This is a genomic window from Streptomyces sp. NPDC046716 (assembly GCF_040645755.1).
Taxonomy (GTDB): Bacteria; Actinomycetota; Actinomycetes; order Streptomycetales; family Streptomycetaceae; genus Streptomyces.
This window is the reverse complement of the sequence record NZ_JBEYYU010000008.1, coordinates 115,344-173,014: the sequence shown is the minus strand read 5'-3', so window position 1 is coordinate 173,014 and position 57,671 is coordinate 115,344. Positions and strand designations below refer to the sequence as shown.

Sequence of the window (57,671 nt, the reverse complement as noted above, 5' to 3'; positions counted from 1 at the left end):
ATCGACCGCGGTGCCGTGCCGCTGTACCGCGCCGCCCCCGACCCGGACCGTTTCCTGCCCGGCCAGGACACCAGCGCCTACGTCCACCCGGTGACGCTCCTCGCCCCGCCCCCGTCCTCACCGCTGCACCACGCGGAACCCTTCGGCCCGGTCGACTCCATCGTCCTGGTCGACACCGAGGCGGAGCTGCTCGCGGCGATGAACGCGTCGAACGGCGCTCTGGTCGCGACCCTCTCCACCGACGACGAGGAGACGTACGAGCGGCTCGCCCCGCAGATCCGCGCCTTCAAGGTCGGCCACGGCAAGCCGCGCTCGCGCGGTGACCGGGACGAGCTGTTCGGCGGGTTCGGCGCGTCCTGGCGCGGCGCCTTCGTCGGCGGCGAGCTGCTGGTGCGCGCCGTCACCCAGGGACCGGAGGGGGAGCGGCTGCCGGGGAACTTCCCCGACTACCACCTGATGCCGTGACCACCCGGACCGCCGCCTAGCGGCAGATCCGCCCACCGACGACGAAACCCGAGGTCGAAGCCCCTTTCCGTGTGCTGGCGCAACCATGCGGTCACACACGGTGAAGGGGCGCAGGGAAGGTCCCGGTGGGCGGATACGCAGGTGAAGGGCGCCCCGAAGTCTTGGTATTGTTGTCCATGTCGCCGCGGGCAGTGCCTCGCGAGCGCCGACACCTTGTCCGGGTGGCGGAATGGCAGACGCGCTAGCTTGAGGTGCTAGTGCCCTTTATCGGGCGTGGGGGTTCAAGTCCCCCCTCGGACACACAGAGTGACTGGAGTGCCGGTCGGGAGTGATCCCGGTCGGCACTTCGTCGTATCCGGTGCCTTGTCCGCCGCGCGGGTGTCCGCGGGGTGCGTTTATGCAGGTGAGAGGCGCCCTGAAGTCTTGGTATTGTTGTCCTTGTCGCCGCGGGCAGTGCCCCGTGAGCGCCGACACCTTGTCCGGGTGGCGGAATGGCAGACGCGCTAGCTTGAGGTGCTAGTGCCCTTTATCGGGCGTGGGGGTTCAAGTCCCCCCTCGGACACCAGCAGACCAGTAGATGTTTCTCGACAGGCCCCGGCCGGGAGTGATCCCGACCGGGGTTTCGTGCTGTTCGCGGTGGGGCGTTCGCCGTGTTCGGATGCGGATGAGTGTGGTCGTGTACGAGTGATCCGTAGAGACCCCGAACCCTCCCGTTGTGTCATGTGCCTGCCCCAGAGCCAGGACGAGGCAGAACGAGGGCAGAGGAGTCGATGCTGATGCGTACCCCGAAGAAGACGCGTGCACGGGTGAGGCCCAGATGGGCGGCGCTCGCCGCGGCCGCCGCCGTCACCCTGGGCGCCGGAATGATCTCCGCGCCGCCCTCCCGCGCCGCCGCCGACGACCCGGTCGACGTCGTGGTCAAGGGCGACGACATACGGGCCGACAACGTCAACGGCCTGACGTACAAGGGTCTCGGCGTTCTGAGCTGCAACAGTACGAGCAATTTGCTCATGGACTACAAGGCCGAGCAGCCCGAGCGGTACTGGCAGCTCATCCGGGTGCTGTTCGGTGGTGCGAACCCGCTCATCAATCACGTCAAGGTCGAGATGGGGTCGGACACCAACACCTCCACCGGCGCCGACCCGGCGACCATGCGGACGTCGGACGAGCTCGCGGACGCGTCCCGGTCGCCGGGGTTCCAGCTCGCCGCCGACGCCAAGACGGTCAATCCGAAGCTCAAGGTCTCCGTTCTCCGCTGGGAGATGCCGCAATGGGTCCAGACGGAATGGAACAAGGGGACCGGGACCGATGAGATGTACCGGTGGTACAAGGAGACCCTTCTCGACGTGTACCAGAAGTACGGGTACATGGTCGACTACGTGAATCCGGACAAGAACGAGACGCGGTCGCCGGACGTGTCCTTCGTCAAGTGGTACAAGAACGCGGTCGTGAGCGACACGGATTTCGCCGACGCGCGCTACGGGATTCCGAAGAAGGAGCGGGAAGCCGTCGCGCAGGCCTATCACCGCATCAAGATCGTGGCCTCCGACGAGAACAACACCCTGAACATGGGCCCTGCGATGCTCAGCGACGCCGATCTCTTCGGGATCGTCGACGCGACCGGCTACCACTACACGACGGAGGACCGTCGCGAGGGCGCCGTCGGCAGCGACACCTATCTGCCGTACACCCGGCTCGCGACCGGCGAGAACGCGTACGGGCAGGACAAAGAGGTCTGGTACAGCGAGGGAACCGGTTCGTTCGGGTACACCGACTACCGCGTGAACAACACCGAGGGGCCCGGTGGCGCCAGTACCGGAATCGGTGGTGTGCAGAGCGCCCTCGACATCGCCAACCGCGTCGTGAAGAGTTACGCGAACTCCAAGCGGACGCACTACATCTTCCAGCCGGCGATCGGCTCCTTCTACGAGGGCGCCCAGTACAGCCACAAGGAACTCGTGAGCGCCCGCGATCCGTGGTCGGGCTATCTCCACTACGACGCGGCGATCTATGTCATGCAGCACTTCACCCAGTTCGCCAAGACCGGCTGGGAGAACGACACCAATACCGAAGGTATTTGGCGGACGGTTCCCGAGGCCAGCTACAGCGGAGTGAGCGGCACCGAGAACCTCGACGGTTCCAACGGCGCGCCCAGCTACATGACGCTGGCCGACCCGAAGAAGCGGGACTTCTCGACGGTCGTCGTCAACGACAGCGATCGGCCGAAGACGTACCGCATCAAGGCCGAGGGGCTGCGGCTCGGCCGTGACACCACGATGGAGGCCTGGGAGACCCGGGCCGCCGGCGCCGGGCAGCGCTACGACGCCGACTTCAAGCACCTCGCCGCCGAGCTCCGGCCTGCCCGCTCGGGCGACGGCACGTACACCTACACGTACACGGCGAAGCCGCGCTCCGTCACGACGCTGACGACGCTCGACAGGAGCGGCGACCCGGCCACGAACCAGCGGCTGCCGAAGTCCGGCGACCGCGCCGTCCTCGACACCGACGCGCGCGGCAAGCGGGGCGACACCCAGGACACGTACCTCTACGCGGACGACTTCGGGTACGCGGAGGAGGGCAAGGTCCGGGTCGGCACCTCGCTCCGGCCCTACCTCGCCTCGCGCGGCAACCAGCCCCGCTACATGGTCGACCAGACCGGCGCCTGGGAGGTCGGCGACGGCGTGCTCCACCAGTACATGGACCAGTCGATGAAGGACACCGCCGCCTGGAACAAGAACACGCCCAACACCACCGTCGGGGACTTCCGCTGGGAGAACTACAAGGCGTCCGTCGACGTCTCGTTCCCGGACCCGGGCGGCGGGCTCGCCGCGCTCGGCGTGCGCCAGCAGAAGGGCATGGCGATCAGCGACGCCGCCTACAACCTGCGCATCGGTTCCGACGGCGGCTGGACGTTCTACGAGTACGGGACGGCTCTCGCGCACGGCACGGTCGCGGCGGCCGACGGGTACCGGCTGGCCGTCGAGGCGAAGGGGGCCACGGTCACCGCCTTCGTCGACGGTGAGAAGGTCGCGACGTACAAGGATCCGACGCCGGAGACCTCGGGGCGCGTCAAGCTGGGCAGCGACTTCCACAGGACCGGCTTCGACAACCTCAAGGTCGAGAAGGTCGCCGGGTACGCGCCCTACGCGGCAGCGCAGACGGACAACATGGACGGCTCGGTGACCTACAAGGGTGATTGGAGCAGGAAGGCGTCGGGCGGCGACGCCATGGACTGGTACCGGACGACGTCGACGAGCACGACGGCGGGGGCGTCCGTCACCGTCCCGTTCCGCGGTACGGGGGTCGACGTCATCGGCGGCAACGACGGCAGCGCCGTGCTCGATGTCCTCGTGGACGGTGAACTCGTCGCCGAGGGCGTGAAGACGGCCGCCACCGACAAGCGCCTGGCGACGTACTCGCTGCGCGGCCTGCCGGACGGCAGGCACGAGGCAACGTTCGTCCTGAAGTCCGGGAAGCTCGTGCTCGACGCCTTCGACATCGCAGCCGGAGGCCGCGTCTCCGGCGCGGTCGACACGCAGCCCGTCCGCGACGCCCTGGCCGAGGTCGCGGCGGTGCGGGAAGGCGGCTACACCGCCGGTTCCTGGGCGGTGTTCGCGCACGCGCGCGCCGCCGCGCGGGCCGCCGCACACGGGCAGAAGGGCCTCGACACCGTCGGCGTCGAGCAGCTCGCGGAAAGGCTGCGGGCCGCCCACGGCCGGCTGGTCGCGCGGTAGCCGGCCGTCACCGTACGAGGGGCGCTCCCGGCGGCAACGCTGCCGGGAGCGACGACGAGCGAATCATCAACTCGGGGAGGATCAGCGCCCGTTGGGCGGGGCGGCGGCTGCCTTCGAGGAGCCGCGCCACCATCATCTCGACGGCCGTGCGGCCCACCATGGCCTTGGGCGGGCGGACCGCCGTGATCGCCGGATCCGCGAGATGGGCGACCTCGTCGTCGTAACTGACGAGTGCCAGGTCGTCGGGGACCCTGATGCCCTGCTCGGTCAGGTACTGGACCACCGAGAGGGCGTCGGGGTCGCTGTGCACGATGAGCGCGGTGATGCGGGAGCGGCGGCAGCCTTCGAGGATGTCGCCGATGATCCGGCGGTGCCCGGGGACGTCGAGGGCCACGCTCTCGCGTATCAGGAAGTCGGCGGACAGGCCGAGTTCGGTGCAGGCGCGATGCCAGCCCACGGCGAGATGGGCCGAGGTGGGGCTGCCCTTGGACAGCACGAGTCCGATGTCGCGATGGCCGAGCGAGTGCAGATGCCGGACCGCCATCTCCAGGCCGGTCGCGTGGTCGCTGCGCACCCACTCCAGCTGGTGCGGCGTCGGTGTCCACTCCGGGGTCTTGCGCTCCACGAAGACGACGGGGACCGGCAGTTTGCCGATCCAGTCGATCATCTCGTGCATGCCGGGGCCCTCCAGGTTCGGGGCGAGCAGCAGCCCCTGCACCTGCCCCGATTCGGTCAGCCGGACGATCTGCCGGCGGTCCTCGGCCTGGTCGTAACTGGAGCCCCGCAACTGCACGTTGACCCCGTGCGCGGCGGCGGCGTTGCGCACGCCGCTGACGATCTGCGGCCAGTAGAAATCGAGTGACGGCACGACCATCCCGATCGTGAACGCGGGCGTCGCCATGCGCCGTCTGCGCACGGGCTCCTGCTCCAGTGCCGAGGGCAGCGTCGCGCCGCCGTGCACCCGGGTGAGCAGGCCACGATCGGCGAGGGCCGCGATGTCCCGGCGGATCGTCAGCTCGCTGACCGACAGGTCCCGCGCGAGATCGCGAACGCGAACGGCGCCGTGCAGCCGCAGCTGGTCCATCAGGCGCTCGCGGCGCTGCAGCGCGAACAGTTGGTCCCCGCCCGCCGCTCTCTCCTCCTGCCCGTGGCTCTCCGCTGTCATGGCGCGTCTCCTCCCGTCCGGCACCGATCCCGGCGCGATGTTCGAGTCTGTTCAGGTCGTTACGTATGTGGTCGAGCTCTGGTGGGTCTGTATGGGCGACCACTATCTCTGACTCAGCGTCTTCTGGCTGGAACTCGCCGGAAACACGGATGGCACCCGCTGTGTGAGCGGGCGCCCGGAGGCAGAGGAGCCCGCACCGCATGCAGACCAAGGCCCGCGCTCTGGTCGTGATGAGCAGGTCCAGCTTCGAGGCCCACTTCGACCGGGACCGGCTGCGCCGCCTCGCCGACCTGGTGACCCTCGACGAGCCCTGCTGGACCGACGACCTCGACAGCGCCCGGTCACGCGAACGCCTGGCCCGCGCCGAGGTGCTGCTCACGTCCTGGGGCGCCCCCGCCCTCACCCCGCAGCGGCTCGCGGCGGCACCCCGGCTGCGCGCCGTGCTGCACGGCGCCGGCAGTGTGCGCGACCTGGTCGGCCAGGAGGTGTGGCGGCGCGGGATCCGGGTGACCAGCGCCGCCGACGCCAACGCCGTCCCGGTGGCCGAATACACCCTGGCCGCGATCATCTTCGCCGGGAAGAAGGCACCGTTCCTCGCCGCCGACGAGCAGCGCGCGTACGGGGGCTGGGGCTCGGTCAGCGGCTACGGCGACCTGTCCAACTTCCGGCGGACCGTCGGCATCGTGGGCTTCTCCCGGATCGGCCGGCAGGTCGTCGAACTGCTCCAGGTGCTGCGCGGCACCACCTGTCTGGTCGCCGACCCGTACGCGGACCCGGACGAGGTGGCCAGGGCCGGTGCGACCCTCGTGCCGCTGGAGGAGATGCTGCCGCGCGTCCACGTCCTGTCCGTGCACGCTCCGGAGACGGCCGAGACGCATCACCTCATCGGCGCCGAACAGCTGCGCCTGCTCCCGGACTTCGCCACCGTCATCAACACCGCGCGCGGCTCGCTCGTCGACGCCGCGGCGCTGGCCGCGGAGTGCGCCGACCGCAGGCTCTTCGCGATCCTCGACGTCACCGATCCCGAACCGCTGCCCGCCGACTCACCGCTGCGCAGCCTCGCCCGCGTGATGATCACGCCGCACATCGCCGGATCCCTGGGCACCGAGATCGGCCGGCTGACCGATCACGTCCTCGACGAACTCGCCCGCTGGGTCGCCCGCAAGCCGCTGCGGGCCGAGATCACCGCCGAGAGCTGGGCCCTGGGCCTGAGCGCCTGAACCTGCCGCCCCCCGCACCTCCCGTCCTCAACCGCTCCATCCGTGAGCTCAAAGGAGAGCCGCCGTCATGAAGCCGAAGAAGAACCTTGCCCGCATCGCGCCGCTGGTCGTCGCCGCGGCCCTCACCGCGACCGCCTGCGACGCCAGCGGCCAGGAAAGCTCCACGTCGTCCGACGGCAAGACCGTCGTGAAGATCGCGCTGTGGAACTACAAGACCACGCCCGAGTTCAAGGCCCTGATCGACGGCTTCGAGGCGGAGAACCCGACCATCGACGTACAGCCGGTCGACATCCTCGCCGACAACTACCCGGACAAGATCACCACGATGCTGGCGGGCGGCGACACCACCGACATCCTGACGATGAAGAACGTCACCGACTACGCCCGCTACGCCACCCGCGGCCAGCTCCTGCCGCTGACCGACGAGGCGGCCAAGCTGGACAAGGCGTCGTACTCGGGTCTCGACGACTACGACCTCAAGGGCAAGTACTACGCGCTGCCCTACCGCTCCGACTTCTGGGTCCTCTTCTACAACAAGGCCATGGTCGGCGACACCGACATGTCCAAGCTGACCTGGGACGACTACGCGAAGCTGGCCAAGAGGTTCACCAAGGGATCCGGCTCCGACAAGGTCTACGGCACCTACCTGCACACCTGGCGCTCCGTCGTCCAGGCGATCTCCTCCGCGCAGACCGGCGGCGACCAGCTCGGCGGCGACTACGCGTTCTTCAAGGACCAGTACGACATGGCCCTCGACCTGCAGAAGTCGAAGGCGACGCTGCCCTTCGCCACCGCCTCCAGCAACCAGATCACCTACGACTCGCAGCTGACCACCGGCAAGGCCGCGATGGTCCCGATGGGTTCCTGGTGGGCGGCCGCGCTGCTCGCCGAGGCGCAGCAGGGCAAGAACGACATCAAGTGGGGCATGGCGCCGATGCCGCAGATCAAGAGCAGCGGCAAGACCGTCACCTTCGGATCGCCGACCGCGTTCGCCGTCAACAAGAAGGCCAAGAACGCGGACGCCGCCAAGAAGTTCGTCACCTGGGCGTCGGGTCCCGAGGGCGCCGCCGCCGTCGCGAAGATCGGCGTCACGCCCGCCTACACCAGCGACAAGGTCCTCGACACCTTCTTCTCCGTCGACGGCATGCCGGACGACGACCTGTCCCGCACGGCGATGAAGCCGACCACGGTGCAGCTGGAGATGCCGGTCAGCGACAAGTCCTCCGACGTCGACCAGATCCTCAAGGAGGAGCACGAGATGATCATGAGCGGCGAGAAGTCGGTCGACGCGGGCATCAAGGAGATGGACCAGCGTGTGAAGGACGAAGTCCAGTGAGTGCCCCCACCGTCGAGCACGCGTCCTCCGGCGCTTCCGCGGCCCACCGGGCCGCCGCGAAGCGCCGGCGGCGCCGCACCGCCCTCATCGGCTGGTCGTTCATCCTCCCCAACTTCCTGGGGTTCGCCGCCCTCACCCTCGTACCGGTGCTCGGCGCGCTCGCGATCTCCTTCACCGACTGGGACTCCTACGCCACCCCCGAGTGGGTGGGCCTGGGCAACTTCCAGCGGCTGTGGAACGACTCGAACTTCTGGACCGCGCTGCAGAACACCTTCTACTACGCGGCCGGTCACATCCCCCTCACCCTCGTGGTCTCGCTGGGCCTCGCCGTACTGCTCAACCAGAAGCTGCGCGGTGTGCGCGTCCTGCGGACCGCCTTCTTCTTCCCGTACATCACCTCGCTCGTCGCCGTCGCCGTGGTGTGGAACATGCTGCTGAGCCCCGAGGCGGGGCCGGTCAACCAGTTCCTGAACTTCCTGGGCATCGACGACCCGCCGGGCTGGACCAGCGACCCGGACTGGGCGATGCCCGCGCTGATCCTCGCCAGCGTCTGGCGGGACATGGGCTACTACATGGTGCTGTTCCTGGCCGGGCTGCAGACCGTCCCGGCCGAGCTGTACGAAGCGGCCCGGATGGACGGCGCGAACGCCTGGCAGCGGTTCTGGCACGTCACCCTGCCGGGGCTGCGGCCCACCACCTTCTTCGTCACCGTCATGATCACGGTCTCCAGCTTCAAGGTCTTCGACCTGGTGCAGGTCATGACCGAGGGCGGCCCGGGCCGGTCCACCCTCGTCCTGTCCCAGCTGATCTTCCGTGAGGGCATCACCCAGGGCCGGTTCGGCTACGCCTCGGCGGTCTCCCTGGCGCTGTTCCTGATCTGCCTGGTGATCACGGTGATCCAGTTCCAGCTGCAGCGAAGGAGCGAGCGTTGAACGCCACCGTGCTGGACAAGGACGTCGCCGCGCCCGCGGGACCGGCTCCCGTCCCCGCGCCGCGCCCGGACCGTCGTGGCGCGACCGCGATCGCCGCGCAGGTCGCGCTGTACGTGCTGCTCGCCGTGGTGGCGGTGGCCGTGCTGCTGCCGTTCATCTGGATGCTCGTCTCGTCGGTCAAGGACGACCGCGACGTGTTCACGGTGCCGATCCAGTGGATCCCCGACGAGTTCAAGTGGAGCAATTTCAGCAGCATTTGGACCCGGGTCCCGTTCGCCGCCTATCTCGGCAACTCGTTCTTCCTCAGCATCGTGATCACGTTCCTCCAGGTGCTCACCGGCAGCTTCGCCGCGTACGGCTTCGCCAAGATGCGCTTCCCCGGCCGGGATCTGCTCTTCACCGGCTACATCGCGACGATCGCGGTGCCGTGGCAGGCGTACATGGTGCCGCAGTACGTGATCATGCAGAAGCTGGGCCTGGTGAACTCGTACGCGTCGCTGATCCTGTTGCAGGCGTTCGGCGCGTTCGGCGTCTTCCTGATGCGGCAGTTCTATCTGACGATCCCGGACGAGATCAGCGAGGCGGCGCGGCTCGACGGCCTCACCGAGTACGGCATCTGGGCGCGGATCGTGCTGCCGCTGTCCAAGCCGGCCCTCGCCAGCCTCGCGCTGCTGACGTTCGTGAACACCTGGAACGACTACATGGGCCCGTTCATCTACCTCACGGACAACCGCCTGTGGACCGTGCAGTTGGGGCTGCGGGCCTTCATCGGGCAGTACGACGCCGAGTCGGCGATGATCATGACGGGTTCGGTGCTCTCCGTGATACCGGTCCTGGCGGTGTTCCTGCTCGGCCAGCGCTACTTCGTCCGGGGCATCGCGACCACGGGTGTGAAGGGCTGACGGCATGGCATCGACACAGCCGGGTGCGGCCCGCCGATCGCGTCTCAACGTGGCATACGGCTCATGGGAGTTGATCTGGTCGCACGTCCACCGCGTCCTGGTCGTCAATCTGGGCATGGCGGTGGCCAACCTGCCGCTGCTGGCAGCCCTCCAGCTGACCCACCAGCCCTGGCGCCATCCGCTCCTGTTCGGAGTGCTGCTGCTGGTGCTGCCGGGCCCGTCCGTCGCCGCCGCGTACGCGTATCTCGACGCGTCGTCGGCCGACGCGGACACCCAGGCGCCGGTCCGGCTGTTCGCACGGGCCTACCGACGGCTGTTCCGGCGGGCGGTGCTGGTCTCGGCGCCCTTCGTGCTCCTCCTGATCGCGGCCGTGACCGACGTCGTGACCCTGCGAACCTCCGTGCTGGGCGCGGCCGTCGTACCGACGGCCGTGGTGGTCGCGGTGGTGGCGGCCGTCGCCTGGCCGGTCGCGCTCGCGCGCGTGGCCGGGGGAGGGGCCGTGGAGCGGCGGCTCTTCCTGCTGGCGCCGTACGCCGCGCTCCGCTACCCGCTGCTCACCCTGCTGAACCTGGTCCTGGCGGCGGTGTCCCTGCTGCTCGTCAACCAGGCGCCGTTGATGGGCCTCGCGGTGCTGCCCGGTTGCACTCTGTTCGTCGTGTGGCGCAACTGCCGCGTCATGCTGTCCCTCGCGGACCGGGCACGGCCGGCCGGTCCCGCCGTACGAGAGAGGAGCCGGGATGCCTCCCACACCTTCGGACCCCTTGCCCGCCGCTCAACAGCCGCCTGACACGGCGTGGTTGAGGGAACTGCGGGCCCACATCCGTGCGGCGGCCGACGCCGCACGGAGTACGCCCCTGCCCGATCTGCCGTTCTCCGCGTACCGCCGTTTCGACGACGACGGCGACCGACTGGCGTACGAGGAACGGTACTTCGGGCGTCGCGCCCACGTGACCGCGCTGGCCGCCGAGGCGCTGATCGACGAGACGGCGCCGCTCGACGCCCTCGCCGACGCGTTGTGGTCCGTCTGCGACGAGTACACCTGGGCCCTGCCCGCCCACGAGATGCACGCGACACGTCTGGACCGGGGCATGGACCGGTGCCTCGACCTGTTCGCCGCGCTCACCGCGCATCTCCTCGCCGAGACCGTGCGGCTCTGCGGCGAGCGGCTCGATCCACGGGTCGCCGCCCGCGTCCGCGACCAGGTGGACCACCGGGTGCTCTCCCTCCTCGCCGACGACGACCGGCCGCTGGTGTGGGAGGACTGGGCGCACAACTGGGCCGCCGTGTGCGGCGGCGCCGCCGGGCTCGCGGCCCTGGCCCTGTGGTCGCCCGGACCGCGCCTGACCCGCGTCGTCGACCGCTGCCGCGCCGCCCAGCTCACCTATCTCAGCGGCTTCGGCGACGACGGCGGCTGCGCGGAGGGCGTGGACTACTGGGTCTTCGGCTTCGCGAACTTCGTCTATTTCGCGGAGGAGTTGAGGGCGGCGACCGGTGAGGATCTGCTGGCGCACCCCAAGGTGGCGGCCGTCGCCCGCTTCCCCTCGGCGGTGCACCTGGGCGGCGGGCTCTTCCCCGCCTTCTCGGACGCGGCCGAACGCCCCCGGGTGCCCGCCGGGCTCGCGGGCCTGCTGGCGCGCAGGCTCGGTGTGCGGGTCCCCGCCGAGGCCGTCGAGACCGGCGTCCTCGCGGCCCGGGACTGGGGCGACATCTCCCGCACCCTGCGCTGGGGCGCGCCGGAGCCCGACCCCGCCCCCGACCCCGCGCCCGCCACCACCCACCTCCCCGAGCTGGCCTGGACGATCGACCGGGGCGCCCACGTCGCGTTCGCTGCCAAGGGCGGTCACAACGGCGAGCCCCACAACCACAACGATCTCGGCCAGTTCGTCCTGGCCGCCCACGGCGAGGTCCTCCTCGCCGATCTGGGCGGCGGCGAGTACCGCAAGGGGTACTTCGACGACGCCACGCGCTACACCTACCTGCACACCTCCTCCCGCGGGCACTCCGTCCCGCGCGTCGACTCCCGCGAACAGTCCGCCGGTGGCGACCGCGCCGCGCGCCTGGTGCACCATCAACTCCACGACGACGGTGTCGACGTGACCCTCGACCTCACCCGGGCCTACGAGGTGCCCGGCCTGACAGCCCTGCGCCGCGGCTTCGCCTGGCGTCGCGAGAGCGGGGAACTGCTGCTCGTCGACGAGGTGGAGGCCGAGCGGCCGATGCCGGTGGAGGAGGTATTCGTCAGCAGGCTGCGCCCCGAGCCGCTCGCGGATCACGTCACCTGGCGGGGCGCCGCCGCGCAGGCCCGGCTGGTCCTGCCCGACGGCTGCACCGCACTCATCGAGGAGCTGGCCACCACCGACCACGAGGGCGCCCCCGACACGGTGTTCCTGCTCCGTCTCGGCTTCGGCCTGCCCGCGGGGCGGACCCGGCTGGCGTTCCGCTTCACGGTGGGCGGCCGATAAGTCGACCTTTGACATCCTCCAAGCCCTGCGTATACCGTCCACGCCCAGATGGGCTCGAACAGTGGACGCTCGGGTCATGGGCGATGGGTGGGCACGGTGAACTCCGAGGTCGGCGAACGGTTCAGCAGGCGTGGTGTGCTGCGGATGACAGGAGCGGGCGCGGGCGTGCTCGCCGCGTCCATGGTCATCTCCGCGTGCTCGCCGCAACGCAGGGACGGCGGCGCCGGCGGGACCGCCGCCCGGGGCACGGACACGCCGGTCGAGAAGCTCACCCTGGCGCTGCCCTCGTCGCTGTCCAGCCTCGACATCAGCCGTGAGGCCGGCATCCTCAACTACCTGGTGGCCGCGCTCGTCCAGGAGTCCCTGCTCTCGGTGAGCCCCACCGGTGAACTGGAACCGGCGCTCGCCGAGTCCTGGAAGCAGCCCGACGCCAAGACGTACGTGTACACGCTGCGGTCCGGCGCCACGTTCTCCGACGGCGCCGAGGTCACCGCCGACGACGTCATCGCCTCCATCGACGCCGCCCGCGCCGAGGGCAGCGCCCTCGCCTACGCCTGGGCGAACGTGGCCTCCGTGAAGGCCACCGGCGACCGCGAGATCACGATCGGGCTCAAGGCGGCGGACGCCGCGTTCGCCTGGACCCCGACGCCCGGCACCCTGCTCGTCAGCAGCAAGGCGTTCCTGGCGAAGAACAAGGGCAGGGTCGGCACCGCCAAGACCCTTCTCCTCGGCACCGGCGCCTACAAGGTGACGTCGTTCGTGCCCGACGACCACGTCCAGCTGGAGCGCAACGCCGCCTGGTGGGGCGACACCCCGTCGGTGCGGACACTGAAGCTGTCGTTCGTCCCCGACGCGGGCACCCGCCTCGTCGCCATGAAGTCCGGCTCCGTCGACGGCGCCCTGAACCTGCCCTCCGACGAGGCCCGCAGCTGGGAGTCCACGGCCGAGGTCACCTACACCGGCGACCGTTCCGTCGTCGCGCTGGCCTTCGACACGGCCACGGCGCCCTTCGACGACGTGCACGTGCGCCGCGCGTTCGCGTACGCCGCCGACCGGTCCGGCATGGTCCGCGGCATCCTGCACGGCAAGGCCGAGGTCGCCTCCACGCTCGTGTCCCCGCAGATGTGGGGTGACCTGCTCGACGAGGGCAAGGTCAAGCGCGGCTACGCGGCGCTGCCCGCCTTCGACCACAGCATCGAGGCCGCCAAGGCTGAGCTGGCCAAGTCGCGGCACAAGGACGGCTTCAGCCTCGACCTCTCGTACCCCAACAGCGGCCCGCAGCTCGGCAAGGCGGCCCTCGCCCTCGCCGACGCGCTCAAGGAACTGGGCATCACGCTCAAGGTCAAGGAGGTCACCCTGGAGCAGTGGATCGCCGACCTCGTGCCCGGCAAGAAGCCGCTCCAGTTCCTCTGGTACTTCCCGGTGACCGGTGATCCTGCCGAGCTGACGGACTCGTACCTCGCGAGCGCGGCCTCGGCCACGAACCTGCCGCACTACAAGAATCCCGACGTCGACGACGCGCTCGCCCGCGCCAAGGCCGAGACGGCCAAGGCCGAGCGCGGCCGCCTGCTCCTCGGCGCGCTCCAGGACGCGGCGGCCGACCTGCCCTATCTGCCGCTGTGGTGGGCGCAGACCGCCACGGCCCTCGCCAAGGACTACGTCCTGGAGGAGCCCGGGGCGTTCGCCCTCGTCGGCCCCTGGGCGGCCCGCGTCAAGAAGACCGCCTGACCGGACGGTCCCCACCGACCGCGTGTGCCGGGTGCACCCCTCACCCCCTCCCGCGCCCGGCACACGCACCCCTCCCGGCACCACGAACGGACCGAGCATGCCCCGCCCCGCCCCCTCTCCCGTCCGCGAACGGCCCGCGGCCGCCACGGCGCGGAGCGTCCTGGAAGCGGTCCTCGACCTCGACCATCCACTGGAGGCGCGGCCCAGCCCCGACGGACGGCTGGTCGCGGTGACCGTCGCCGGACCCGGGGGAACCCGCGTCCACCTCGTGGACCCGGACGGGCGCGCGACGGGCTGCACCCTCGCCGGACGACTACCGCGCTGGCTGCCCGGCTCCCGCACCCTGCTGCTCGTCACCGAGCCCGGGCCCGACACCACCGCGCTGCCCGCGCTGACCCTCTGGGACACCGCCGACGGCCGTACGACGACGCTCGCTCCGCTCCCCGGGGAGGCCGAGGACCTGCTCGTCGCCGACGGCGGCGGAGAGGTGCTGCTCCTGGTCGCCGACGACGGCGCCGAGCGCGACGGCATGCACCTCGGCCTCCCGGTCCGGCTGGGCCGGGAGCCCGCCCCCGAGTCCTTCCGGCCCGACGCCGGACGCCGCCGCCTGCTGCACGGCACGCTGCCCGAGCACCCGGAGACCGTCGTGCTGCGCGAGGCGGGCCCGCCCGGCCTCACCGTGTGGAACGTCGCCTGGCGCGGCGGCGCCCGCGCCGTCGCCACCGTCTCCGAGGAGAACCTGCCGAGCGGCTACTACCAGGGCCGACTCGTCCACATCGACCTCACCGACGGCGGCACCCGCACCCTCTACGCACCCCAGGGCCAGTTGGCCGCCCCCGCCCTGACCCCGGACGGCCGGCGCGCCGTCGTCGTCGAGGGCATCTCCATCGTCGCCGGCCGGCCCGTCCTCGTGGACCTCGCCGACGGCACCGTCACCCGCCCCACCGCCGCCGAGGACGCCACCTGGCTGCTGCCCGACCCGCACGACCCGGACCGGCTGCTGCTCGCGGGCTGGGCGGGCACCGGAAGCCGGATCGCACGCGTACGCCTCGATCCCGCCGCCGACGGCGGCGCCGAGGTCACGACCGTCTGGCGGGAACAGGCGGTGCTCGGCGGGCCGTCCTTCCAGCCCGCGCTCGCCCTCAGCGCCGACGGCTCCCTCGCCGCGACCGTCCTCGACGCCCCCGGCCGCCCGCCGCGGGCCGTCGTGGCGGCCACCACCGGTCCCGACGCCTGGTCCTGGCGCCCCGTCACCGCGCTCGACCCGGACGCGGCCCGCACCGCACTCGCCCCCGTCCGCACCCGCGAGACCTCCTGGACCGCGACCGACGGCCACCCCGTGCACGGCCTGCTGCTCGACGCGCCCGGCGCCCCGGCTCCGGGCGCCGAACGGCCGGGTCCCCGCCCCCTCGCCGTACTGGTGCACGGCGGCCCGTCCTGGCAGTGGTCCGCCGGATTCGCGCCCGGCGACGTCCTCGGACTCGCCCCCGCGCTCGCCGCCGCGGGCTGGCTGGTGCTGCTGCCCAACGTGCGCGGCAGCAGCGGCTACGGACTCGACCACGCCCGCCGCGTCGTCGGCGACTTCGGCCGCGGCGACCTCGACGACCTGCTCACCGGCGTCACCGCCGCCGTGGAGTCCGGCGAGGCCGCACCCGGCAGGGCCGCCGTGCTCGGCCACAGCTACGGCGGATACCTCGCCGCGGAGGCCGCCCGCAGCGGCGCCTTCCGCGCCGCCGTCGTGGTCTCCGCGCCGACCGACTGGCTCAGCTTCGCCCACACCTCGAACATCGGCGGCGGCTACGAGCACACCTACGGCATCGGCGACGCCCGCACCCCCGAGGGCCGCGCCGCGCTCGTCGACCGCTCACCCGTCTTCCGCCCGGCGCCCGGCACCCCCGTCCTGGTGCTGCACGGCGAACGCGACCGGGTGACCCCGGTCTCCCAGGCCCACGAGCTGTACCGGGCCTGGAGCCGGGGCGGCACGGCCCCGGTGGAACTGCACGTCTACCCCGGCGAGGGCCACGAGTTCACCGACCCCGCGCACCTCCTCGACGCAGCGGCCCGCGCCGAGGCCTGGCTCGCCCGCCGCGTCGTCGGCGAGGACGCCGCACACCCCGCGAAGGACCGGACCCCGTGACCGCAGAACTCCCCGCCACCGGCGCGCCGTTCGACGGCAGGCCCGTGCCCGCGCCCCGGCTGCGCGACCGGCTCGGCACGGCGCTGCCCTGGCGCTACGTCGCACGCCGGACCGCCGGGACCGCCGCGCTGCTCGCCGTGCTGTCCGTCGCCGTCTTCGCCCTGGTGCGGCTCGCGCCCGGCGACCCGGCCCGCACCCTGCTCGGCGCCCGCGGCGCCACCCCGGACGCGCTGGCCGCCGTACGCGCCCGGTACCGGCTCGACGAACCGCTGGCCGCGCAGTACGGACACTGGCTGCTCGACGCCGTCCGCGGCGACCTCGGGGTCTCCATCCGCACCGGCGCCGACGTCACCGCCGTGCTCGGCGACCGGCTCGCGCTCACCGTCCAACTCGTCCTGCTGGGCTTCGCCGTGGCGCTCCTCGTCGGACTTCCGCTCGGGGTCCTCGCCGGACTGCGCGCCCGCCGCACCAGCGACCGGGTGGCGCAGAGCCTGGGTGTCGTCGCCCTGTCCACCCCCGCGTTCGCCGGGGGCCTCGTCCTCATCTACGTGTTCTCCCTGCTGCTCGGCTGGTTCCCCGCCTACGGCACCGGCGACGGCGGCCCGGGCGACCGGCTGCTCCACCTCGTCCTGCCCGCCGTCACCCTGGGACTCGCCGTCACCGGCGTGCTCCTCAAACTGACCCGGGCCGCTGTGATCCGCGAACTCGACCGCGAGCACGTCACCTTCGCGCGCGCCCGCGGCGTCCCCACCCGCACCGTGCTCACCCGCTACGTCCTGCGCGGCACCGTCGTGCCCGTCACCACCGGCATCGGCCTGGTCCTCGCCTATCTGCTGGCGGGCACCGTGATGGTCGAGCAGGTCTACGCCCTGCCGGGCCTCGGACAACTGCTCGTGTCGTCGGTGACGTTCCGGGACGTGCCGGTCGTCCAGGCCGAGGCGCTGCTGATCGCCGCGCTGATCTGCCTGGCCAACCTCGCCACCGATCTCCTCCACCCGTTGGCCGACCCGCGGCTGCGCCCCGCACCGACGGCGCCCCGCCGCGCGAAGAGGCAGGCATGACCACCGACACGCTCACCGAAGCCCCCCGGCCCCTCGCCCGTCGACGGCGCCGCCGGCCCGCGCCGCTCACCGCCGTGTGCACGGCGATCGCCCTGCTCCTCGCCGTCGCCGCGATCGCCGGGCAGTGGATCTTCCCCGACTACGCGGCGCAGGACCTGCTGACCGGCGCCGCCATGCCGGACGGCGCGCACCCGCTCGGCACCGACGAACTCGGCCGCGACATCGCGCAGATGGTCGTCGCGGGCGCCCGCTCCACGCTCGCCGGAGCCGCCCTCGTCGCCCTCGGATCCATGGTCATCGGCAATGTCCTCGGCCTGACCGCCGGCTATCTCGGCGGCCTCACCGACGTCCTCGTACGCCGCTGGGCCGATCTGCTCCTCGCCCTGCCCGCGCTCCTCGTCACCCTGGTCGTGGCGGGCATCGGCGGCGGAGGCTATCCGCTGGCCGTCGCCGTCCTGGTGGTGCTGACCTCGCCGGGCGACGTCCGCCTCGTCCGGTCCGCCGTGCTGGAACAGCGCCACCGCGCGTACGTGGAGGCCGCCGAGACCCTCGGCCTCTCCCGCACCGCCGTGATGGTCCGGCACATCTGGCCCAACGTGCTGCCGGTGGTCGTCGCCAACACCATGCTGAACTTCGCCGGCGCCATCGTCGCCCTGTCGTCCCTGTCCTTCCTCGGTCTGGGCGTGCCGCCCGGCGCCCCGGACTGGGGCCGCATGCTCGCCGAGAACCGCACGCTGCTCTACGACAACCCGTCCGCCGCCCTCGCCCCCGCACTCGCGATCGTCGTCTCCGCCGTGGTGCTCAACCTGCTCGGCGACCGGCTCTTCGAAATCTTCTCCGACCGGAGGTCCTGATGTCTCAGCCGTCCGAGGCGACGGACCCCGGCCGGACCACCGCCGCCGAGGGACGTCCGCTGCTCGACGTCCGCGGCCTGCGGGTCATCGCCACCGGCGACGCCGTCACCCTCCTCGACGGCGTCGACCTGCGGGTCGGGCCCGGCGAGAGCGTCGCCGTCGTCGGCGAGTCCGGCAGCGGCAAATCCCTCACCACCCGCGCCGTGGTGGGCCTGCTGCCCGAGGGCACCGCCGTCGCGGGCGGCAGCGTACGGCTGGGCGGCGACGAGGTCCTGAACCTCCCCGAGCGGGCCCGGCACGCGCTGCGCGGCCGCCGCGTCACCCTCCTCATGCAGGACCCGTTCACGATGCTCCACCCGCAGCTGACCTGCGGCCGGCAGATCGCCGACGGGCTCCGCCCCGACCTGCCGGCCCTCGCCGCCGCGACCGGACGCCGGGCCCGGAACGCGGCCCGGCGCGCCGAGGTCGCCGCCCGCCTGGCCGAGGTGGGCCTCGGCCCCGAGACCGCCGACCGCTATCCGCACGAGCTGTCCGGCGGCATGCGCCAGCGCGTCGCCGCCGCGGCCGCCCTGGCCGGCGACCCCGAACTGCTCATCGCCGACGAACCCACCACCGCCCTCGACGCCGCCAACCAGCAGGCCGTCCTCGACCTGCTGCGCGGCCTCCAGCGCGACCGGGGCATGGGCCTCGTGCTCATCACCCACGACCTGCGGGTCGCCTTCTCCTCCTGCGACCGCGTCTACGTCCTGTACGCGGGCGCAGTCCTGGAACAGGGCCGGTCCGCCGAACTCGGCGCGAACCCCCGGCACCCCTACACCCGGGGTCTGTTGCTCGCCGAGCCGTCCGTCCGGCGGCGCTACGAGCGGCTGCCCGTGATCCCCGGCTCCGTGCCCGCTCCCGACGGCCGCGGGCCCGGCTGCCCCTTCGCCGACCGCTGCGCCCACGCGGCCCCCGTCTGCCGTACGACCCCGGCGCGGCTGCGGCCCGAGGAGCCCGGTGTTCGCCAGAGCGCCTGCGTCCGCGCCGCCGAACTCGGCGACGGGCCCGGCACGCCCCGCCCGCCCGCCACGGCCGCCCCGGACAGGCCCACCGGCCCACGCGCCGAGGACACCCCCGCCCTGCGGCTGGAGGGCGTGCACCGCGTCTTCGGCTCGGGCCCGCAGCGGCACACCGCCGTACGCGACGTGTCCCTGACCGTGGCGCGCGGCCGCGTCACCGCCCTGGTCGGCGAGTCCGGATCCGGCAAGACCACCCTGGCCAGGATCGCCGTCGGCCTGGAGACCTTCTCCGCGGGCAGCGTCGAGGTCGGCGGCGTCCCGCTGACCGCGGGCCGCCGTCCGGCGGGCGCGGAACGGGCCGCGCTGGCCGCCCGGACGCAGATCGTGTTCCAGGACCCGTACTCCTCCCTCAACCCGCTGCGCACCGTCGGCGCGACCCTGCGCGAGGCGCTGTCCGCCGCCGGCCGGCTGGACGCGACCGGCCGGCGCGCCCGCTCCGCACAGGCCGCCGCCCTCGTCGCCGAACTCCTCACCCAGGTCGGGCTGCCCGGCCACTACGCCGGCCGCAGACCGGGCGTGCTCTCCGGCGGCGAGCGCCAACGCGTCGCCGTGGCAAGGGCGTTGGCCGTCCGTCCGGAGCTGCTGATCTGCGACGAGGCCGTCGCCGCGCTCGACGTGTCGGTGCAGGCCCAACTTCTCAACCTGCTGGCCGATCTGCGCCGCACGGAAGGGTTCGCGGTGCTGTTCATCACCCACGACCTCGGCGTGGTCCGGCAGATCGCCGACGACGTCGCCGTGATGTACCGCGGGGAACTCGTGGAGCGGGGACCGGCCGCCGAGGTCCTGGACCGCCCCCGCCACGACTGGACCCGGAGGATGCTCGCCGCCGCGGGGGCCGACGCCCTGCCGACCCCCTAGACTGGCGCTGACCAGCGCAGGTCCCCTGTACAGCCCCGGTGTGCAGGCCAGTTGCCGAGGAGAAACGGTGCCCACGGTTCCCACGACGCCCGCCGTCCCCGCCCAGGCGGCCGGCACCCCGTCGGCCGCCGCGGCCGACGGGGCGCGGGACGCCCTTTCGGTGAACCTCAACAGGCGCCGCCTCGCCGGGGGTTGGAGCCTGCGCGAACTGTCGGCCGCGACCGGCGTCAGCAAGGGCCTGCTCTCCCAGATCGAGCGCGCCGAGGCCAATCCGACCCTGGACGTGCTGCACCGGGTCGCATCGGCGCTGGGCACCGATCCGGCGGAGCTGCTGCGGCGCTCCCTGCTGCCCCCGCACATCGTGCGGGCGGACGAACTCGACGAGCCCGACGGCGAGACGAGCGTGAACCTCCTGTTCGCCGCCCCCGGCCACGGCCGCACCGAGATCTACCGCTCCCGGCTCCACCCCCACTCGCAGAGCCAGCTCAGCTCGCACGGCGCCGGATCCGTGGAGTACGTGATGGTGGTGTCCGGCCGGGTCGACCTGGTCGTCGACGACGTGCGCCACCACCTGGCGGCGGGGGACAGCGCCCGCTTCGACGCCCGCGTCGCCCACTTCTACTCGACGCAGGACGTCCCGGCCGTCACCCACAGCATCGTGGGCTACCCGATGAGCTGACGCGGCCGCCTCAGACCGCGGGCCCCGCCGCCCCGGCGACCGCGAGACGCTGCACCCGCACCAGCTCGGCCAGCGGATCGCGGGCCGACGACACCAGCGTGCCGCCCGCCTCGCGCACCGCCTGGGCGAGCCGCTCGGGCACGTCGCCGAACACCCACGTCACCTCGCCCCGCGACTGCCCCGGCTCGGCGGGCCGCGGGCGGTACTCGGGCTCCTGGTAGGCCTGCGCCCAGGTGCCCGCGTTGTCCCGCATCAGCTGCGCCGCCGCCTCCGCGATGCCGTAGGTCCAGCCGGACCCGAGGAAAGTGAACTGCCGTGCCCCGAGCAGCACTTGGGGCAGCGACTCCTCGATCGCCTCGTACGCGTCGTCGGTGGCGTCGTCCAGGTTCTCGCCCAGATGCGCGCGGAGCAGCGCGAGCACGGTCGTGGGGAAGAGGGTGGCGATCGCCTGGCGCGGCTCGTCGGCGAAGTCCAGGCGCAGCGTGTGGTCGGCGATGCCGGGCGCGTCGGGCGACGCGGTGATCGCGACGCTGGGCACGCTGTCGTGCACCTTGCCGAGCAGCCGCTGCATCACCGGCGCCGTGCCGGTGCGGGTGAGCGCCACGATGCGGTCGTACTCGCGGCCGTAGAGGAACGCCGACGCGCTGAACGCGTCCGTCTCGCCGTGTCCCTCCGCCTCGCGCAGCGCCGCGTACGCCTGCGCCATCGCGTACGACGCCCCGGACCCGACCACCGCGACCCGCTCGCCGCGCCGCGGCAGCACCGCCCGGTGCCGTTCGGCCAGTTCGGCGGCGCGGGTCCAGCAGTCGGGCTGCCCTTCCACCCCGTGCGCGGCCGATGGCGTGTCACGAGCGCTTTTCCTGTTCATGGCCCCCCCGGGCTGTTCAGCGCAACTCACTCACCTGCGCGTTCTCTCCCAGGACGGTACTCGACGCGACCCGGCACGTCCGTCGCGGGCCCGGTCCGGGCCCGCGCGCGGGAGCGGACGTAGCATCGGCGTTCCACCGCCCGCAGCAGGACGACGCACGACGAGGCCGCATGCTGTCAGACCCCGCCCCCGACGCCCCCGTCATCGTGAGCGACGAGCCCGGCTCGTTTCCGCGCGGCGTGTTTCTCGACCGGCACCCGGCGCTGATCCGGCGGGTGCTCGACGCCTTCCCGTACCCGCCGGGGCACCGCCGCGCCCTGGACGCGCTGCTGCGCGAGAGCACCGGGGGAGTGATCCCGTCCCTCGCCGCCGACGCGCCCGGACGGGCGCGATGGGACGCGTGGGGTCTGCCGGAGCACATCGGCCGGTCCTGGCTCGAGGTCCCGTTCCTGTGGGCCGAGAGCTTCTTCTACCGCGAACTGCTGGACGCCGTCGGCTACTTCGACCCCGGGCCGTGGCAGGGCGTCGACCCGTTCCGCCCCTTCAAACTCGCCGAGCTGCACACCGCCGAGGCCGACGAGGAGCGCGCGGCCCTGGACCGGCTCGCCGCGCGCCCGGTCGACGAACAGGCGGCGGCGCTGCTGCACGGCTCCCTGTGGGGCAACCGCGCCGACCTCGGCTTCCGCATGGGCGCCGACGAGCCGCAGAACGGCGGGACGGACTCGCCCGTGATCGTGGACGACTCCGACACCCTGTGGGGGCTGCTGCCCGCAGGGGCGCCGAGCACGGTGTACCTGGTCGCCGACAACGCGGGCCGCGAACTCGTCCCCGATCTGCTCCTCGCCGACCATCTGCTGAGCCACGGCCGCGCCGCCCGCGTCGTCCTGCACGTCAAGCCGTACCCGTACTACGTCTCCGACGCCACGACCGCCGATGTGCTCGACGCGCTGCGCCACCTGACCGCGTCCGACGCCCACCGCGCCGCGCACGCGGCGGGCACCCGGCTCTGGACGGCGATGGGCGACGGTGTCCTCGAGGTGCGCGCCCACCCGTTCTCCTGCGCGCCGCTGCCCTACGCGGACATGCCCGACGACCTGCGCGCCGACTTCGCCCGCGCCACGGTCACCCTCCTCAAGGGCGACCTCAACTACCGCCGCCTGGTGGGCGACCGGCTCTGGCCAGCGACCACACCGTTCGCCGAACGCACCGCGTACTTCCCCGGCCCGGTGGCCGCCCTGCGCACCCTGAAGTCGCAGGTGATCGTGGGGCTCGACGCGGGCACGGAGCGGGCCCTCGACGCGTCGGCCCCGGACGGCGCCTGGCGCACGGCCGGGACGCACGCGGTGATCCAGGTCCGACCGTGAAGCGCTGAACGTTCCCGCCCTCTCCCGCGTCCCAGGGCGGGACGGGGCACCGGGCGCCGTGCGGGGAGGGTGACACGAGGATGAGGCTGCGGAACGGATTGCGCCGGGTGGCCCCGGCCGCCGTAGGGATGCTCGCCCTCACGGCGTGCGGCGGCACCGAGGTGCCCGACGGACTGATCGTGGCGAAGCCGTCGGCGGCGCCCGCACATCCGTACAGCGGGCCGCTGAAGGCGAGGACGCCCGAACAGGCCGACGAGGACAGCCCGTTGGAGGGCGGTGGCGCCGCCCTGCTGGCGCTGGAGTGCGCGGGCAGGCCCCACGACGCGGGGTCCGTCGCCGACGAGGGCTCGGGGGACGACGGAGCCGGCTCGGCGGCCGAGGCGCTGGCCCGGCAGGCGGCGGACGGGCTCGACGACATGCCCGACCGCGGCTACCGCGTGGAGACCCGGACCGGGCACCGCGTCCTGTACTCGTACGACGTCGCGGGCCGTACCCGGGCGGCCGTGATCGTGGCCGAGGACCGGCGCGGCTGGTCGGCGGAGACGTACGCGAGCTGCGACCCCTCGGAGTTCCGGGCCCGGGAGCGGGCCCGGCTCTCGATCCTCGTGTGGCAGGACGCGCGGGGCCGTCCCGTCTCCACCGCGAAGGTCGTCAGCTGGATGGGCGCCGAGCACTGCGACTGGCAGTCGGCGGAGTTCGTGACCCTCGACGGCGGCGACGACGGACGGTGGCGCGGCCGCCAGTATCTCCGCGACCCCGAGGGGAAGCTGGCCGACATCGACGGGCTGTCCTCGACGTACGCGAAGGACGTGAAGCTGCCTGCGGACGCCGTCGACACCGGCTACCGCCAGGACGGCAGGGAACTGTGGCTGGCGCGGGACAAGTCCTGGGCGTACGTGCGCGACGCCGACGGAGCCGTGGAGCGATGGCCGGGGAGGAAGGAACCGGTCGGCTGCATGTAGGGGGTCGCGGACCCGCTCGTTCATCTTTGGTTGCGGGTCCGGAGGCATCTCCCGGGGGCACCCGCCGGGATACGGTCCGAGCGGTTTCCCCCTCCAGGACAGTTCGAGGTGCCATGCAGACCACCGCTTCGCCCGGCTCGCCGCAGACCCCCGCGATATCCGGGCAGGCCCCGCCGCGCCGCCCGGCCGCCACCGTCGCGCTCGCCTGCGTCGGCGTCCTCGTCTCCTACCTGCCCGTCGTCGGTGTCTCCACCTCGCTGCCGGTGCTCCAGCAGGCCCTCGGCGCGTCCACGGTGGGACTCCAGTGGATCACCGACGCGTTCATCCTGCCCACCGCCGCCCTGCTCCTGACCTGCGGAATGATCGGCGACCTCTACGGCCGCAAGAAGGTGTACCTGGCCGGGCTGCTGCTCTCCGCGCTCGGCAGCCTGGTCTGTCTCACGGCCGACGGCGTCGCCCGGGTCTGCGCCGGGCAGGCGCTCACCGGGATCGGCACCGCCGCCCTGCTCCCGTCGACCCTCGCCCTCATCAGCCAGGTCAGGCCCGCCCCGCGCGAACGCGCCACCGCGATCGCCCTGTGGACCGCCGCGCTGGGCCTCGGCCTCACCCTCGGCCCGCTGGTCAACGGCCTGATCGTGCAGCACGCGAGCTGGCGCTGGATGTTCCTGCCCGCCCTGCTCGTCGCCGTGGTCACCGCCGTGACCGGCGCCTTCGTCCTCGCCGAGTCCCGCTCCACCCGCGAACGCCACCTCGACCTCCCCGGCCAGCTCCTCGCGATCGTCGCCGTCACGGCCCTCGTGTTCGGGGTCATCGAGGGCGGCAGCGCCGACTGGGGCTCCACCCAGTCCCTGCTCGGGTTCGGCGTCGCGGCGCTCGCCCTGCCCGCCTTCGCCGTCGTCGAACTCCGCTCGCGCTGCCCGATGCTGGACCTGCGGCTCTTCGCGTCGCCCGCGTTCTCCGGCGCCGCGTTCGTCATGGCGCTGACCCTCTTCGCGCAGGTCGGCCTGGTCTTCGCGCTCAGCGAGTACTTCGGCCTCGTCCATCACGCCTCGACCTGGGACATCGGCCTGCGACTGCTCGCCCTGAACGGCTTCACCGTCGTCCTCGGGCCGCTCGTCGGACGGCTGCTGCGCCGGTCGACGCCGCCCGGGCTGCTGCTGGTGAGCGGGCTCGTCGTCGGCGGCATCGGCGCGCTGTGCGTCGGCCTCTTCCACGCCGACACCGGGACCGGCACCGCCGCCCTGGTCATCGCCGTCCTCGGGATCGGCATCGCGCTCGCCATGGCGCCGATCACCACCATCGCCATGGACAGCCTGCCGGGGCGGCTCGCGAGCACGGCCGGCGCCGCCAACAGCGCCCTGCGGCAGATCGGCAGCGCGCTCGGCCCCGCCGTCTTCGGTGTCGTCCTCACCGAGCGCACCCTGTCCGCGCTGCCCGGCCACCTCGCCGACTCGGGGCTCGACCCGGCCGCCCAAGGCCAGGTCCACGGCATGGTCTCCGAGGCCGGCATCCAGGCGGGCGCCTTCCTCCACCTCGGCTCGGCACGGGACACCGCCCGCGCCCTCACCGCGTACGGGGACAGCTTCACCGCGGCGCTGCACACCTGCGCCCTCGTGGGCGGCATCGGCATGCTGCTCGCCGCGGCCGTCGCCGCCGTGACCGTCGGCGTACGGTCCGGGGCCGCGCACCGGGGCCCGGGGGACTACGGTCGAAGTGCACCGTGATCACCCCGCAGGACAGGAGAGACCGTGTCCAAGCCCCCGCTGCCCGCCGACGCCGTCACCATGCTGACCGGGCCCAACCCCTGCACCGTCACCACGCTGCGCTCCGACGGCGCGCCCGTCTCCACCGCGACCTGGTACCTGTGGGAGGACGGCCGGGTCCTGCTCAACATGGACGAGGGCCGGGTGCGGCTGAAGCATCTGCGCCGCGATCCGCGGCTCACCCTCACCGTCCTCGACAAGGACGACTGGTACACCCACGTCAGCCTCATCGGGCGGGCCGTCGAACTGCGCCCCGACGAGGGCCTGGCGGACATCGACCGGATCGCCCGGCACTACACGGGCGGCCCCTACCCGGACCGGGTGCGCAGCCGCGTCACCGCGGTCGTGGAGGTCGAGCGGTGGCACGGGTGGGGGACGTTCCGCGACAGCGACCAGGCCACGACGTAGGACTAGGGCACCCGGGCGGTCCATTCCGGGGTGCCGAACTTGGTGCGCACCAGCTCCTCGGCCCGCGCCAGCTCCGCCTCGGTGACCTCGTCGTCGGTCAGCCCGTACCGGCCCCGGAACGAGTCGATCATGCGGTCGATGACCTCCTCGCGCGGCAGCCCCGTCTGCCGGCGCAGGGGGTCGACCCGCTTCTTCGCGCTCTTCGTACCCTTGTCGGAGAGCTTCTCGCGCCCGATGCGCAGCACCTCGACCATCTTGTCCGCGTCGATGTCGTAGGACATGGTCACGTGGTGCAGCACCGCGCCCTGTCCGGCGGCGACCCGCTTCTGGGCGGCGCCCGCGACCTTCCCGACGTCCGTCGCGATGTCGTTCAGCGGCTGGTACCAGGCCTTGATGCCCATGTCGGCGAGCGCGCCGAGCACCCAGTCGTCGAGATAGGCGTAACTGTCCTGGAAGGACAGCCCCGAGACCAGTGACTCGGGCACGGCCAGCGAGTACGTGATCGTGGACTTCGGCTCGGCGAACATCGCGCCGCCGCCCGAGATCCGGCGCACGACCTCCACCCCGTGCCGGGCCACGCCCTCCTGGTCCACCTCGTTGCGCAGCGACTGGAAGCTGCCGATGATCACCGCCGGGCGGTCCCACTCCCACACCCGCAGCGTCGGCGGACGGTGCCCGAGCGCGACCTGCTCGACCATCACCTCGTCCAGGGCCATGTGCAGCACCGGGGACTGCGGGGCGTCGTGGATCAGCTGCCAGTCGAAGTCCCGCCAGTCCGTGGCGCGGGCGAGCGCGCGGCGCACGGCCGTGGCGACGCCCTCGGTGGTCAGGCCGAGCATGACCGTCCCGGCGGGCAGCGCCGCGTCGATCCGGGCGGCCAGCGCCGCCGTGTCCGCGTCGGCCGGGGCGCCCTCCAGCGCGGCGTCGATCGCGGGCAGCGCCTCGTCGGGCTCCAGGAAGAAGTCACCGGCGACCCGCACCTCGCTCAGGGCGCCGTCGGCCACCTCCACATCGACCACGACCAGCTTGCCGCCGGGGATCTTGTACTCACCGTGCACTGTGGGCCGCCTTCCACCGCGGGATTCTCCGATATCGGCCAACGCTAACCGGAAGCCGGACATTCCGATGCCGCTGGTCGCCGGATCCGGGCCGAGAACTTTCGTGATTCTTCCGGTAGCGTCGCCGCAACGCGAACCGCCCGCCCGTGACGTGTCCTACGGTCTTCCGCAGGGGCCCGGAGATCTTCCGGGCGCAGATGTCGACGGAGGTGGGGAACGTGGCCGGGGAAGGCGCCCAGCGCAGGACAGCCACGCAACGCCCGGACGGGCCGGCCAAGGTGACGATCACCGACATCGCACGGGAGGCCGGAGTGTCCGTGCCCACCGTCTCCCGGGTCGTGAACGGACGCTCCGACGTCTCGCCCGCCACCCGGGCCCGCGTCGAGGACCTGCTGCACCGGCACGGCTACCGGCGCCGCCCGCCCGCGCCCGGCGACCGCGCCGCCCTGCTCGACCTGGTCTTCAACGATCTGGACAGCCCCTGGGCCGTCGAGATCATCCGGGGTGTGGAGGAGGTCGCGCACGAGCAGGGCGTGGGCACGGTCGTCTCCGCGATCCACGACCGGGCAGGGGACGCGCGCCAGTGGATGACCAATCTGCGGGCCCGCGCCTCGGACGGCGTGATCCTCGTGACGTCCGTGCTCGAACCCGGGCTGCACGACGAACTGCGGCGCCTGGGCGTGCCGTTGGTGGTGATCGACCCGGCCGGCTCGCCCACCTCGGAGATGCCGACGATCGGCGCGACCAACTGGGCGGGCGGCATGGCCGCGACCGAGCACCTGCTGGCGCTCGGGCACCGCCGGATCGGATTCATCGCGGGCCCGCCCCGGCTGCTGTGCTCACGGGCCCGGCTCGACGGCTATCGCGCCGCGCTCGACGTGGCCGGTGTCCCGGTGGACGACGGACTGATCGTGCCCGGCGACTTCTACCACGAGTCCGGATTCACCGGCACCGACCACCTGCTCGACCTGCCCGAACCGCCCACAGCGGTCTTCGCGTCCAGCGACCAGATGGCGCTCGGCGCGATCGAGGCGCTGCGCCGGCGCGGCCTGCGCGTGCCCGAGGACATGAGCGTCGTCGGCTTCGACGACCTGCCGGAGGTCCGCTGGTCCTCGCCGCCGCTCACGACCGTCCGCCAACCGCTCTCGGACATGGGCAAGTTGGCGGCCCGTGCCGTGCTCGACCTGGCGCGCTCGGTCGAACCCGCCTCGCCGCGCGTGGAGCTGGCTACGGAACTCGTGGTCAGGGCCAGCACGGCGGCCCCGCGCCCCGTCTGAGGCGCGGCGCTCCGCGGCGGGGCCGCACCGGGAGTGTCCATGGGGGTGTCAACGACCCTTTTTGTCAAGGGCGTTGACACCCCCGTCCCATGCCCGTAACTTCCGTGGCCATCTCCCCGATAATTTTCGGACTGCTTCCGGAAGGTGCGCCATGCCAGCCACTGCTCCGCCGCCCTCGTCCTCGTTCTCCCGCCGCCGGTTCCTCGGCGTGGTCTCCGTCGCCGGACTGGGCACCGCCGTGCTCACGGCCTGCGGGGGCTCCGACTCCGGCGGCACCGACAGCCAGGGCAGGACCGTCTTCGAGTGGTGGCACATCCAGACCAACAACCCCGGCAAGAACCTGTGGGCCGCGCAGGCGAAGGCGTTCGAGCAGGCGCACCCCAAGGTCAGGATCAAGGTCGTGACGCTGGAGAACGACGCCTTCAAGTCGAAGATGACCGCCCTGGTCGGCTCGGGAAAGCTGCCGGACGTGTACAACACCTGGGGCGGCGGTGTGCTCAAGCAGCAGATCGACGCCGGCCTCACCGAGGACATCACCGACCAGGTCAAGGACTGGATCGACGACCTCGTGCCCGCGGCGCGCGAGGCCTACGAGTTCGACGGCAGGACCTACGCGATCCCGTTCGACATCGGAGCTGTCGGGTTCTGGTACAACAAGGCGCTCTTCAAGAAGGCGAAGATCGACGGCCCGCCGGAGACATGGACCGAGTTCCTCGACGCCGTCGCCAAGCTGAAGGCCGTCGGCGTCACCCCGATCGCCCTCGCCGGCAAGGAGAAGTGGCCCGGCATGTACTACTGGGCCTATCTGGCGATCCGCATCGCCGGCGTCGACGGCATGCAGAAGGCCGCCGACGCCAAGGACTTCACCGGAGGCGACTTCGTCAAGGCCGGTGAGCACCTCAAGGAACTGGCCGATCTCAAGCCGTTCCAGAAGGGGTTCCTCGGTGCCGCGTACGCGGGCCCCACCGGCCAGGCCGCCACCATGGGCAACGCCGGGGCGGCGATGGAGCTGATGGGCCAGTGGGCGCCCAGCACACAGGGGGCGGAGGGCAAGGGCATCGGCGACGACCTCGGCTTCTTCCCGTTCCCCTCGGTCGACGGCGGCAAGGGCAGATCCACCGACGTGTTCGGCGGAGGCGGCGGCTACGCGCTGCGCAAGGGCGGTCCCAAGGAGGCCCTCGACTTCCTGAAGTTCTTCGTCAGCGCCGACACCAACCGCAAGCTCCTCCAGGGCACAGGGGTGATCCCGGTGAACAAGAAGGCCCAGGACGGCCTCACCGACCCCAACCTCAAGGCCGTCTCCGACCTGCTGAACGCGACCACCGCCTTCCAGCTCTACCTCGACCAGGCCTACCCGCCGGCCGTCGGCCAGGAGGTCAACGACTCGGTGGCCGCTCTCATCGCGGGCTCCAAGTCCCCCGAGCAGGTCACCCGTTCCATCACCCAGGTCGCCAAGAGCCAGTAGACGACGATGACTTCTTCCATCCGGACCGCGGACACGCGTCCCCTCGTGCGCAAGGAGCCGCCGGTCGGTCAGGAGGGGAACCGGCGGCCCCTGGCCCGGCGGACGCGCGACTGGCTGACCGCCTTCCTCTTCACCGTCCCCGGCCTGATCCTCTTCGCCGTCTTCGTGATCGTCCCGATCCTGTACGCGGGATACGTCTCCCTGTTCAACTGGGGCGGATTCGGCTCGCCCTCCGACTTCGTGGGCCTGGACAACTTCAGCCGCCTCTTCAAGGACCCCGTCTTCCTCGGCGACCTGTGGCGCGGGCTCCTCCTGGTCGCGCTCTCGCTCGGCCTGCAACTGCCGTTCGCGCTCGCCATGGCCGTGCTCCTCAACCAGAAGCTGCGCGGCCGCGCCTTCTACCGGATGCTGTTCTTCGCCCCGTACGTGCTCTCCGAAGTCATCACCGGCGTCCTGTTCAGCATGATCTTCGCGCCGGACAGCGGGCTCGCCGACAAGGTGCTCGGCTCGGTCGGCCTCGACGGGGCGGGCGGCCTGTGGTTCTCCGGCCAGAACACCGTCATGGCCACCCTCTTCCTGGTCATGACCTGGAAGTACTTCGGCTTCCACATGATGCTCTTCCTGGCGGGCCTGCAAGGCGTCCCGCCCGAACTGACCGAGGCAGCCCGGATCGACGGGGCGAACGCCTGGGAGCGCTTCCGCCACGTCACGCTGCCGCTGCTCGGCCCCACGCTCAGGATGAGCGTCTTCCTCTCCGTGATCGGCGCGATCCAGCTCTTCGACCTGGTGTGGGTGGCCACCCAGGGCGGGCCCGACCACCACTCCGAGACGATGGCGGTCACCATGTTCCAGTTCGGCTTCAAGCGCTACCAGATGGGGTACGCCAGCGCGATCTCCATCGTCATGTTCCTCATCAGCCTCGTCTTCGCGGTCTTCTACCAGCGCTATGTGCTGCGCCGCGACACCGAAGGAGCCCTCACGAACATGCGCGGTGCCCGATGACCGCCCCGACAGCACAGGTGGCCGCCGCGCGCCGGCGCAGATGGCGCTCGGTCCCGCTCCACGCGACCGTGTGGGTGATCGGCATCGCCATGGTGACGCCGCTGCTCTACGCGCTCGTCTCCGGCTTCAAATCCACCGACCAGCTCTCCGGGAACACCTTCGGCCTGCCCTCGCCGTGGGTGGTCCACAACTACACGTCGATCCTTCAGGACAGCGCGTTCTGGCGGGCGCTCGGCTCCTCGACGCTGATCGCCGTCGGCACCACCGCCCTGACGGTCGGTGTGGCGGCCCTCGCCGCGTTCGCCCTCGCCCGGTTCGCCTTCCGCGGGCGCGAGTTCCTCTTCACCCTGTTCACCGTCGGCCTGATGTTCCCGTTCGCCGTCGCGATCCTGCCGCTGTTCGTGCTGCTGCGCACCTTCGGCCTGCTCGACAACCCGTGGGGCGTGATCCTGCCGCAGGCCGCGTTCGGCCTGCCCATGACCATCGTCATCCTGCGCAACTTCTTCCGCGAGATCCCCGGCGAACTGGAGGAGGCGGCCACCCTCGACGGCTGCTCGGCGTTCGGCTTCTTCCGGCGGATCCTGCTGCCGATGGCCCGGCCCGCGCTCGGCACCGTCTCCGTGCTGGCCGTCGTGACCAGCTGGAACAACTTCCTGCTGCCGCTGCTGGTGTTCAGCGAACCCACCTGGTGGACGATCCCCGTCGGCGTCCAGCAGTTCCAGGGCCAGTACTCCGCCGACACCGCCCGCGTCTTCGCGTACCTCGTCCTGTCCATGGTGCCCGCACTCGGCTTCTACGCCGTCGCCGAACGGCAGTTGATCGGCGGCATCACGCTGGGCGCGACCAAGGGCTGATCCCGCCGCCTTCCGCACATCCCGTACCTGAGGAGTTCCATGGTCGAGCCCTGGCAGGACACCGCACTGCCCGCCCACGTCCGGGCGGCGGACCTGCTCGCCCGGATGACCCCCGAGGAGAAGGCCGCCCAGCTGTCCAGCGTGTGGCTCGGCACCGAACAGGACGGCGGCGCCGTCGAGGTCGCGCCCGGACAGCACGCCTACGCCGACCGCAGCGCCGCCCTCGACGCTCTGCTGCCGTACGGGCTCGGGCACCTGACCCGCCCCTTCGGCACCGTGCCCGTCGAACCGGCCGAGGGCGCCGCCCGCCTCGCCGCGCTCCAGCGCACGATCCGGTCCGGCAACCGCTTCGCCCTGCCCGCGCTCGCCCACGAGGAGTGCCTCACCGGATTCACCGCCTGGCAGGCCACCGTCTTCCCGACCCCGCTGGCGTGGGGCGCCACCTTCGACCCGGCCCTGGTCACCGACATGGCGCAGGCGATCGGCACGTCGATGCGCGCCGTCGGCATCCACCAGGGCCTCGCCCCCGTCCTCGACGTCGTACGGGACCCACGCTGGGGCCGCACCGAGGAGTCCATCGGCGAGGACCCCTATCTCGTCGGCACCATCGGCACCGCCTACGTCCGCGGCCTGGAGGCCGCCGGCATCGTCGCCACCCTGAAGCACTTCGCCGCCTACTCGGCCTCCCGCGCGGCCCGCAACCACGCGCCCGCCTCGGTCGGGCCCCGCGAACTCGCCGATGTGCTGCTGCCGCCGTTCGAGATGGCGGTCCGCGACGGCGGCGCCCGGTCCGTGATGCCCGCCTACAACGACATCGACGGCGTCCCGGGACACGCCAACACCGAACTCCTCACCCAACTCCTGCGCGAGAACTGGAAGTTCGACGGCACCGTCGTGTCCGACTACTTCGGCCTGTCGTTCCTGGAGTCCGCCCACCGGATCGCGGAGTCGCCGGCCGACGCCGCCCGGCTCGCCCTCACCGCCGGAGTGGACGTCGAACTGCCCGCCGCCCGCTGCGTCGACACCACCGACCGGCCCGCCGACGCGCTCCTCGACCGGGCCGCCCTGCGCGTCCTGACCCAGAAGTGCGAACTCGGACTGCTCGACCCGGACTGGGAACCGGTCACCGGCGACACCCCCGTCGACCTGAACCCGCCGCACATGCGGGAGCTCGCCCGGCGCCTCGCCGAGGAGTCGGTGGTGCTGCTCGCCAACGACGCGGGGATCCTGCCGCTGCCCGCCGCCCCGCGCCTCGCCCTCGTCGGCCCGCTCGCCGACGAGCAGGCGGCGATGCTCGGCTGCTACACCTTCCCCCGGCACGTCGGCGTCAACCACCCACAACTCCCGCCGGGCGTCACGGTGCCGACCCTCGCCGAGGCGCTGCGCGCGGAACTGCCCGACGCCGTGTTCGTCACCGACCCGGCGGACGCCGATCTCTGCCTCGCCGTGGTCGGCGACCGCTCGGGCCTGTTCGGACGCGGCTCGTCGGGGGAGGGCTGCGACGCACCCGACCTCGAACTGCCCTACGGACAGCGGGAGATCATCGACGGCGCCCTCGCCTCCGGGACGCCCACGGTCGTCGTCGTGCTCAGCGGCCGGCCCTACGCGCTCGGCCGCTGGGCCGACCGGGCCGCCGCCGTCGTCCAGGCGTTCTTCCCCGGCCAGGAGGGCGGCGCCGCCGTCGCCGGGGTCCTGACCGGCCGCGTCGAGCCGTCCGGCCGGCTCCCCGTCGGCGTACCACGGCACCCCGGCGGCCAGCCCGCCCCCTATCTGGCGCCGCCGCTCGGCCGGCACGGCGACCCCAGCAACGTGGACCCGACGCCGCTGCACCCCTTCGGCCACGGCCTGTCCTACACCACGTTCAGCTGGGACATTCCGCACTGTGACAGCCCCGAACTCGCCACCGACGGCGAGACGACGCTCCGCCTCACCGTCCGCAACACCGGCGACCGGCCCGGCACCGAGGTCGTCCAGCTCTATCTGCACGACCCCGTCGGCACCGTCGCCCGCCCCGAGATCCGGCTCGTCGGCTACGCCCGGGTGCCGCTCGACGCCGGGGCGAGCGCCGAGGTGCAGGCCACCTTCCCGGCCGACCTCGCCGCGTACACCGGCGCCGACGGCCGCCGCACCGTCGAACCCGGCGCCCTCGAACTGCGCATCGCCGCCTCCGCCGACCACGTCCACCACACCGTGCCGCTCACCCTGACGGGTCCGGCGCGCGAGGTCGGGCACGGGCGCCGGATGCGGTGCGAGATGCGCGTCAAGTAACACCCGTACCAGCCCTGTTCATCAGGGCGCTCCACCAGCACGACCGGGAGTCCCGCTCGGCGCACGGCCAACCGCCCATCCCTCCGCACCAGTCGAGGAGACGCACCATGCGCACACCCGCAGCCCGTACCCGTGCCGGATCCGCCGCGCTCGCCGCCACGGCGGCCCTGCTGCTCGGCCTCGCCGCCGCCCCCGCCGCCGTGGCGGGCGCGGACCACCGGCAGGACGCGACGACGCTCGACGGCCTCGCCCACCGGAGCGGCCGCTACTTCGGCTCCGCCGTCGACAACCCGGAACTCGCCGACACCGACTACGCGAACCTGCTGGGCTCCGAGTTCGGCCAGACCACTCCCGGCAACGGCATGAAGTGGTACGCCACCGAACCGCGGCGCGGAGTCTTCGACTTCACCGCAGGCGACGAGATCGTGAACTACGCCAGGTCCAAGGGGCTGACGGTGCGCGGCCACACCCTGCTCTGGCACAGCCAGCTGCCGGACTGGCTCAGCTCCGGCACCTGGAGCGCCGACGAACTGCGCTCGATCCTGAAGAACCACATCACCCAGGTCGTCAAGCACTACCGGGGCAAGGTCTTCGCCTGGGACGTCGCCAACGAGATCATGAACGAGGACGGCACCTACCGCGACAACATCTTCTACAAGACCATCGGCCCGTCCTACATCGCCGACGCCCTGCGCTGGGCGCGCGCCGCCGACCCCAAAGCCAAGCTCTATCTCAACGACTACAACGTCGAGGGCACGGGCGCGAAGTCGGACGCCTACTACGCGCTCATCCAGCGGCTCAAGGCCGACGGCGTCCCCGTCGACGGCTTCGGCATGCAGGCCCACCTCGCGCTCCAGTACGGCTTCCCCTACCAGATGCGGCAGAACATCCAGCGCTTCGCCGACCTCGGCGTCGACGTCGCCGTCACCGAACTCGACATCCGTATGATCCTGCCCGCCGACGCGACCAGGACCGCCCAGCAGGCCGACTGGTACGGGCAGGTCACCAGCGCCTGCCTCGCCGTGCGGCGGTGCGTCGGCATCACCCTGTGGGGCTACTCGGACCGGCACTCGTGGATCCCCGCGGCCTTCGAGGGCCAGGGCGCGGCCCTGCCCTGGGACGAGGAGCTCCGGCGCAAACCGGCGTACGACGCGATCGGCGCGGCGCTGACCGCTGCCGCCGTGCGCCGGACGGGCTGATACCTCGGCTCAGCGGGGCGCCGGGCTCTGGATGAGATGCGCCGCGTGATGGACGATCAACTGCAGCCCGCCGGGCAGCCGTGACGTCGTCACCAGGACCGACGCCTCGCCGTACAGCGGATGCCGGAGCCGGCGCGCCGACGCCTCGGACGGCAGCCGGGGCGAGCGCGAGCGCCACAGCCGGACCCCCAGCGGGTCGGCGGCGATCCGGGCGGCGAGCGCCTGCAGCGAGGTGTCCGCCGGGATCTGGGCGAGGGCCGCGCGGACCCGGGCGACGGCGTCCGCGCGGACCTCATCGATGTCGGCGAACCGCCGCTCCGCGTCCTCGGTGAGCAGCCACAGCACGAGATTGCGGTCCCCGTCCGGGGCCTTGGCCGGGTCGGTGAAGAGCCGCGCCACCGACGCGTTCGCCGCCAGCAGGTTCCATGCGTGGTCCGTGATCAGCGCGGGGTTGGGCTCCATCAGGTCGATGTGGGCCAGCTCCTCGATGCTGGGCCGGCGCCGCTCCACGAGGTCGTACGGGGTGACGTCCGGCTCCGCCGCGAGCAGCAGGAAGGTCTCCCGCGGCTGCCCGGTCAGGCCGAGACCGCCCGCCACGCGCTTGAGGCCGCCGAGATCGATGCCGTGCCCCGTGCCCTCCTCCAGCGCCGTGTAGTGGTGCTCCGCCAGGCCCGTGGCACGTGCCGCCTGCTCCACGGTCAGGCCCAGGGTCTGTCTCCTGCGCGTCAACAGACCGCTCAGCTGCGCGGCGCGCATGTCGTCACGGTGCGTGATCCCGTGCCCTCGGTCGGATGCCATTCTTCTCCCCCTCGTCAGCGCTGCCGTACGGGCAGGTGGTGCGGATGCGGACATGGGTGATGATGCGGACCGGCGGCGCCCCGGTTCATCATCACGGGCAGTTATCACTCGTAAGAGGTGCCGGATGCATGGTCGTTCGGGGAATGGGGCGTGAACTGGTGCGTCGGCCGCGGGTCCTTGTGCGCCGGAGCGCGTCGCGCCCCGCGGGCGACAGCGGAGCGTGAGCGGACGCCGTGGCCGGGGTCTAGGTCTCGTCCCGGACGCCGAGGCGGGCCCGTTCCTCCGCGACGATCCTGCGGGCCAGCTCGGCGTCCGAGACGTCGAACGCGTCCGGGCTCGCCTCCGCCGTGGCGCTGCGCCGCGCGTACGCGTCGAAGAGCCGGTCCTTGGTGGTGAGGATCCGCACCATGCGCTCGTCGACACCGCCCGGCGCGAGCAGCCGGTGCACCCGGACCGACCGGACCTGGCCGATCCGGTGCGCGCGTGCCACGGCCTGGTGCTCCAGGGTCGGCTTGATCTGCGGCTCGCACAGGATCACCACGGACGCGGCCTGGATGTTGAGTCCGATGCCCGCCGCCTGGATCTGCGCCACCAGCACGGCGGGCCCGGACGCCGCCGAGAACGCGTCGACGAGGGCCTGCCGCCGCGCGGGCGGCACACCGCCGGTGAGCGGACCGAACACCGGTCCGCAGGTGCGGGGTTCGGCGCCCTCTGCGCCCTCTGTGTCCTCCGTGTCCAAGGCCGCGTGCACCGCGTCCAGGACATCGCGGAAGTAGGAGAACACCACCACCTTGGCACCGTTCTCACCCGCCTCCCGTACGAGGTCCCGCAGCCGCTGGAGCTTGGCTGACCCCTCGGGGCGGGCGTAGGCGGCGCGGCGCATCGCCATGAAGTTCCCCGCGGCCACCGCCTCGCGGTAGGCCCGCGCGTCCGACGCGCTCAGCTCCTCCCACTCGTCGGTGTGCTGGAGACTGGGGAGTTCGGTGAGCACGTCGTCCTGGTTGCGGCGCAGATAGACGGGGGCGACCGCGGTACGGAAGGCCACCGATCCGGCGAGGCCCGCCTCGGTGTCGAGCCGGTCCGCGAGGTCCGGGTCCAGCATCCGCACCAGGCTGCGGAACTCCGTGACCCGGTTCTCCATCGGGGTGCCGGTCATCAGCAGGACCCGCTCGCAGCGCGCCGCCCACCCGGCGACGGCCTGCGCGCGCAGGGTCTGCGGATTCTTGACGGCGTGCGCCTCGTCGACGACCAGCATGCCCAGCTCGCCGCCGCCGGGCGCGGGGAAGCCGCGCAGGGCGTCGAAGGTGGTGACGGCGACACCGCCGCGCCCCTTCCAGTCGGCGAACGCGTCCTGCCGCCCCGGCCCGTGCAGCGGGACGGCGCGCAGCCGGCTGCGCGTCTCGATCTCCCGGGTCCAGTTGACGAGGACTCCGGCCGGGCAGACCACCAGGAAGTGGCTCTGCCCCTCGGCGGCGAGGTGGGTGAGCACGGCGAGCGCCTGCACGGTCTTGCCGAGGCCCATCTCGTCGCCGAGCACCACCCGGCGCCGGGCGAGGACGAACCGCGCGCCGAACGTCTGGTAGCCGCGCAGCGACACCCGGAGCCCGGTGTCTGTGAGCTGCTGCGTGCGCACCTCGTCGGCGATCCCCGCGGGCAGGAACCCCTCGGCGGCGGCCGTGTCGGGGGCCTGCCCGGCGATCTCTCCGAGCACCCCGTAGTACTCGGCGGCGCGCAGCTCGAAGTCGACCCAGGCGGCTGCCTCGGACGCGGGCCCGCGCAGCAGGTCAACGGAGGCCTGGGCCAGCAGCTCGCCCGTGCCGGCCCGCACCGCCTCCTCGGCGATCCCGCGCACCTCGGCCACGGCCGCCAGCGCCCGGGTCCGCCCCTCCCGCCCGGCGACCAGCATCCGCAGCCGCCCGGCGACGGGCCGCGCCGTCTCCAGGAGCGGACCGAGCCGCCGGGTGAGGGTTTCGGCCTCGGTCACGGCCCGCCGCGCGTCCGGGCCCGCCGCCACCAGCACGTGCAGGGCGGCGACGAGTGCCGTCGTCCGCGGCTCGGGCCGGTCCACGTCGATGTGCACGGCCGCGCTCTCGCGCACGGCGTCCGCGAGCCGTCGCGCCGCGCCCAGGAGGTGGACCGACGTCACCCGTCCCACGCCGGGGATCTGCTGGAGCCGTCCCGGCCCGGCGTCGAGCACCTCGCGGACCGTGCGCAGCCCGCTCCGCTCCACCGGGTCGAGGCGCAGCCTGCCCTCGGTCGCCTCCTGGAGCCGGGACACCGGCATCGCGTCGAGGGCCTGCGTCACCTCGTCGTCGAGGAGCGGCGTCAGCGCCTCGCGCGCGGCCCGTACCGCCCGCTCGTGATCGTCCAGCAGCGACCGCGCCGCCGCGTGCAGCCGAACGCCACCCGCGACCGCCTCCCGCTCCGCGCGCCCCATCCGCCCCGGCTCCTCTCCCTCGGTCCCGCATCCTCTCACCGGGCGGCCATTGACCGGCGCGCTCGGGACGTCCACCTTCTGCCCGGCTGATCGAACCGGTGTCGACGTACCGAACGCGTCCGGAAAGGCTCACCATGGCATCCGCTCCCCTCGGACGAACCCCGCCTGGCGCCGGATCCGCCCAGCGCGCGGCGCGACCGCGACGGCGGTGCGGCCCTGTCCGCGACACCGTCGGCGACTGGTGCGACGCGGCCGACGGCGCCGCGGTCGTCGCCGCCGCGGAATCGGGCACGTACGCGCCCTGACGGGAAGGCTCAGGCGGCCGGCTGGAGACCCGCGTACACCCCGCCCCGGGCGAGGAGTTCGGCATGGGTGCCGGTCTCCGCGATCCGGCCGCCCTCCATCACCACGATGCGGTCGGCGCCCCGGATCGTGGACAGCCGGTGCGCGACCACGAACACGGTCCGGCCGTGCACCAGCCGGGCCAGCGCCTCCTGGACCAGCGCCTCGGAACGGTTGTCGAGCGCCGACGTCGCCTCGTCGAGGACCAGCACCCGCGGATCGCGGATCAGCGCCCGCGCGATGGCGAGCCGCTGCCGCTGCCCGCCGGACAGCCGGGCCCCACGCTCCCCGACGACCGTGTCCAGGCCGTGCGGCAGCCGCCCCACGAACTCCAGCGCGTTCGCGTCGCGCAGCGCCGAGAGCAGCGTCTCCTCGTCGGTGTCGCCGAGACCGTACGTGACGTTGTCGCGGATGCTGCCCTCGAACAGGATCGACTCCTGCGGCACCACCGACAGGAAGCGCCGGTAACTGCGCAGGTCCAGGCCCGCCATGTCCGTGCCGTCCAGCAGGATCCGCCCCGACGTCGGCCGGATGAAACCGATGAGCAGGTTCAGCACCGTCGACTTGCCCGCGCCGGACGCGCCGACCAGGGCGATCGTCTCGCCGGGCCGCGCCGCGAGCGTGAAGCCCGTGACCGCGGGCTCCTCCGGTTTGTCGTCGTAGGCGAACCCCACCGCGTCGAAGTCGATCCGGCCCGTGACCCGCTCCACGGCCGCCTTGCCCGCGTTGCGCTCCAGGTCCGGCGCCTGGAGCACCTCGCCCGCCGAGCGCACCGACTCGAGCCCCTTGCTGATCACGGGGGCCAGGCCCAGCAGGGTCGTCACCGAGCCCGTCAGGATCGTGAAGAACGAACTCAGCATCACCACGTCACCCGGCGACACCGGAAGCCAGCCGTGGTACGCCACCAGCGCCGAACCCGTCAGACAGGCCACCCCGAGGATGTTGAGCAGCACCCAGGCCGCCGAGTTGAAGCGGCCGTTGACGGTGTCGAGGCGCACCCCCGCGGCGAACACCTGGCGCAGCGAGCCGTCGACCCGGCCCAGCGCGGTGCGCTCCAGGCCGTGCGCGCGGGTGATGGGGATCAGCGTCGTCATCTCGCCGACCTTCGAGGAGAGTTGCTCGACCTCGCGGCGGAACTCCTCGTTGTGGCTGCGCATCCGCATCCGCAGCCGCATGACGAGCAGGCCCGCCACCGGCACCACGATCAGGAACACCGGCAGGAACGCGGGCACCCGCACCCCGATGACCACGAGGCCGCCGATGAGCGTGACCACGGCGCCCAGGCCCATGTCGGCGCTCTGCTGCACCATCTGCTCCACCGACTCGACGTCCCTGACCACCTTGGCCTGGAGGACGCTGGAGCTGACCCGGGAGTGGTAGCCGATGTCCAGCTGCTGCATCCGGCGGCACAGGGCCGAGCGCAGCGTGATGCCCATCCGGCGGATGCTGCCGGCGAGGAGCCGCACGTACCACTGGTGCAGCGGGTAGTTGATCACCAGGATGAACAGGAGGACCCCGGTGGCCTGCCACAGCCGGGCCTGCGGTCCGTGCTGCACCACCACGTCCAGGACCACCGCGGTGATCATCGGGAGCAGCCAGATCGGGCTGTGCTTCACGACGAACAGCCCGACCGCGCCGAGGAGTCGGCGGCGGTCGGGGCGGAAGAGGTGACCGAGCGTGCGGAGCGGGTTCTCGCCACGGTAGCGGTGATCGAGATGGTCGAAGTCGGGGGCGGCGTGCGGATACGGGGAAAGCGGTTGCTGCATGGCACGATCTCACCCCGTCCGGCGCCGCGCTTCAACCCCCCGATCTTCCGGGGAGGCCGGTCCGGGCGTGACGTCCTCGCGCGGTGCGCCTGTACGCGTAGGGCGTCAAGTCGGTTCTGAAACATGGGAGTTGGATTTTCTCCGCCGGGCGTCCAGCACCTTGCGGGCGTCACGCGGGGCCCCTATTCTCGCCGCCAGAAAGCGCTTTCCCCGCGCTTTTGTTTCTGTGACGATCCGTCCCGTGGAAGCGCCCGGCCGCTTCCGGATCCGGCACAGCTGCTCCACACCCGCGGTGCCGCCCCCGGCACCCAGGAGCACCATCCGGAATCCGAGTAGGAACAGGGACACCAGCATGAGACGACGAGTCGCACGGAAGATCTACGCGGCGACGGCCGCCCTGGGCGTGGCCGCCGCCACCGGCGCGATCCTGTCGATGCCCTCGGCATCGGCGGCCGTGGCCGGCAGCGCCTCCGGCTACGCCACCCAGAACGGCGGCACCACCGGCGGCGCCGGCGGGACGACGGTCAAGGCCACCACCGGCACCCAGATCCACCAGGCCCTGTGCGGCCGGGCCGCGAGCGACACCCCGATCACCATCGAGGTCGAGGGCACCATCAACCACGCCAACACCGCCAAGGTGTCCGGCGACAGCTGCAACACCGCCGCCGGGGTGATCGAGCTCAAGCAGATCAGCAACGTCACCCTCGTCGGCGTCGGCAGTGGCGCCGTCTTCGACCAACTGGGCATCCACGTACGGGAGTCCAGCAACATCATCATCCAGAACGTGACCGTCCGGAACGTCAAGAAGTCCGGCAGCCCCACCTCCAACGGCGGCGACGCCATCGGCATGGAGAGCGACGTCCACAACGTCTGGGTCGACCACGTGAACCTCCTCGCCTCGGGCGGCGAGTCGGACGGCTACGACGGGCTCTTCGACCTGAAGGCCAACACCCGCTACGTCACCCTGTCGTACAGCACGCTGCGCAACTCGGGCCGCGGCGGCCTGATCAACTCCAGCGACAGCGACGTCGACAGCAGCTTCGTCACCTTCCACCACAACCTGTACGAGAACATCGACTCGCGCGCACCCCTGCTGCGCGGCGGCACGGCCCACATGTACAACAACTACTACCTGAGCCTGAACGAGTCGGGCATCAACTCCCGCGTCGGCGCCAAGGCCAAGGTCGACAACAACTACTTCGAGGACTCCAAGGACGTCCTCGGCACCTTCTACACCGACCTCGCCGGATACTGGCAGGTCAGCGGCAACATCTTCGACAACGTCACCTGGTCCGAACCCGGTGACGACACCAACCCGGCCGGGCCCGACCCGGTCTCCAACACCACGGTCTCCATCCCGTACGCCTACACCCTCGACGCCGCGAGCTGCGTGCCGGACGTGGTGAAGCGGACGGCGGGCGCGGGCACCGGTCTCAAGGTGTCGGACGGCAGCTGCTCGCCGCAGAGCCCCGACCCGACCACCACCCCGACGGCGAGCCCGACCACCCCGGAGCCGACCGACCCCGCCGGCACCAACCTCAGCCTCGGTGCGGGCGCCGACGGCACCAGCAAGGCATCCGGCACCAGCTACGGCAACGTACGGGACGGGGACCTGAGCACCTACTGGTCGCCGGCCGGCACGACCGGCGCGGTCTCCGTCAAGTGGGGCTCGGCCACCACCGTGTCCTCCGTCCGCATCCGCGAGGCGGACGGCGCGACCGGGGCCATCGGGTCCTGGCGGCTGCTGAACGCCGACACCGGAGCGGTCCTGAAGACCGGTAGCGGCGCGGGCACCGTCTCCTTCTCGGCCACCTCCCTGAAGAAGCTCACCTTCGAGATCACCGGCGCCACCGGGACCCCGAGGGTCGCCGAGTTCGAGACGTACGCCTGACGGACCGGGTGCGGGGTCGCCGCCCATGATCGGATACGCTTCCGCGGACCTGACATGTACAGAAAGAGGAGCTGTGTCCGTGAAGCGGCGCCCCGCACTGGCCGGACTCACCCTGGCGCTCGTCGTCACCCTCACGGCCTGCGGAGGCGGTGACACCGGCAAGGCGGCCCCGTCCTCCGGCAAGGCCACGACGGGCAGCGTCACGGTCGACGGGGACGCGCCCCGCAAGGCGAAGAGCACCAAGGTCACCGGCGTCCGCGACACCGAACGCCACATCACCCGGAAGACCTCGACCTCCACCCGGCCGCACTACGTCAAGAAGTGCGACACCGACACCCACCGGGTCAAGCACACCAGGCGCAGCAACGGCCGCACCAAGACCTGGTACACCACCGAGACCGACCGGGACTGCCACAAGGTGCGCCGCGGCACCGAGAAGTACACCCGCGTCGTGCGCCGCGAGCGCTGGTGCGTGCGGCTCGACGACGTGTCCGGCGCACAGGTCACGACCGGCCAGGACGACGTCTGGTTCCGGGTGCCGCGGTCCGAGTACAGCGACGTGCGCGTCGCCGACCAGCGGGCGAAGGTGACCATCCAGCCCATGGCGCGGGGGTGTTGAGCCAGCGGCAAGCTCCGGGGGCGATCGCATCCCGGTGACGGCCGCGTCGGCGTGCCCTACAGAGGATTGGTGTGCGGCTTCGCCGACGGGTCAGTCGGGGACACCGACAGCAGCCGGCCGTGTGCCGCGACGATCAGGGCGTCGTCCACCAGCGTGAGGGACGGCGCCGAGCGCATGCCCCCGGCCTGAGCGGGCGCCGGGCGGTCGGGCCCGCGCCACTTGATGAGACCGGTGCTCGGCTGGACGGCGGTCACCCGGTCCGTGCCGGAGAGGAAGTACGCCTCGTCACGCCGGTCGTTGAGCACCGGCGCCGTGGCGATCCCCAGGCTCTCCGTGCCGCCCGGGCGGGACCACAGGTGGCGGCCCGTGAGCGCGTCCACGGCGTCGATCTTGCCGGTGCCGAGCATGAAGTAGACGATGCCGCCCACCAGATGGGGCGTGGCCCGCGCGCTCGGGTCGATGCCGGTGATCGGCGTCGTGGTCGCCGCCCCCGTCGTCGCGTCGACGCGGACCAGCTTCGTGTACGAGCCGGGGTCCTCCGCACCGGCCCCGGCCGCCTTGTCCGTACCCAGCGCGACGATGTCGCCGTCGGCCCGTCCGATCGGCTCGAACCCGGCCGCGGTGGTGGCGAGTTGCCGCACCGCGCCGTCGTCCCGCCCGAACCGGAGAACCCGGTGCGGTCCTTCGCCGTCCTCGCACGTGCCGAAGAGCGTGCCCTCGTACGCGGACAGGTCGCAGTCGCCGCCCGTCGGCCGCTCGGTCCGCCACAGCTCCTTGCCGTCCGTGGCCCGCAGCGCCACGATCCGCCGGTCGCCGGGCGCGACGGTGAAGACGGTGCCGTCGCTCATCGCCGCGAACCGCCGGGGGTTCGCCATGCCCTGCTGCCAGACGATGTCGCCGTCGGCCAGGGCACGGCCCACGACGACGAAGCCGCCGGCCGGGGTCTTCTCCAGGGTGACCACGGTGCGGTCGGTGACGCCGAGCGGCCGGATCACGTCCTGCGGGATGCCCGTCCGCCAGGCCACCGACCCGTCGGCGGCGTCGACCCGGGCGACGGCGTGCCCGCCGTCGACGCAGTACAGCTCCTGCCCGTGCACCGCACAGCCCTGGGCGTCCGCGTACGCGCCGCCCCTGGTGGTGCCGAGCACCGTCTGCCAGGCGTGCCAGCCGGCGGGCAGCGCGACCGGCGCGCTCGGGGACGGCTTGGCGTCGGAGCCGCCCGACGCGGCCTGCGGAGCGTGCAGCAGCACGGCGCCGCCGCCCACCACCACGGCGAGCCCGAGCGCGCCGCCGAGCAGCCGGAGCAGGGTGCGGGAGCGGCGGGCGGGCGGCGCCGTACCGGCCGTCGTCGTGGCCTGGGCGGTCGGGGACGGTCTGGTGGTGGCGGTCGCCGCGGGCCGGTGGCCGGGGTCGGCCGGGGCGGGTGCGGACCCGGTGGCGGGCAGCCCGCGCAGTCCGGCCAGGAGGGTGCCGAGGGCGGCGCGGTCGCTCTCCTCCTTGACCAGGCACGGTTCGACGGCGGCCCGCAGCGCGTCCGGGACGCCCGTCAGGTCCGGCTGCTCGTGCACGACGTGATAGGCGGTCAGATAAGGGCTGTCGGCGTCGAACGGGCCGCGTCCCGTCGCCGCGAACACCAGGACCGCCGCCAGCGAGAAGACATCGGAGGCCGGGCCCGCCTCGCGCGGGCTCTGCAACTGCTCCGGCGACATGAACGGCGGCGTGCCGAGCACCCGGCCCGTCATGGTCAGGGCCTGGTTGTCGGCGGCGCGCGAGATGCCGAAGTCGATGACGCGCGGCCCGTCCTGCGACAGCACGATGTTGGCCGGCTTCAGATCGCGGTGGACGAGCCCGGCGCGATGGATGTCCCGCAGCGCCTCCACCAGACCGATCGCGAGATCCCGCAGCTCCCGCCCGTACAGCGCCCCGTGCGTACGCACCCGGTCGGCGAGCGTGGGCCCGTCGATGAACGCGGTCGCCATCCAGGGGCGTACGGCGTCGGGGTCCGCGTCGACCACGGCCGCCGTGAACGCCCCGCTGACCCGGCGGGCGGCGGCGACCTCCTGCCGGAAGCGGCCGCGGAACTCCTCGTCGTCGGCGAACTGCTGGTGCACCACCTTGAGCGCGACCCTGCGGCCCGTCGGGGAGGTGGCCGCGTAGACGATGCCCATGCCGCCCGAGCCGATCCGGTCGAGCAGCGTGTAGTCGCCGATCGCCCGCGGATCCTCCGTGCTCAGTGGCACCCCGCCCGTCCCTTCGCTCACCCTTGATCCCTGCGCCACCACCCTAGGCGACGGGTCTCACGGGCTCGCCGGGGGCAGCGGCGCGGTGGCGGTCACCGGGCGCGGACCGCCCGGTGGAGCGCCTCGGCGGCGAGCTGCGCGGCCGCCCGCTGGGTCGTCGTGGAGAGCAGTTCCTCGCGGATCGGACCGCCGGCCGCGAGATGCCGGTCGTAGGGCAGATGGACCACCCCGACGCCGGTCTCCCGCAGATGGCCCATGGCGGTGCCGAGATCGAGGTTCTGGTCGGGGGTGCCCGAGGTGAGCGCCACGACCGTGGAGGACAGCGCCGAGTGCGGCAGTCCGGACAGCCAGTCGAGCACCACCCGGGTGCCGCCGACGCCCTCGACGGTCATCGGCGCGACGACGACACGGGCGTGCGCGGTGTCCATCGCCGTCCGCGCGACCTCGCCGGGCAGCGTCTCGCAGTCGGCGACGGTCACCGCGAAGTGGCGGCGCAGGCCCAGCGTGACGGTGCGGTACGTGGGGATGTCCAGCGGCGGCCCGACCCGGCCCTGACTCGCGGGCAGCAGCCAGCCGCCGTCCGGCAGCGGCACCAGATACCCGGTGATGTCGAGCAGATGCATCTCCGGCGTCAGGATCTGCGCCAGCTCCGTGATGGACCAGCGCACCGTGGGCGCGCCGAGCCGCACGGCCAGCGTGCCGAGCGCGGCGTCCGCCTCCAGCGCGAGCACGGGGTCCTGGCGTACGCGCTGCAGCGTCCTGGCGACCAGCGCGGCCGTCGTCGTCTTGCCGACACCGCCGCGGATCGAGGTCACGGCGACGATCCGCCCCGACGACACCGGCACCTGCAACTCCCGTGCCAGCCGCGCCTCCGCGCCGCCCGGCTGCGCCTTGGGCGTGGCGAGCCGCCGGATCGACTGCCCGGTCCGCCGCGCCACGGAGTCGCCGTGCACGGGCCGCCCGACGGCCTGCGTCAGGCGCGGATCGACGGTGGGCACGGATTCGGGCGCCGGGAACGGGATCGCAGGGGCGGCCGTGCGCGGGCGGACCACGGGCGCCGCGCTCTGCGGGAGGGAGCCGGGTGATGCCGGGGGCCGCGCGGGGGGAGCGGGAGGCACGGGCGTGGGGACGGCGTCCGTCGGGGCGGGAGTTGCCGACGTGCCTGTGCTCACGGGCGCGGAACCCTGCGCCGGTTCCGGCGTCGGTTCGGTGTCCGGCGGTGGCTCGACGAGCGGCGCGGAGAACGTGATCGTCGCCGTGTCCGACGCTGCCGGTACGGGTGCTGACGCGGCATCAGGCTGCGCGGGCTCCGGCCGGGCGTCGAAAGGGCTGGGCGGCTCGGGCGCCGGCGCCGGGTCGAAGGGGCTGGGTTCCGCGTCGTCGCTCTCCGAAGCGGGAGCGGACGGCGGTGCCGGTGCCGGTGTCGGGGGCGCGGGAGCCTCGACGGGCTTCGGGCGTGCGGCCGAGGCGGGCCGACGGCGGCCCGGGTTCGGGCGCGAGGCGTCCGGATGGCGGACCGGGAGCGGGGCCTTGGCGGCCGCGGGCGCCGGGGCGGCGCCGGAGGCGGACCCCTCCACGGGCGTCACCGCGCCACCGGGCCCATGCCCCATGGACCGGACCTCACGTCGAACTCCATCGGCGCACCCCCGAAATCGAGCCTCACCGGCCACACCTTGCTCGTGCACGGCCCCTGCGGAACACTGGCCGCAAATCCTATCCCCCGCCCGGCGATCGCAGTGGCAAAGCCCCCCCCTCGCGGGCGCGGGCGCGCGACCCGCGGCGGTCAGGCGTCGAGGTGACGGACCCGGCCCGCGCCCACACCGGCGATGCCCATCGGCACGCACAGCACCGCGAGCAGCGTCAGCGGTACCGTCCAGCCGCCCGTCGCGTCGTGCAGGGCGCCCAGCAGGAACGGTCCGGCGGCGGCGAGCAGATAGCCGACGCCCTGCGCCATTCCGGACATCTCCGCGGCGCGCGCGGCGTCGGGGGAGCGCAGCACGATCACCGCGAGCGCCGTGCTGATCAGCAGGCCGGAGCCGAAGCCCTGCATCAGCATCCAGGCGTACGCGCCGCCGACCGGCGCCACGATCAGGCCGATGAGGGAGCCGAGGAAGAGGAGCGTGCCGACGACGGAGAACGGGACCTGGTTGCGCAGCCGGCCCACGAGGGCGGTGAAGACCAGCGACCCGGCGATGCCGACGAGACTCATCAGGGACAGCATCCAGCCCGCTTCCGTGCTGGACATGCCCTCGCTGGTGAGCATTGCGGGGATCCAGGCGGCGCACGCGTAGTACTGGAGCGACTGCAGCCCCATGGCGAGGGTGACCTGCCAGGCCAGCGGCGACCGCCGCAGGGGCGTACGGGCGGTGGACGCCGTCGTCGGCGTCGCGGGCGGGACGTCGGGGCGGCGCAGTTGCGGCACCCACAGCAGCAGGGCGAGGGCGGACAGGACGGCCCAGACGCCGATCGCGCCGCGCCAGCCGAGCCCGAGCGCGTCGCCCAGCGGCACCGTGACCCCGGCGGCGAGGGCGGCGCCGCAGAACAGGGCCACCGAGTAGAGGCCCATCATCAGGCCGGTGTGCCGGTGGAAGTGGCGCTTGATGATGCTCGGCACCAGGACGTTGGAGAGCGAGATCGCCGCGCCGATCAGGGCCGTGCCGGCGAACAGGGCGGGCAGCCCGGGCGCGAGGCGCAGCGCGATGCCCGCCGTGAGGAGCATCATCATCGCGCCGAGCGCCCGCGTCATGCCGATCCGGCGGGACAGCTTCGCGGCGAACGGGGCGAGGATCCCGAAGCACAGGATCGGCAGCGTGGTCAGCAGGCCCGCCATGGATCCGCTCAGGCCCGTGGAGTCGCGTATCGCGTCCAGCTCGGGGGAGACCGAGACGACGCCGGGCCGCAGATTCATGGCGATCAGCAGGATGCCCGCGGCGAGCAGCCCGGCGACGGGCGGTGCGGGACTCTCGGGGGCCGGGGTCGCGGATGCGGTGGCGCTTGATTGATCGGCAGTCTGCGGCATGCGCACCAACGTAACATCCCATGTTTCATCCTCAAGTAACGGCAAAAGACGCAATGTGGGGCAGAGTCATCAAGAGGCTCGATCCAGATATGGGATATTTGACGGAGGTGCGTGAGGTGAGAACCTGCGTTCACGGGAAAGAGCGAGAGAGGCCGCCACCTTGTCCGAAGCAGCACAGCCGACCCTGGTCCAGCGGACCATCGGGCGCATCGAGCGTGCCATCGAGAGCGGCGAGTGGGCCGTGGGGGACCGCATCCCGGCCGAGGGGCAGCTCGTCGAGGCGCTCGGCGTGGGGCGCAACACCGTGCGCGAGGCGGTGCGCGCGCTGTGCCACACCGGGCTGCTCGAGGCCCGGCGCGGCGACGGGACGTACGTCCGCGCGGCCAGCGACCTCAACGCCGCTCTCCAGCGGCGCCTGCGCCGGGCCGAGTTGAAGCATGTGCTCCAGGTGCGTCTGGCCATCGAGCGGGAGGCGGCACCGGCCGCCGCCGTCCACCGCGGCGAGGACGACCTGGCCCGCATCCTGTCCGCCTTCCTCGCCCGGCGCCGCGCGCAGGAGAGCGGCGACGCGGCCGCCTACGTCGACGGCGACCTGGAGTTCCACCGCGCCATCGTCGCCGCCGGCGGCAACCCGCTGATGACCGAGCTCTACGAATCCCTGGCCGAGGCCGTGCGCGACAGCATCGCGTCGCTGCGCCCGAGCTGGGCACCGGAGCTCCCCGGCGCCTGCGCCCACGAGGACCTCGCCGACGCGATCGCCCGCCGCGACCCCGAAGCGGCGACCAAGGCCGCCTGGGCGCACACCCAGACCGTGGAGGCCGCCATGGAGCGGATGGGGGAGAAGGCGTGAGGCCGGGGCCGGGTGAGGTGCTGCACTTCTCCGAGGACCCGGCGATCACCGGGTTCCGCCCGCACGTCGCCGCCACCGCACGGCAGGCCGAGCCCTACGTCTGGGCGGTCGACGCCGCCCAGGCGCCCGCCTACTGGTTCCCGAGGCAGTGCCCCCGCGCCCTGGCCTGGGTCACCGGGACCACCACGGAGGCCGACCGGCGTGCCGTGTTCGGAGCCGCCCCCGAGGAGCGGGTGCACACGGTCGAGTACGGCTGGGCCGAGCGGATGCGCACCGTGCGCCTCTACGCCTACCGGCTGCCCGCCGACCGCTTCCGGCCCTTCGGCGGGCCCGAGCCGCACGCCTGGGTCGCCCGGGAGGCCGTGCGGCCCCTCGGCCCGGCCGAACCGGTCGGTGATCTGCTGACGCTCCATCAAGAAGCCGACATCCAGCTCAGGTTCGTCAACAATCTCTGGACATACTGGGACGCGGTCACCACCAGCACCCTGGGTTTCAGCGGTATCCGGCTGCACAACGCCACCCCGCGCTGACCACTGTCGAAGGGCCCGCGCCCGGCTCTACTCTGGCTGTGCCTCAACGGTCTTGAGGGGGGTCGCATGAGCGAGAGCAGCGCGCGACGTGAGTCACCGCCGAAGAGTGGTGAACGCCTCGCGGACTGGGCGGACGGCCGGCTCGGCATCTACCAGCTGGCCAAGTCCCAGATGCGGAAGGTCTTTCCCGACCACTGGTCGTACATGTTCGGTGAGATATGCCTGTACAGCTTCATCATCCTCATACTCACCGGCACGTACCTGACGTTCTTCTTCAAACCCACCGCCGCCGAAGTCGTCTACAACGGCAGCTACGAACCACTCAGGGGCATCCTCGTCTCCAAGGCGTACGACTCGACCCTGCACATCAGCATGGAAGTGCGCGGCGGCCTGCTGATCCGGCAGATCCACCACTGGGCCGCGCTCGTCTTCGTCGCCGGGATGCTCGCGCACATGATGCGCGTGTTCTTCACCGGCGCGTTCCGCAAGCCGCGCGAGGTCAACTGGCTGTTCGGCTGGACCCTGTTGATGCTCGGCATCGTCACCGGACTGACCGGCTACTCGCTGCCCGACGACCTGCTCTCCGGAACGGGCCTGAAGTTTGCGCACGGCGCGATCCTGTCGGTGCCGATCGTGGGCACGTACCTGGCGTCCTTCCTGTTCGGCGGGGACTTCCCGGGCGACGACTTCATCGCCCGGCTCTACCCCGTCCACATCCTGCTGCTGCCCGGCATCATGCTGGCCCTGGTCGCGGCCCATCTGATCCTGGTCTTCTACCACAAGCACACCCAGTTCGCGGGCCCCGGACGCAGCGAGAAGAACGTCGTCGGAGCACCCCTCATGCCGATCTACATGGCGAAGGCGGGCGGCTTCTTCTTCCTGGTCTTCGGCGTCCTCGCGCTGATGGGCGCGGTCGCGACGATCAACCCGGTGTGGGCCTTCGGGCCGTACCGCACGGACCTCGTCACCACCGGCGCCCAGCCCGACTGGTACCTGGGCTTCTCCGAGGGGCTGATCCGGGTGATGCCGGGATGGGAGATCAACGCCTGGGGCCACACCGTCGCCCTCGGCGTGTTCATCCCGTTCTCGCTCTTCCCGCTGATCATGATGCTGATCGCCGTGTACCCGTTCCTGGAGGCCTGGGTCACCGGCGACCGGCGCGAGCACCACGTCAGCCAGCGTCCGCGCAACCATCCGGTGCGGACCGGCCTCGGCGTGGCCTGGCTGGTGCTGTACGCCGTGCTGCTGATCGGCGGCGGCAACGACATCGTGGCGACCCATCTGCGGCTGTCCATCAACGCCATCACCTGGGCGGTCCGGATCGGCTTCTTCGTGGCGCCCGTCCTCGCCTTCGTCGTCACCCGGCGGATCTGCAACGGGCTGCAGCACCGCGACCGCGAGAAGGCGCTGCACGGCCGCGAGTCCGGCATCATCAAGCGGCTGCCGCACGGCGAGTACATCGAGGTCCACGAGCCGCTGACCCGCGCCGAGCTGTACACGCTGAACGCCCATGAGCAGCCCGCCGCCTACGAGTTGGGGCCGCGCGTCGACGACAACGGGGTGGCGCGCAGGTTCACGGTGCGCCAGCGGGTCCGGGCCCGCCTCGCCAAGGCGATGTACGGGCCCGGTACCTATGTGCCGAAGGCCACGGAGGAGGAGTACCGGGCCCTGCACGCGGGCTGGCACGAGTCGGAGCGGGTGGACTGACCGTCCGCGGCTCTCGTCGTGGCCGGTCGCGCAGTTCCCCGCGCCCCTGGACGAGCGGAGCTCGTTTCAGGGGCGCGGGGAACCGCGCGAGAAGCCCCACCGGGCCGCGCGTGACGAACTGCCCAGCGGCGCAGCCCTACGCCGCGTACGACCAGAAGTCCCGCATGATCTGCGGCGGCGTCGGCCCGCTCATCGCCAGCTGGGTCATCAGGATCGTCACCGCCCCCGTCGACGGAGTGAGATACGCGGCGGTGCCGGTGCCGCCCACCCAGCCGTAGCGCCCCGGCACCTGCCACTTCTCGCGCGGCTCCACGTCCACCGAGCCGCCGAAGCCCCAGCCCTGGCCCTCCGTGAACAGCTCGCTCGCCCTGCGCTGTTCGGCCGTCAGATGGTCCGTCGTCATCAGCCGCACCGACTCGGCGGAGAGCACCGGACCGCCGCCCGCGAGCAGCATCCGGGCGAAGGCCCACCAGTCGTCGGCCGTGGAGACGAGCCCGCCCGCGCCGGAGGGGAACGCGGGCAGGCCGCTCCACTGGCCGTCCGGCGCGTCGACCGGTTCGCGGCCGCCGTCGGACGTGGGGACGTAACTGTGGGTGAAGCGGCCGCGCGCGGCGGCCGGCACCTCGAAGCCGGTGTCCTTCATGCCGAGCGGCGTGAAGATCCGTTCGGCCAGGTAGTCGGGCAGGGAGGTGCCGGTGACCCGCGCGATGAGAACGCCCTGGATGTCGGAGCACGTGTTGTAGAGCCAGGCCTCGCCCGGCTGGTGCAGCAGCGGCACCCGGGCGAGCGCCGCGAGCCAGGTGTCCGGCTCGGCCACCCGCTGCGGGTGGTGGGGGTCCATGAGGGGGAACAGGAGCTCCATCACGGGCAGCGAGAAGTCCGACGTGAAGCCCCAGCCCGCGCGGAACGTCAGCAGGTCCTCGACGGTCACCGGGCGGGCCGCGGGGACGACGTCCTCCACCGGGCCCGCGGGGTCGCGGACCACGTTCGGCGAGGCCAGCTCCGGCAGCCAGTGGGCGACCGGCGAGTCCAGCGCGAGCCGCCCGTCCTCGATCAGGGTCATGACGGCGGCCGCCACGATCGGCTTGGTGATCGAGGCGATCCGGAAGATCGAGTCCCGCGCGAGCGGGGCCGTGCCCTCGGCGTCGGCGTGGCCGACGACCGCCACCTCGACCTCGTCACCCCGGGCCACCAGGCCCACGGCTCCCGGCACCGGGCCCTCGTCGACATGCGGTGCGAGTACGCGGGCCAGCCCACTGGAGTCGGTCATCGTCAGTCACCCTTCCCGGAAAAGTACGGACGACAAGAGTGACTCCGAAAGCGCCCTCGACTCATCGGCCGGGCCCACCGTCCCACAGCGTGTCGTGGGCTCGGTGGGCGTCGGTGTCCCTCGAACGGGCGGTCCGGCATCGTCGCCCCGTGGCCGCCAGACCGTCTCCAAGAAGGGGCGGGCCGGCAGGTCGTCGAGACCCCGACGGCCCGCCGACGGACCGTCAGCCGCTCTCCTGCGCGGCTCCGTTCTCGACCGGCGGTACCGGCCGCCACGGCGCGAACGCGCTCGCCTCGCGCGGCAGCAGCCCCGCCAGCTCCGGGCAGTGGCGCAGCACGACCGACTTCATGCCGCCCTTCTCCACCCAGTCGATGCCCAGCGGCGTGTAGATCTCCGGGCGGTAGTCCACGGTGAGGAAGCGGTCGCTCTGCAGCCGCCGCGTCGCCATCAGGATGAAGATCCGGAAGGCGGTGTCGGAGAAGCCGAAGCCGGTCGGCGGGTTCTCCGCGAACAGGCCGACGACCGTGTCGATCTCGTCGACGTCGCGGTACACGTCCTTGAGGCGGGCCAGCGTCTCCGGGTCCCGCGTCAGATCCTCGAAGCGGCGCACGCGCTCCTTGTGCAGCCCCGCCCGGAAGTCGTTGTAGCGCGGCACACCGCGGCGCCGGGAGCGCACCAGGTCGACCACCGACAGGTCGATGATCTCCCCCTCGCGCTGGAAGTGCCGCAGGGCGTCCGGGTAGTTGTGGAGCGTGATCGCGCCCGGATGGGCGATGCCGAACGAGTACAGCGTGTTCGCCAGGCCCGTCTTGCGGATCTGGCTCTCGGCCGCGGCCCCCTGGATGTCGTGGAAGCCGAGCGTCTCCAGACGCTGCCCGAAGTGGAACTCGCGCAGCTCGTAGTCGTCCGGGATCAGCGGATGCATCCGGTAGACCGTGACGAAGTCCTCGGTGAGCGAGTACGGCGCCCCGTGGTGGTCCGGCATCGTCTTCGGGATGCCGGTCAGTGCGTGCGATTCGAGCAGCCACAGGCCGAGCTGGTTGAGCCAGTTGCGCGGTGGGCCCTGCCAGTTGGTGTGCAGCCCGACGTCGATCGTCTTCGTCGCGAGGATCGCCGGCGTCCACTCCACCGTGTGGATCTTCGCGATGAGCGCGGACACGACGAGCCGCGCCGTGTGGTAGATCCGCTCCTCGCTCAGCGACGGATACTCGGCGCGCAGCGCGTCGCAGACCGTGTTGTGCTCGCGCGCGAACAGCGTGTGCATCGCGCTGAGCCCCATCCACCAGTTGTCCTTGAACCCGGTGAGCGGGATGCCGGTGCGGTCGATCGGGATGTGCCCGCCCTCGAGCAACAGCCGCGCGCCACCGTCGGGTTCACGCATCGAGCGGGCCGTCCGCTCGTCGCCGCCGTACACCTCGGAGCCGTCCCACCAGTGCGAGGCGGTGTTCCCGAAGAGGATCGGCGGCTGGTCGCCGGGCAGCTCGATGCCCTCGTTCTCGGCGAACCGCATCACGTTCTCTTCCGGCCCGTTCGGCTGGTTGACCCAGGTGCCGCCGCCCGGCGGCAGCGGAACCTCGACGGTCCTGCCGCCCTCCTTGTACCGCCGGTGGTTCACCCAGTCGTGCACCTGGAACTGGATCCAGGCCGCGGCCAGGATGTTGAGGCCGGTCGCCGGGACGAAGCTCTCCCGGGCGAGCAGCTGGCGGCTGACCGTCACCGGGTTCGGGGTGTCGAAGAGATCGGGCCGGTACACGGGCTTCAGGTTGCGGCCGAACGCCGCGCCGACCGCGCCCATCGACGGAGCCGAGAGATCGTTGTGGGTGCCGTCGTACGAGCGTGCCGTCCGCAGTCGCTCGTCGACCGGCACCGGCACCTGTGTCGCCTTCGGCGGGGCCTCCTGCACATCGGTGTCGATGAGGTTGAACCGCCGCAGCGTCTTGCGCAGGAACACCAGGTTCAACAGGCCCGCGTCCAGCGGGAGTTTGTGCCACGGAACGACCCGGTTCAGGAACCGGAAGGCGAGCGCGAAGGGGACGTCGAGGACCTGGTTGCGCAGCGGTTCCTCGGTCGTGAAGCGGGTGCCGCCGCGTTGGGCCGCGCTCGCCTCGTACGCGACCTTGCGGGCCCGGTTCAGATTGCCGAGCGGCCGGAACTCCTCGGTGGTGAACCAGGGGTTGAAGGCCAGCTCCTCGGTCCGCCGGGCCGCCGACCGGGCCTCGGCCGTCGTGATGTCCTGCCGCGGGATCGTCAGCCGGGCCACCGCGACCGGCGGCGACACGGCCTCCTTCCACTCCACCGACCCGTCCTCGACCGGGGTCCTGCGGTCGTCGACGTACCGCTGCACGCACAGGTCGAAGGAGACGTCGTCGCGGGCGAGGCGCCGCGCGAGCTCCTTGTGCAGGAAGTCCGGGTCCGTGCGGTCGGGGCGCGGGTCCGCGGCGCCGCCGACGGAGGGGCGCAGCAGATAGCGGACCGGTCCCGCCTCGCCCCACAGGATGGCGCCACGGCTCCAATACGTCTCGCGCGCCAGGCTGTTGACGGTGTGCCGGGTCGCGGCCTGCACATTGCGCCGCATCCGGGCCGCCGTCCTGAGCCCCACGGCGAGCGGCAGCTTCACGAACAGCCCGAACGCCTTCTGCAGCGGGGTGCGTGCCCCGGCCATCGCCTTGGCGAACGCCACGAACTCACGGGCGTCGCGGGCGTGCGACACGGGGAAGCTCGTCGCGAGCAGGTCGTGGCTCTCCTCGCCGGTCACCTGGAGGCGCACGGCGACACCGTGCAGATCCGGAGCGCCGTCCGGGCCGTGCATGCCACTGGCGTTGGAGAGCCGCACCGTCGCCGGATAGTCGGCGCCGGGGCGGGCGAAGCCGGCGCTGAGCGCGGCGGGCAGATCGTCGTTGAACCGCAGGCGGGCGTTCTCCACGCCGAGCGCCGCCTTCGCGTGGAAGGCGCGCTCGTAGCCCTGGGCGCCGCTCGCCCCGCGGTTCGCCACCTGGACGCGCATGATCTCGCGGGCCAGCCGCTGGAAGACGAGGCGCTCGGCCTCGGGGCTGCCGCCCTCGTACCGCTCGTACTGTGCGTACCGTTCGGTCTCGGCCATCGGTTGCCGTCCCTGTCGTAAGGTGCGGACGTCCTGCGCGTGGGTGCCTGTACGCGCACGGGGAGGGGTCAGCGACGCTAGCGGCGCCGTCTCGCGCCCCGCAGCGTCCGTTCCCGCCATGTGACGGAGACGGCCGACGGGACGAACGCGCGTCTACGTGAGCGGATTCGGGCTCGTCAGGAGCGGATGCCCGGCCGGTCCGGACCGGCGCGGCCCACCGTGTGCCGCCCGGCCCCCATCCGTCCCATCCGACCGGCCCGCCGATGGCCGGTCGGCGACATCTTGACGGCGCGGGACGGCGGTGGTGTGCTCGGCAGCCCGCCCCGGGAGGTTCCCATGCGGGTCACGACCGAGCACGGCCCCGGCTTCGCGGAGCTGCGCCCCCTGAAGGATCCGGTCCACGTGGCGGCGGACGGCGGCTTCCCCGTCTACCCCGACCTGCCGTACCGGCTGACCGAGGACAAGGGCCACCCCGATCCGGACGGCGTCCTGCCGCACGTGATGGCGACCCTCTCCGCCTACTCCTACGCGGGCTTCGACCAGGAGAGCGACCCCGGGACGGTCGCGATGATGGCGACCCGGCTCGGCCTGGAGAAGAACCGCTGCCGCACCTTCGAGCAGCGCGTCGACGCCCTCTACATCGCGTCGGCGGCGTACCTCCTGCAGGACGAGGACCGCAGGACCGCCATCCTCTGCTACCGGGGCACCCAGCCCGAGGACATCATCAGCATCCTCACCGACGCCGACGTACGCCCCGACACGCTCCGCGTCGACCTCGGCGACGACCGGGGACCGTACCCGGTGCACGCCGGGTTCTACCGCAACATGCGGGCCACCCGCTACGCCGTCCTCGGCTCCCTCGAGCGGGCCGTGCGGGGCGAGTCCATCGACCCGGAGGAACCCGGCACCCGGGGCGGCGGACTCGAAGCGCTCTACATCACCGGACACAGTCTGGGCGCCGCGATGGCCGCGCTGATGGCCGTCACCCTCCTGCACGAACCGCGCTACGCCCCCGTCGCCCGCTGTCTGCGGGCCGTCTACACCTTCGGCCAGCCGATGCTCGGCGGCCCGGAACTCGCCGAGGCCTGCGAGCGCGCCACCGACGGACACGGCAACCACCCGCTGCGCGACCGGCTGCTGCGCTACATCTACGACCGTGACGTGGTGCCCGCGCTTCCGCCCCGCCCCGTCGGCCCCTACGCCCCCTTCGGCCGGGAGTTCCACTTCCGCCGGGCCCGGCACGGCCTGGACGCGGTGTTCGCGGCCACCGCCGACGCCGCGACCGAGGCCGTCGCGCTCCCCGGCGACCTGCTCACCGGCGCCGATCCGGTGCGCCGGCTGCGGCGCATCGCCTCCGTACCGGAGCGGGCGACGGGACACGGCTGGACGGAACGCCGCGCCCCGGCACCGCACTACCCGCAGATGGACAGCCTCGCCGGGCTCGCGGTGGTGGCGCCGCTCGCGTTCCTCGCCGCCCGGCTCGCCCTGACCCGGTCCCTGCCCTTCAAGTACTCCTTCGAGGACCACGGGCCCGGCCACTACGTCAACGCCCTCGCCCCGCCGGGGGTGTTGAGCGAGTTCGGGGACCGGCTCTGACGGCGGCCGCGGTCCGGTTCACGCCATCTGTCGCCGCACCAGCTCGTGCAGCCGGCCGCCCGCGTCCCGCAACAGCTCCTGCGGAGCGCCCTGCTGCACGACACGGCCCTCGGACATCACCACCACCCGGTCCGCGTCGAGCACGGTCGACAGCCGGTGGGCGATGACGATCCGGGTCGCGTTCAGCTTGCGGGTGCTGTCGATCACCGTGCGCTGCGTCTCGTTGTCCAGCGCGCTCGTCGCCTCGTCGAAGAAGAGGAGGCGCGGGCGCCGGATCAGCGCCTGCGCGATCATCAGGCGCTGGCGCTGCCCGCCGGAGATCGCGCCAGTGCCCGCGATCAGCGTGTGCAGCCCCATCGGCATCCGCCGGATGTCCTCGGCGAGCCCCGCCATCTCCGCCGCCTCCCACGCCTCCTCCTGCGTGAAC

42 protein-coding genes and 2 tRNA genes (2 of these 44 cut by a window edge) are annotated in these 57,671 nt (G+C 72.4%); 32 read left to right on the top strand and 12 right to left on the bottom strand.

Going from position 1 to position 57,671, the window contains the following annotated elements; all coding sequences use genetic code 11:
• The 4 genes from ABZ930_RS09015 to ABZ930_RS09000 form a co-directional block, all read left to right on the top strand.
• Positions 1-465, top strand: partial view of an aldehyde dehydrogenase family protein gene (locus tag ABZ930_RS09015; RefSeq protein ID WP_361543859.1) — the end only. Its footprint begins 1,071 nt before the window's first position; 465 of the gene's 1,536 nt are visible here — the last part of the coding sequence; its start codon lies beyond the left edge, outside the window; it ends in the stop codon at positions 463-465.
• A 215-nt stretch (positions 466-680) separates the two neighbouring features.
• Positions 681-765: transfer RNA gene (locus ABZ930_RS09010), tRNA-Leu, on the top strand.
• 177 nt (positions 766-942) lie between these two features.
• Positions 943-1,030: transfer RNA gene (locus ABZ930_RS09005), tRNA-Leu, on the top strand.
• Positions 1,031-1,241: 211 nt separating this feature from the next.
• On the top strand, positions 1,242-4,199 hold the full coding sequence (locus ABZ930_RS09000) for a GH59 galactosidase (protein ID WP_361543856.1): 2,958 nt from the start codon (positions 1,242-1,244) through the stop codon (positions 4,197-4,199).
• 7 nt (positions 4,200-4,206) lie between these two features.
• Here the strand turns inward: ABZ930_RS09000 and ABZ930_RS08995 are convergent, their stop codons facing one another.
• Positions 4,207-5,364, bottom strand: a complete 1,158-nt coding sequence (locus ABZ930_RS08995) for a substrate-binding domain-containing protein (RefSeq protein WP_361543853.1) — start codon at positions 5,362-5,364, stop codon at positions 4,207-4,209.
• A gap of 200 nt (positions 5,365-5,564) precedes the next feature.
• Between ABZ930_RS08995 and ABZ930_RS08990 the strand changes: the two genes are divergently transcribed.
• The 12 genes from ABZ930_RS08990 (at position 5,565) to ABZ930_RS08935 (ending at position 20,591) form a co-directional block, all read left to right on the top strand.
• On the top strand, positions 5,565-6,584 hold the full coding sequence (locus ABZ930_RS08990; protein ID WP_361543850.1) for a hydroxyacid dehydrogenase: 1,020 nt from the start codon (positions 5,565-5,567) through the stop codon (positions 6,582-6,584).
• A 67-nt stretch (positions 6,585-6,651) separates the two neighbouring features.
• Positions 6,652-7,920, top strand: a complete 1,269-nt coding sequence (locus tag ABZ930_RS08985; protein ID WP_361543847.1) for an extracellular solute-binding protein — start codon at positions 6,652-6,654, stop codon at positions 7,918-7,920.
• Positions 7,917-8,852, top strand: coding sequence for a sugar ABC transporter permease (locus ABZ930_RS08980; RefSeq protein ID WP_361543844.1), 936 nt, complete (start codon positions 7,917-7,919; stop codon positions 8,850-8,852). The genes ABZ930_RS08985 and ABZ930_RS08980 overlap by 4 nt, the downstream gene beginning before the upstream one ends.
• On the top strand, positions 8,849-9,754 hold the full coding sequence (locus ABZ930_RS08975) for a carbohydrate ABC transporter permease (protein WP_361543841.1): 906 nt from the start codon (positions 8,849-8,851) through the stop codon (positions 9,752-9,754). Before ABZ930_RS08980 ends, ABZ930_RS08975 begins: the two co-directional genes overlap by 4 nt.
• A gap of 49 nt (positions 9,755-9,803) precedes the next feature.
• Positions 9,804-10,541 carry a hypothetical protein gene (locus tag ABZ930_RS08970; RefSeq protein ID WP_361543838.1) on the top strand — a complete coding sequence of 246 codons (738 nt, stop codon included), beginning with the start codon at positions 9,804-9,806 and terminating at the stop codon, positions 10,539-10,541.
• Positions 10,542-10,551: 10 nt separating this feature from the next.
• The gene (locus ABZ930_RS08965; RefSeq protein ID WP_361543835.1) at positions 10,552-12,216 is read left to right on the top strand and encodes a heparinase II/III family protein; all 1,665 of its coding nucleotides are present in this window, start codon (positions 10,552-10,554) and stop codon (positions 12,214-12,216) included.
• Positions 12,217-12,312: 96 nt separating this feature from the next.
• Positions 12,313-13,944 (top strand): ABC transporter substrate-binding protein, encoded by a 1,632-nt coding sequence (locus tag ABZ930_RS08960; RefSeq protein ID WP_361543832.1) that lies wholly within the window; start codon positions 12,313-12,315, stop codon positions 13,942-13,944.
• 97 nt (positions 13,945-14,041) lie between these two features.
• A complete protein-coding gene (locus tag ABZ930_RS08955; RefSeq protein ID WP_361543829.1) occupies positions 14,042-16,081 on the top strand; it encodes a prolyl oligopeptidase family serine peptidase in 2,040 nt (679 codons plus the stop codon).
• On the top strand, positions 16,078-17,142 hold the full coding sequence (locus ABZ930_RS08950; RefSeq protein WP_361543827.1) for an ABC transporter permease: 1,065 nt from the start codon (positions 16,078-16,080) through the stop codon (positions 17,140-17,142). The genes ABZ930_RS08955 and ABZ930_RS08950 overlap by 4 nt, the downstream gene beginning before the upstream one ends.
• Positions 17,139-17,996: an ABC transporter permease gene (locus ABZ930_RS08945; RefSeq protein ID WP_361543825.1), complete on the top strand. Its 858-nt coding sequence runs from the start codon at positions 17,139-17,141 to the stop codon at positions 17,994-17,996. The genes ABZ930_RS08950 and ABZ930_RS08945 overlap by 4 nt, the downstream gene beginning before the upstream one ends.
• On the top strand, positions 17,996-19,912 hold the full coding sequence (locus ABZ930_RS08940) for an ABC transporter ATP-binding protein (protein WP_361543822.1): 1,917 nt from the start codon (positions 17,996-17,998) through the stop codon (positions 19,910-19,912). Before ABZ930_RS08945 ends, ABZ930_RS08940 begins: the two co-directional genes overlap by 1 nt.
• A 67-nt stretch (positions 19,913-19,979) precedes the next feature.
• Positions 19,980-20,591: an XRE family transcriptional regulator gene (locus tag ABZ930_RS08935; RefSeq protein WP_361543819.1), complete on the top strand. Its 612-nt coding sequence runs from the start codon at positions 19,980-19,982 to the stop codon at positions 20,589-20,591.
• 10 nt (positions 20,592-20,601) lie between these two features.
• Here the strand turns inward: ABZ930_RS08935 and ABZ930_RS08930 are convergent, their stop codons facing one another.
• Entirely contained in the window at positions 20,602-21,459 is an 858-nt protein-coding gene (locus ABZ930_RS08930; RefSeq protein WP_361543816.1) for a sugar isomerase, read from the bottom strand.
• A 170-nt stretch (positions 21,460-21,629) separates the two neighbouring features.
• Here ABZ930_RS08930 and ABZ930_RS08925 point away from each other — a divergent pair, with 170 nt between their 5' ends.
• From ABZ930_RS08925 to ABZ930_RS08910, 4 genes are all read left to right on the top strand, one after another.
• The gene (locus ABZ930_RS08925) at positions 21,630-22,823 is read left to right on the top strand and encodes a damage-control phosphatase ARMT1 family protein (RefSeq protein WP_361543813.1); all 1,194 of its coding nucleotides are present in this window, start codon (positions 21,630-21,632) and stop codon (positions 22,821-22,823) included.
• Positions 22,824-22,903: 80 nt separating this feature from the next.
• On the top strand, positions 22,904-23,785 hold the full coding sequence (locus ABZ930_RS08920) for a hypothetical protein (protein ID WP_361543810.1): 882 nt from the start codon (positions 22,904-22,906) through the stop codon (positions 23,783-23,785).
• Positions 23,786-23,898: 113 nt separating this feature from the next.
• On the top strand, positions 23,899-25,509 hold the full coding sequence (locus ABZ930_RS08915; protein ID WP_361543807.1) for an MFS transporter: 1,611 nt from the start codon (positions 23,899-23,901) through the stop codon (positions 25,507-25,509).
• A gap of 24 nt (positions 25,510-25,533) precedes the next feature.
• Positions 25,534-25,956: a PPOX class F420-dependent oxidoreductase gene (locus ABZ930_RS08910; RefSeq protein ID WP_361543804.1), complete on the top strand. Its 423-nt coding sequence runs from the start codon at positions 25,534-25,536 to the stop codon at positions 25,954-25,956.
• A gap of 2 nt (positions 25,957-25,958) precedes the next feature.
• On the opposite strand, the gene ABZ930_RS08905 is transcribed toward ABZ930_RS08910, so the two are convergent.
• Positions 25,959-27,014: a biotin/lipoate A/B protein ligase family protein gene (locus ABZ930_RS08905; protein ID WP_361543802.1), complete on the bottom strand. Its 1,056-nt coding sequence runs from the start codon at positions 27,012-27,014 to the stop codon at positions 25,959-25,961.
• Between the two features lie 218 nt (positions 27,015-27,232).
• On the opposite strand from ABZ930_RS08905, the gene ABZ930_RS08900 reads away from it, so the two are divergent.
• The 6 genes from ABZ930_RS08900 (at position 27,233) to ABZ930_RS08875 (ending at position 35,079) form a co-directional block, all read left to right on the top strand.
• On the top strand, positions 27,233-28,291 hold the full coding sequence (locus ABZ930_RS08900; RefSeq protein WP_361543799.1) for a LacI family DNA-binding transcriptional regulator: 1,059 nt from the start codon (positions 27,233-27,235) through the stop codon (positions 28,289-28,291).
• Positions 28,292-28,442: 151 nt separating this feature from the next.
• The gene (locus ABZ930_RS08895; protein ID WP_361543796.1) at positions 28,443-29,756 is read left to right on the top strand and encodes an extracellular solute-binding protein; all 1,314 of its coding nucleotides are present in this window, start codon (positions 28,443-28,445) and stop codon (positions 29,754-29,756) included.
• A gap of 6 nt (positions 29,757-29,762) precedes the next feature.
• A complete protein-coding gene (locus tag ABZ930_RS08890; protein ID WP_361543793.1) occupies positions 29,763-30,758 on the top strand; it encodes a sugar ABC transporter permease in 996 nt (331 codons plus the stop codon).
• Positions 30,755-31,612 carry a carbohydrate ABC transporter permease gene (locus ABZ930_RS08885; protein WP_361543790.1) on the top strand — a complete coding sequence of 286 codons (858 nt, stop codon included), beginning with the start codon at positions 30,755-30,757 and terminating at the stop codon, positions 31,610-31,612. The genes ABZ930_RS08890 and ABZ930_RS08885 overlap by 4 nt, the downstream gene beginning before the upstream one ends.
• 39 nt (positions 31,613-31,651) lie before the next feature.
• On the top strand, positions 31,652-33,880 hold the full coding sequence (locus ABZ930_RS08880; RefSeq protein WP_361543787.1) for a glycoside hydrolase family 3 N-terminal domain-containing protein: 2,229 nt from the start codon (positions 31,652-31,654) through the stop codon (positions 33,878-33,880).
• Positions 33,881-33,987: 107 nt separating this feature from the next.
• Entirely contained in the window at positions 33,988-35,079 is a 1,092-nt protein-coding gene (locus ABZ930_RS08875; protein WP_361543784.1) for an endo-1,4-beta-xylanase, read from the top strand.
• Between the two features lie 9 nt (positions 35,080-35,088).
• Here the strand turns inward: ABZ930_RS08875 and ABZ930_RS08870 are convergent, their stop codons facing one another.
• The 3 genes from ABZ930_RS08870 to ABZ930_RS08860 form a co-directional block, all read right to left on the bottom strand.
• Entirely contained in the window at positions 35,089-35,877 is a 789-nt protein-coding gene (locus tag ABZ930_RS08870; protein ID WP_361543781.1) for a hypothetical protein, read from the bottom strand.
• Positions 35,878-36,121: 244 nt separating this feature from the next.
• Positions 36,122-38,314 carry a DEAD/DEAH box helicase gene (locus ABZ930_RS08865; protein WP_361543778.1) on the bottom strand — a complete coding sequence of 731 codons (2,193 nt, stop codon included), beginning with the start codon at positions 38,312-38,314 and terminating at the stop codon, positions 36,122-36,124.
• A 314-nt stretch (positions 38,315-38,628) separates the two neighbouring features.
• Entirely contained in the window at positions 38,629-40,422 is a 1,794-nt protein-coding gene (locus tag ABZ930_RS08860; protein WP_361543775.1) for an ABC transporter ATP-binding protein, read from the bottom strand.
• A 352-nt stretch (positions 40,423-40,774) separates the two neighbouring features.
• Between ABZ930_RS08860 and ABZ930_RS08855 the strand changes: the two genes are divergently transcribed.
• Entirely contained in the window at positions 40,775-42,313 is a 1,539-nt protein-coding gene (locus ABZ930_RS08855) for a pectate lyase (protein WP_361543772.1), read from the top strand.
• Between the two features lie 79 nt (positions 42,314-42,392).
• The gene (locus tag ABZ930_RS08850) at positions 42,393-42,932 is read left to right on the top strand and encodes a hypothetical protein (RefSeq protein ID WP_361543769.1); all 540 of its coding nucleotides are present in this window, start codon (positions 42,393-42,395) and stop codon (positions 42,930-42,932) included.
• A gap of 56 nt (positions 42,933-42,988) precedes the next feature.
• Here the strand turns inward: ABZ930_RS08850 and ABZ930_RS08845 are convergent, their stop codons facing one another.
• From ABZ930_RS08845 to ABZ930_RS08835, 3 genes are all read right to left on the bottom strand, one after another.
• Positions 42,989-45,193 carry a PQQ-binding-like beta-propeller repeat protein gene (locus ABZ930_RS08845; protein WP_361543766.1) on the bottom strand — a complete coding sequence of 735 codons (2,205 nt, stop codon included), beginning with the start codon at positions 45,191-45,193 and terminating at the stop codon, positions 42,989-42,991.
• Positions 45,194-45,264: 71 nt separating this feature from the next.
• Positions 45,265-46,782: a hypothetical protein gene (locus ABZ930_RS08840; protein ID WP_361543763.1), complete on the bottom strand. Its 1,518-nt coding sequence runs from the start codon at positions 46,780-46,782 to the stop codon at positions 45,265-45,267.
• Between the two features lie 173 nt (positions 46,783-46,955).
• Positions 46,956-48,191: an MFS transporter gene (locus ABZ930_RS08835; protein WP_361543760.1), complete on the bottom strand. Its 1,236-nt coding sequence runs from the start codon at positions 48,189-48,191 to the stop codon at positions 46,956-46,958.
• Between the two features lie 160 nt (positions 48,192-48,351).
• Here ABZ930_RS08835 and ABZ930_RS08830 point away from each other — a divergent pair, with 160 nt between their 5' ends.
• From ABZ930_RS08830 to ABZ930_RS08820, 3 genes are all read left to right on the top strand, one after another.
• A complete protein-coding gene (locus tag ABZ930_RS08830; protein ID WP_361543757.1) occupies positions 48,352-49,041 on the top strand; it encodes a FadR/GntR family transcriptional regulator in 690 nt (229 codons plus the stop codon).
• Positions 49,038-49,571, top strand: coding sequence for a DUF6886 family protein (locus ABZ930_RS08825; RefSeq protein ID WP_361543754.1), 534 nt, complete (start codon positions 49,038-49,040; stop codon positions 49,569-49,571). Before ABZ930_RS08830 ends, ABZ930_RS08825 begins: the two co-directional genes overlap by 4 nt.
• 66 nt (positions 49,572-49,637) lie before the next feature.
• The gene (locus ABZ930_RS08820; protein WP_361543751.1) at positions 49,638-51,278 is read left to right on the top strand and encodes a cytochrome bc complex cytochrome b subunit; all 1,641 of its coding nucleotides are present in this window, start codon (positions 49,638-49,640) and stop codon (positions 51,276-51,278) included.
• Between the two features lie 136 nt (positions 51,279-51,414).
• Here ABZ930_RS08820 and ABZ930_RS08815 read toward each other — a convergent pair whose 3' ends face one another.
• Entirely contained in the window at positions 51,415-52,548 is a 1,134-nt protein-coding gene (locus tag ABZ930_RS08815; protein WP_361543748.1) for a serine hydrolase domain-containing protein, read from the bottom strand.
• Positions 52,549-52,771: 223 nt separating this feature from the next.
• Positions 52,772-55,648 (bottom strand): peroxidase family protein, encoded by a 2,877-nt coding sequence (locus tag ABZ930_RS08810; RefSeq protein WP_361543745.1) that lies wholly within the window; start codon positions 55,646-55,648, stop codon positions 52,772-52,774.
• Positions 55,649-55,984: 336 nt separating this feature from the next.
• Here ABZ930_RS08810 and ABZ930_RS08805 point away from each other — a divergent pair, with 336 nt between their 5' ends.
• The gene (locus tag ABZ930_RS08805; protein ID WP_361543742.1) at positions 55,985-57,244 is read left to right on the top strand and encodes a hypothetical protein; all 1,260 of its coding nucleotides are present in this window, start codon (positions 55,985-55,987) and stop codon (positions 57,242-57,244) included.
• Between the two features lie 18 nt (positions 57,245-57,262).
• Here the strand turns inward: ABZ930_RS08805 and ABZ930_RS08800 are convergent, their stop codons facing one another.
• Positions 57,263-57,671: the 3' portion of an NHLP bacteriocin export ABC transporter permease/ATPase subunit gene (locus ABZ930_RS08800; protein WP_361543739.1), read on the bottom strand. The gene runs 2,408 nt beyond the window's last position; only the last 409 of its 2,817 coding nucleotides appear in the window; the start codon falls outside the window, past its right edge; the stop codon is at positions 57,263-57,265.

Bases quoted from the DNA above. Each gene is read 5' to 3' on its own strand.
- ABZ930_RS09000 (WP_361543856.1), top strand. From the start codon at position 1,242: ATGCGTACCCCGAAGAAGACGCGTGCACGGGTGAGGCCCAGATGGGCG.
- ABZ930_RS08995 (WP_361543853.1), bottom strand. From the start codon at position 5,364: ATGACAGCGGAGAGCCACGGGCAGGAGGAGAGAGCGGCGGGCGGGGAC.
- ABZ930_RS08990 (WP_361543850.1), top strand. From the start codon at position 5,565: ATGCAGACCAAGGCCCGCGCTCTGGTCGTGATGAGCAGGTCCAGCTTC.
- ABZ930_RS08985 (WP_361543847.1), top strand. From the start codon at position 6,652: ATGAAGCCGAAGAAGAACCTTGCCCGCATCGCGCCGCTGGTCGTCGCC.
- ABZ930_RS08955 (WP_361543829.1), top strand. From the start codon at position 14,042: ATGCCCCGCCCCGCCCCCTCTCCCGTCCGCGAACGGCCCGCGGCCGCC.
- ABZ930_RS08945 (WP_361543825.1), top strand. From the start codon at position 17,139: ATGACCACCGACACGCTCACCGAAGCCCCCCGGCCCCTCGCCCGTCGA.
- ABZ930_RS08940 (WP_361543822.1), top strand. From the start codon at position 17,996: ATGTCTCAGCCGTCCGAGGCGACGGACCCCGGCCGGACCACCGCCGCC.
- ABZ930_RS08930 (WP_361543816.1), bottom strand. From the start codon at position 21,459: ATGAACAGGAAAAGCGCTCGTGACACGCCATCGGCCGCGCACGGGGTG.
- ABZ930_RS08925 (WP_361543813.1), top strand. From the start codon at position 21,630: ATGCTGTCAGACCCCGCCCCCGACGCCCCCGTCATCGTGAGCGACGAG.
- ABZ930_RS08920 (WP_361543810.1), top strand. From the start codon at position 22,904: ATGAGGCTGCGGAACGGATTGCGCCGGGTGGCCCCGGCCGCCGTAGGG.
- ABZ930_RS08915 (WP_361543807.1), top strand. From the start codon at position 23,899: ATGCAGACCACCGCTTCGCCCGGCTCGCCGCAGACCCCCGCGATATCC.
- ABZ930_RS08895 (WP_361543796.1), top strand. From the start codon at position 28,443: ATGCCAGCCACTGCTCCGCCGCCCTCGTCCTCGTTCTCCCGCCGCCGG.
- ABZ930_RS08890 (WP_361543793.1), top strand. From the start codon at position 29,763: ATGACTTCTTCCATCCGGACCGCGGACACGCGTCCCCTCGTGCGCAAG.
- ABZ930_RS08885 (WP_361543790.1), top strand. From the start codon at position 30,755: ATGACCGCCCCGACAGCACAGGTGGCCGCCGCGCGCCGGCGCAGATGG.
- ABZ930_RS08880 (WP_361543787.1), top strand. From the start codon at position 31,652: ATGGTCGAGCCCTGGCAGGACACCGCACTGCCCGCCCACGTCCGGGCG.
- ABZ930_RS08875 (WP_361543784.1), top strand. From the start codon at position 33,988: ATGCGCACACCCGCAGCCCGTACCCGTGCCGGATCCGCCGCGCTCGCC.
- ABZ930_RS08870 (WP_361543781.1), bottom strand. From the start codon at position 35,877: ATGGCATCCGACCGAGGGCACGGGATCACGCACCGTGACGACATGCGC.
- ABZ930_RS08865 (WP_361543778.1), bottom strand. From the start codon at position 38,314: ATGGGGCGCGCGGAGCGGGAGGCGGTCGCGGGTGGCGTTCGGCTGCAC.
- ABZ930_RS08860 (WP_361543775.1), bottom strand. From the start codon at position 40,422: ATGCAGCAACCGCTTTCCCCGTATCCGCACGCCGCCCCCGACTTCGAC.
- ABZ930_RS08855 (WP_361543772.1), top strand. From the start codon at position 40,775: ATGAGACGACGAGTCGCACGGAAGATCTACGCGGCGACGGCCGCCCTG.
- ABZ930_RS08840 (WP_361543763.1), bottom strand. From the start codon at position 46,782: ATGGGGCATGGGCCCGGTGGCGCGGTGACGCCCGTGGAGGGGTCCGCC.
- ABZ930_RS08835 (WP_361543760.1), bottom strand. From the start codon at position 48,191: ATGCCGCAGACTGCCGATCAATCAAGCGCCACCGCATCCGCGACCCCG.
- ABZ930_RS08820 (WP_361543751.1), top strand. From the start codon at position 49,638: ATGAGCGAGAGCAGCGCGCGACGTGAGTCACCGCCGAAGAGTGGTGAA.
- ABZ930_RS08815 (WP_361543748.1), bottom strand. From the start codon at position 52,548: ATGACCGACTCCAGTGGGCTGGCCCGCGTACTCGCACCGCATGTCGAC.
- ABZ930_RS08810 (WP_361543745.1), bottom strand. From the start codon at position 55,648: ATGGCCGAGACCGAACGGTACGCACAGTACGAGCGGTACGAGGGCGGC.
- ABZ930_RS08805 (WP_361543742.1), top strand. From the start codon at position 55,985: ATGCGGGTCACGACCGAGCACGGCCCCGGCTTCGCGGAGCTGCGCCCC.